The 56,853-nt window shown below is 72.5% G+C and carries 44 protein-coding genes and 1 pseudogene (1 of these 45 only partly in view); 14 read left to right on the top strand and 31 right to left on the bottom strand.

All coding sequences use genetic code 11. The features are described 5' to 3' along the window. On the top strand, positions 1 to 313 hold a 313-nt coding region (locus tag IEZ20_RS33825; RefSeq protein ID WP_189305838.1), incomplete at its 5' end, for a GTP-binding protein. Positions 314 to 588: 275 nt separating this feature from the next. On the opposite strand, the gene IEZ20_RS33830 is transcribed toward IEZ20_RS33825, so the two are convergent. From IEZ20_RS33830 to IEZ20_RS33845, 4 genes are all read right to left on the bottom strand, one after another. Next, positions 589 to 783: an acyl-CoA carboxylase subunit epsilon gene (locus tag IEZ20_RS33830; RefSeq protein ID WP_189305840.1), complete on the bottom strand. Its 195-nt coding sequence runs from the start codon at positions 781 to 783 to the stop codon at positions 589 to 591. Between the two features lie 57 nt (positions 784 to 840). Beyond that, positions 841 to 2,436: an acyl-CoA carboxylase subunit beta gene (locus IEZ20_RS33835; RefSeq protein ID WP_189305842.1), complete on the bottom strand. Its 1,596-nt coding sequence runs from the start codon at positions 2,434 to 2,436 to the stop codon at positions 841 to 843. A gap of 154 nt (positions 2,437 to 2,590) precedes the next feature. Continuing rightward, on the bottom strand, positions 2,591 to 4,894 hold the full coding sequence (locus tag IEZ20_RS33840; RefSeq protein WP_189305844.1) for a polysaccharide lyase 8 family protein: 2,304 nt from the start codon (positions 4,892 to 4,894) through the stop codon (positions 2,591 to 2,593). A 28-nt stretch (positions 4,895 to 4,922) separates the two neighbouring features. Continuing rightward, the gene (locus IEZ20_RS33845; RefSeq protein ID WP_189306041.1) at positions 4,923 to 5,420 is read right to left on the bottom strand and encodes a hypothetical protein; all 498 of its coding nucleotides are present in this window, start codon (positions 5,418 to 5,420) and stop codon (positions 4,923 to 4,925) included. 241 nt (positions 5,421 to 5,661) lie between these two features. Between IEZ20_RS33845 and IEZ20_RS33850 the strand changes: the two genes are divergently transcribed. Continuing rightward, the gene (locus IEZ20_RS33850; protein WP_189305845.1) at positions 5,662 to 6,267 is read left to right on the top strand and encodes a YceI family protein; all 606 of its coding nucleotides are present in this window, start codon (positions 5,662 to 5,664) and stop codon (positions 6,265 to 6,267) included. A 62-nt stretch (positions 6,268 to 6,329) separates the two neighbouring features. Here IEZ20_RS33850 and IEZ20_RS33855 read toward each other — a convergent pair whose 3' ends face one another. After that, positions 6,330 to 6,767, bottom strand: a complete 438-nt coding sequence (locus IEZ20_RS33855) for an ATP-binding protein (protein ID WP_189305847.1) — start codon at positions 6,765 to 6,767, stop codon at positions 6,330 to 6,332. Positions 6,768 to 6,879: 112 nt separating this feature from the next. On the opposite strand from IEZ20_RS33855, the gene IEZ20_RS33860 reads away from it, so the two are divergent. After that, complete coding sequence (locus IEZ20_RS33860) at positions 6,880 to 7,701, top strand: helix-turn-helix domain-containing protein (protein ID WP_189305849.1); 822 nt, start codon at positions 6,880 to 6,882, stop codon at positions 7,699 to 7,701. Continuing rightward, entirely contained in the window at positions 7,698 to 7,940 is a 243-nt protein-coding gene (locus IEZ20_RS33865) for a DUF397 domain-containing protein (protein ID WP_189305851.1), read from the top strand. Before IEZ20_RS33860 ends, IEZ20_RS33865 begins: the two co-directional genes overlap by 4 nt. A gap of 73 nt (positions 7,941 to 8,013) precedes the next feature. Here the strand turns inward: IEZ20_RS33865 and IEZ20_RS33870 are convergent, their stop codons facing one another. Beyond that, entirely contained in the window at positions 8,014 to 9,372 is a 1,359-nt protein-coding gene (locus IEZ20_RS33870) for a hypothetical protein (RefSeq protein ID WP_189305853.1), read from the bottom strand. A 55-nt stretch (positions 9,373 to 9,427) separates the two neighbouring features. After that, positions 9,428 to 12,442, bottom strand: coding sequence for a glycoside hydrolase family 3 protein (locus tag IEZ20_RS33875; RefSeq protein WP_189305855.1), 3,015 nt, complete (start codon positions 12,440 to 12,442; stop codon positions 9,428 to 9,430). Between the two features lie 125 nt (positions 12,443 to 12,567). On the opposite strand from IEZ20_RS33875, the gene IEZ20_RS33880 reads away from it, so the two are divergent. From IEZ20_RS33880 to IEZ20_RS33890, 3 genes are read left to right on the top strand one after another with little or no spacing between them, the layout of a single operon-like run. Then, positions 12,568 to 14,433: a ricin-type beta-trefoil lectin domain protein gene (locus tag IEZ20_RS33880; RefSeq protein WP_189305857.1), complete on the top strand. Its 1,866-nt coding sequence runs from the start codon at positions 12,568 to 12,570 to the stop codon at positions 14,431 to 14,433. Positions 14,434 to 14,441: 8 nt separating this feature from the next. Further along, positions 14,442 to 14,930, top strand: a complete 489-nt coding sequence (locus tag IEZ20_RS33885) for a hypothetical protein (RefSeq protein WP_189305859.1) — start codon at positions 14,442 to 14,444, stop codon at positions 14,928 to 14,930. Positions 14,931 to 14,985: 55 nt separating this feature from the next. Beyond that, positions 14,986 to 15,594: a GPP34 family phosphoprotein gene (locus IEZ20_RS33890; protein WP_189305861.1), complete on the top strand. Its 609-nt coding sequence runs from the start codon at positions 14,986 to 14,988 to the stop codon at positions 15,592 to 15,594. An 81-nt stretch (positions 15,595 to 15,675) separates the two neighbouring features. Here the strand turns inward: IEZ20_RS33890 and IEZ20_RS33895 are convergent, their stop codons facing one another. The 7 genes from IEZ20_RS33895 to ureA form a co-directional block, all read right to left on the bottom strand. Continuing rightward, on the bottom strand, positions 15,676 to 16,101 hold the full coding sequence (locus IEZ20_RS33895) for a VOC family protein (protein WP_189305863.1): 426 nt from the start codon (positions 16,099 to 16,101) through the stop codon (positions 15,676 to 15,678). Positions 16,102 to 16,114: 13 nt separating this feature from the next. After that, positions 16,115 to 17,725 (bottom strand): citramalate synthase, encoded by a 1,611-nt coding sequence (gene cimA / locus IEZ20_RS33900; protein WP_189305865.1) that lies wholly within the window; start codon positions 17,723 to 17,725, stop codon positions 16,115 to 16,117. 287 nt (positions 17,726 to 18,012) lie between these two features. Beyond that, positions 18,013 to 19,323: an MFS transporter gene (locus IEZ20_RS33905; protein ID WP_189305867.1), complete on the bottom strand. Its 1,311-nt coding sequence runs from the start codon at positions 19,321 to 19,323 to the stop codon at positions 18,013 to 18,015. 42 nt (positions 19,324 to 19,365) lie between these two features. Beyond that, positions 19,366 to 19,971, bottom strand: coding sequence for a TetR/AcrR family transcriptional regulator (locus tag IEZ20_RS33910; protein ID WP_189305869.1), 606 nt, complete (start codon positions 19,969 to 19,971; stop codon positions 19,366 to 19,368). Between the two features lie 18 nt (positions 19,972 to 19,989). Continuing rightward, the gene (locus tag IEZ20_RS33915) at positions 19,990 to 21,027 is read right to left on the bottom strand and encodes an agmatine deiminase family protein (protein ID WP_189305871.1); all 1,038 of its coding nucleotides are present in this window, start codon (positions 21,025 to 21,027) and stop codon (positions 19,990 to 19,992) included. An 8-nt stretch (positions 21,028 to 21,035) separates the two neighbouring features. After that, entirely contained in the window at positions 21,036 to 22,757 is a 1,722-nt protein-coding gene (locus tag IEZ20_RS33920) for an urease subunit alpha (protein WP_189305873.1), read from the bottom strand. Then, the gene (ureA, locus tag IEZ20_RS33925) at positions 22,754 to 23,449 is read right to left on the bottom strand and encodes an urease subunit gamma (RefSeq protein ID WP_189305875.1); all 696 of its coding nucleotides are present in this window, start codon (positions 23,447 to 23,449) and stop codon (positions 22,754 to 22,756) included. Before ureA ends, IEZ20_RS33920 begins: the two co-directional genes overlap by 4 nt. A gap of 146 nt (positions 23,450 to 23,595) precedes the next feature. On the opposite strand from ureA, the pseudogene IEZ20_RS33930 reads away from it, so the two are divergent. Then, a pseudogene (locus IEZ20_RS33930) lies at positions 23,596 to 25,058 on the top strand (cytosine permease). A 4-nt stretch (positions 25,059 to 25,062) separates the two neighbouring features. Here the strand turns inward: IEZ20_RS33930 and IEZ20_RS33935 are convergent. After that, positions 25,063 to 26,151, bottom strand: coding sequence for a branched-chain amino acid aminotransferase (locus tag IEZ20_RS33935; protein WP_189305877.1), 1,089 nt, complete (start codon positions 26,149 to 26,151; stop codon positions 25,063 to 25,065). Between the two features lie 237 nt (positions 26,152 to 26,388). After that, positions 26,389 to 27,432 (bottom strand): 3-isopropylmalate dehydrogenase, encoded by a 1,044-nt coding sequence (locus IEZ20_RS33940; RefSeq protein WP_189305878.1) that lies wholly within the window; start codon positions 27,430 to 27,432, stop codon positions 26,389 to 26,391. A gap of 143 nt (positions 27,433 to 27,575) precedes the next feature. Between IEZ20_RS33940 and IEZ20_RS33945 the strand changes: the two genes are divergently transcribed. After that, positions 27,576 to 29,123: a purple acid phosphatase family protein gene (locus IEZ20_RS33945; RefSeq protein ID WP_189305880.1), complete on the top strand. Its 1,548-nt coding sequence runs from the start codon at positions 27,576 to 27,578 to the stop codon at positions 29,121 to 29,123. 48 nt (positions 29,124 to 29,171) lie between these two features. Here the strand turns inward: IEZ20_RS33945 and IEZ20_RS40515 are convergent, their stop codons facing one another. The 4 genes from IEZ20_RS40515 to IEZ20_RS33960 all read right to left on the bottom strand — a co-directional run bounded on the left by IEZ20_RS40515 (position 29,172) and on the right by IEZ20_RS33960 (position 32,873). Next, on the bottom strand, positions 29,172 to 29,303 hold the full coding sequence (locus IEZ20_RS40515; RefSeq protein ID WP_268253092.1) for a hypothetical protein: 132 nt from the start codon (positions 29,301 to 29,303) through the stop codon (positions 29,172 to 29,174). Between the two features lie 309 nt (positions 29,304 to 29,612). Next, the gene (locus IEZ20_RS33950) at positions 29,613 to 30,140 is read right to left on the bottom strand and encodes a GNAT family N-acetyltransferase (protein WP_189305882.1); all 528 of its coding nucleotides are present in this window, start codon (positions 30,138 to 30,140) and stop codon (positions 29,613 to 29,615) included. A 135-nt stretch (positions 30,141 to 30,275) separates the two neighbouring features. Beyond that, on the bottom strand, positions 30,276 to 31,907 hold the full coding sequence (pruA, locus tag IEZ20_RS33955; RefSeq protein WP_189305884.1) for an L-glutamate gamma-semialdehyde dehydrogenase: 1,632 nt from the start codon (positions 31,905 to 31,907) through the stop codon (positions 30,276 to 30,278). A 39-nt stretch (positions 31,908 to 31,946) separates the two neighbouring features. Then, entirely contained in the window at positions 31,947 to 32,873 is a 927-nt protein-coding gene (locus IEZ20_RS33960; protein ID WP_189305886.1) for a proline dehydrogenase family protein, read from the bottom strand. Positions 32,874 to 33,038: 165 nt separating this feature from the next. Here IEZ20_RS33960 and IEZ20_RS33965 point away from each other — a divergent pair, with 165 nt between their 5' ends. After that, complete coding sequence (locus tag IEZ20_RS33965) at positions 33,039 to 34,307, top strand: PucR family transcriptional regulator (protein WP_189305888.1); 1,269 nt, start codon at positions 33,039 to 33,041, stop codon at positions 34,305 to 34,307. A gap of 64 nt (positions 34,308 to 34,371) precedes the next feature. On the opposite strand, the gene IEZ20_RS33970 is transcribed toward IEZ20_RS33965, so the two are convergent. Both IEZ20_RS33970 and pdxR read right to left on the bottom strand, forming a co-directional pair. After that, positions 34,372 to 36,183, bottom strand: a complete 1,812-nt coding sequence (locus IEZ20_RS33970; protein WP_189305890.1) for an FAD-dependent monooxygenase — start codon at positions 36,181 to 36,183, stop codon at positions 34,372 to 34,374. 240 nt (positions 36,184 to 36,423) lie between these two features. Then, complete coding sequence (gene pdxR / locus IEZ20_RS33975) at positions 36,424 to 37,833, bottom strand: MocR-like pyridoxine biosynthesis transcription factor PdxR (RefSeq protein ID WP_189305892.1); 1,410 nt, start codon at positions 37,831 to 37,833, stop codon at positions 36,424 to 36,426. 47 nt (positions 37,834 to 37,880) lie between these two features. On the opposite strand from pdxR, the gene IEZ20_RS33980 reads away from it, so the two are divergent. Beyond that, positions 37,881 to 39,107, top strand: a complete 1,227-nt coding sequence (locus IEZ20_RS33980) for an MFS transporter (protein ID WP_189305894.1) — start codon at positions 37,881 to 37,883, stop codon at positions 39,105 to 39,107. Here the strand turns inward: IEZ20_RS33980 and IEZ20_RS33985 are convergent. Then, the gene (locus tag IEZ20_RS33985) at positions 39,094 to 39,678 is read right to left on the bottom strand and encodes a TetR/AcrR family transcriptional regulator (RefSeq protein ID WP_189305896.1); all 585 of its coding nucleotides are present in this window, start codon (positions 39,676 to 39,678) and stop codon (positions 39,094 to 39,096) included. The two genes, IEZ20_RS33980 and IEZ20_RS33985, sit on opposite strands and share 14 nt — an antisense overlap. Positions 39,679 to 39,774: 96 nt before the next feature. Between IEZ20_RS33985 and IEZ20_RS33990 the strand changes: the two genes are divergently transcribed. Beyond that, complete coding sequence (locus IEZ20_RS33990; RefSeq protein ID WP_189305898.1) at positions 39,775 to 41,289, top strand: MFS transporter; 1,515 nt, start codon at positions 39,775 to 39,777, stop codon at positions 41,287 to 41,289. 109 nt (positions 41,290 to 41,398) lie between these two features. On the opposite strand, the gene serA is transcribed toward IEZ20_RS33990, so the two are convergent. The 6 genes from serA to IEZ20_RS34020 all read right to left on the bottom strand — a co-directional run bounded on the left by serA (position 41,399) and on the right by IEZ20_RS34020 (position 51,346). Then, positions 41,399 to 42,988, bottom strand: coding sequence for a phosphoglycerate dehydrogenase (serA, locus tag IEZ20_RS33995; RefSeq protein WP_189305900.1), 1,590 nt, complete (start codon positions 42,986 to 42,988; stop codon positions 41,399 to 41,401). Positions 42,989 to 43,215: 227 nt separating this feature from the next. After that, complete coding sequence (ilvC, locus tag IEZ20_RS34000) at positions 43,216 to 44,214, bottom strand: ketol-acid reductoisomerase (protein WP_059252752.1); 999 nt, start codon at positions 44,212 to 44,214, stop codon at positions 43,216 to 43,218. Positions 44,215 to 44,332: 118 nt separating this feature from the next. Further along, positions 44,333 to 44,857, bottom strand: coding sequence for an acetolactate synthase small subunit (gene ilvN / locus IEZ20_RS34005; RefSeq protein WP_030654216.1), 525 nt, complete (start codon positions 44,855 to 44,857; stop codon positions 44,333 to 44,335). A 20-nt stretch (positions 44,858 to 44,877) separates the two neighbouring features. Continuing rightward, positions 44,878 to 46,728 carry an acetolactate synthase large subunit gene (locus tag IEZ20_RS34010; RefSeq protein WP_189305902.1) on the bottom strand — a complete coding sequence of 617 codons (1,851 nt, stop codon included), beginning with the start codon at positions 46,726 to 46,728 and terminating at the stop codon, positions 44,878 to 44,880. A 243-nt stretch (positions 46,729 to 46,971) separates the two neighbouring features. Then, positions 46,972 to 50,169: a putative bifunctional diguanylate cyclase/phosphodiesterase gene (locus tag IEZ20_RS34015; protein WP_373304023.1), complete on the bottom strand. Its 3,198-nt coding sequence runs from the start codon at positions 50,167 to 50,169 to the stop codon at positions 46,972 to 46,974. A 199-nt stretch (positions 50,170 to 50,368) separates the two neighbouring features. Continuing rightward, positions 50,369 to 51,346: a 2-hydroxyacid dehydrogenase gene (locus tag IEZ20_RS34020; protein WP_189305906.1), complete on the bottom strand. Its 978-nt coding sequence runs from the start codon at positions 51,344 to 51,346 to the stop codon at positions 50,369 to 50,371. Between the two features lie 75 nt (positions 51,347 to 51,421). On the opposite strand from IEZ20_RS34020, the gene IEZ20_RS34025 reads away from it, so the two are divergent. After that, positions 51,422 to 52,420 (top strand): aldo/keto reductase, encoded by a 999-nt coding sequence (locus tag IEZ20_RS34025; RefSeq protein ID WP_189305908.1) that lies wholly within the window; start codon positions 51,422 to 51,424, stop codon positions 52,418 to 52,420. Between the two features lie 99 nt (positions 52,421 to 52,519). Beyond that, positions 52,520 to 53,683, top strand: a complete 1,164-nt coding sequence (locus tag IEZ20_RS34030; protein ID WP_189305910.1) for a PQQ-dependent sugar dehydrogenase — start codon at positions 52,520 to 52,522, stop codon at positions 53,681 to 53,683. An 18-nt stretch (positions 53,684 to 53,701) separates the two neighbouring features. Here the strand turns inward: IEZ20_RS34030 and IEZ20_RS34035 are convergent, their stop codons facing one another. Next, entirely contained in the window at positions 53,702 to 53,917 is a 216-nt protein-coding gene (locus tag IEZ20_RS34035; protein WP_189305913.1) for a DUF6191 domain-containing protein, read from the bottom strand. A gap of 37 nt (positions 53,918 to 53,954) precedes the next feature. Next, positions 53,955 to 56,853: the 3' portion of a helix-turn-helix transcriptional regulator gene (locus IEZ20_RS34040; RefSeq protein WP_189305914.1), read on the bottom strand. It continues 140 nt past the right edge of the window; the window shows 2,899 of its 3,039 coding nt (coding positions 141-3,039); its start codon lies off the right edge, out of view; it ends in the stop codon at positions 53,955 to 53,957.

The following is a 56,853-nucleotide window of genomic DNA, read 5'->3' on the forward strand; positions in this document are numbered from 1 at the left end:
GGGCCAGGACCGCTTCTGGTTCATGTGGGACGACCTGGTCCGCGGCGCCATCGGCGCGATCGTCCTGGTCGACACCCGGCGCCTGGCCGACTGCTTCCCCGCGGTCGACTACTTCGAGAACAGCGGCCTGCCCTTCGTCATCGCCCTCAACGGCTTCGACGGCCAGCAGCCGTACTCGCCCGACGAGGTCCGCGAGGCGCTGCAGATCGGCCCCGACACCCCGATCATCACGACCGACGCCCGCCACCGCGCGGACGCCAAGAGCGCGCTGATCACGCTGGTGGAGCACGCGCTGATGGCGCGGCTGCGCTAGCGGACCGCCTGCTGCGAGGGGCCCTTTCCATCCGGAGAGGGCCCCTTTGTCGTACCCCGCCGCCCCACTGGATCCGGACAGGACCCGTGGGGCGATCGATGGGATGGACGCTTACGCCGATCGGGTGATGGCCGGACTGCCACCGCTGGAGGAACACCCCCGAAGGCCCCCTGACCGCCCCCGACCTCCCCGGCGTCACCGTCACCATCGACTGGACACACCGCAGCCCCGCCCTCCCGGACGGGAGCGGCGGGGCTGCGGTCAAGCGCTGAACCTCAGTGCCAGCTGTGCGGCGCCCGGAAGCCGGGCTCGCGCTCCAGGCGGCGCCAGCCGGCCTTGGCGCGGCCTCGGTGGGTCTGGGCCGTCGGCTCGGGGCGGGCGGCGGCGCGGGCCATGAGGACGGCCGTGATGGCGGCGACTTCCTCGGGCTCGGCGTGGCCCTTCTCGACGCGGATGTCAGGAGTGCTCATGGGTGTCAGTCTCCGTGAGAGAGAGGTCCGCGGGGTTGCCGCGGCGGGTCCGCGGGGTTACTGCGGGGGGTTGCCGTGCTTGCGGGAGGGCAGGTCGGCGTGCTTGGTGTGCAGCATGGCCAGGGACTTGACCAGCACCTCACGGGTCTCCGCGGGGTCGATGACGTCGTCGACCAGGCCCCGTTCGGCCGCGTAGTAGGGGTGCATCAGCTCGGACTTGTACTCCTTGACCATGCGGGCCCGCATGGCCTCGGGGTCCTCGGCGTCGGCGATCTGGCGGCGGAAGATGACGTTGGCCGCGCCCTCCGCGCCCATCACGGCGATCTCGTTCGTCGGCCAGGCGTAGGTCAGGTCGGCGCCGATCGACTGGGAGTCCATGACGATGTAGGCACCTCCGTACGCCTTGCGCAGGATGAGCGAAATCCTCGGCACGGTCGCGTTGCAGTAGGCGTACAGCAGCTTCGCGCCGTGACGGATGATTCCGCCGTGTTCCTGGTCGACACCCGGGAGGAACCCGGGGACGTCCAGGAAGGTGACGATCGGGATATTGAAAGCGTCACACATCTGGACAAAGCGCGCAGCTTTTTCCGACGCCTCGATGTCCAGGACGCCGGCCAGCACCTGCGGCTGGTTGGCGATGATGCCGACGACCTGGCCGTCCAGACGGGCGAGGGCGCAGATGATGTTGCGCGCCCAGCGCTCGTGGACCTCCAGGTACTCGCCGTCGTCGACGATCTCCTCGATGACCTTGGCCATGTCGTACGGCCGGTTGCCGTCGGCCGGGACCAGGTCGAGGAGTACGTCGCTGCGGCGGTCGACCGGGTCCGTGGACTCGGCCCGCGGCGGGTTCTCGCGGTTGTTCTGCGGGAGGAGCGAGAGGAGGTAGCGCACCTCGGCGATGCAGGTCTCCTCGTCGTCGTACGCGAAGTGGCAGACGCCGGAGGTCTCCGCGTGGACGTCGGCGCCGCCCAGGCCGTTCTGGGTGATCTCCTCGCCCGTCACGGCCTTGACCACGTCCGGGCCGGTGATGAACATCTGGGAGGTCTCGCGGACCATGAAGACGAAGTCCGTGAGGGCGGGGCTGTAGGCCGCGCCGCCCGCGCACGGGCCGAGCATCACCGAGATCTGCGGGATGACACCCGACGCCTTGGTGTTGCGCTGGAAGATGCCGCCGTAGCCGGCGAGGGCCGAGACGCCCTCCTGGATACGGGCGCCGGCGCCGTCGTTCAGCGAGACCAGCGGGGCTCCGGCCGCGATGGCCATGTCCATGATCTTGTGGATCTTGGTGGCGTGGGCCTCGCCGAGGGCGCCGCCGAAGATCCGGAAGTCGTGGGCGTAGACGAAGACCGTACGGCCCTCCACCGTGCCCCAGCCGGTGATGACACCGTCGGTGTACGGCTTCTTGGCCTCCAGGCCGAAGCCGGTCGCCCGGTGCCGGCGCAGCTGCTCGACCTCCTGGAAGGACCCGGGGTCGAGGAGCAGCTCGATCCGCTCCCGTGCCGTCAGCTTGCCCTTGGCGTGCTGCGCCTCGGTCGCCTTCTCGCTCGGGCCCGCTACGGCCCGGGCACGGATCTCGTGCAGTTCGGCGACCCGTCCGCGTGCGTCCGTCGGCTCGCCGGTCGGCTCACCCGTCGTCTCTTCCAAAACGGTCATGTAGCGACCTTACGAAGGACCCGAAGAAAAGCGAGCCGTCGACTCTGTACAGTCTCCGGCCCGTTTTCCTGGTGCGAGTGAACAGAACCATGGCGGCATGCAGGCGTTCCGACTGCTCAGAAGGCCACGCTGTTGTAGGAGGGCCACAAAGCCGTCAGCTGAGAGCCACCTCACATTCATGGGTGGAGCATGCCATCCCCGGAGTGACGAGGAGCCTCAGACGGCGGTCCGCCGAACGGACCTCCACGCTGTCGTCGGCCCGGACCACCGCTCGTACCGGATGGTCCCAGACCAGCTCCAGCGGGGCGCCGGTGCGGGGCGGCTCGCTCACGTGGAGGGTGGCCGTACGGCCCCGGCGGACGACGAGCACGCTCGCGCCGGCCGAGACGGTGAGGTCTCCCACCGTACCGGCCCGCCAGAAGGTGTACGCCCTCAGCCCCAGGCCGGGTACGGCGACGGCCTGGGCGTCCGTGCCGTTGGCGAGGACGGACAGCCAGTTCCGGTCGGCGGCCCGCAGGGCGGTCCCGGCGCGGGTGGCGCCGGGCAGCAGCGCGTAGGTGTAGCGGGCGGCCACGGGGTCGGTGCCGTGGTCGAGCCAGAGGGTCTGCCAGCGGCGGGTGCGCCGCTCGTCGGTGCTGGTGGTGTTGATGTCGGACCAGGCGCCGGTGCGGTCCTCGCGCAGGGTGTGCAGCTCTCCGCCGCAGGGCAGGACCCACCCGCCGTGGCCCTCCAGATGGGCCCACCGCGCGGCCCGTACGAAGGCCTGCCCGCCCTCCTCCCCCAGGTTCCGGTTGTCCACGACCGTCTCGACCGGGACCCCGTCGGAACAGCTGATCCCGGCGCCCAGGCAGACCACGGCGTCGGCGAGGAAGAACCACGACTTGCGGGCCTCAAGGGTCGAGCCGAGCCCCTTCAGATGCTGGCCGACCGCCGCGTACGTCCCGTCCGTCGCCCCGCCGACCCAGCGGACGTCCGGCCTGGGGGCGCCCCACTCGCCGCCGGCGCGGTCGGCGAGGCGCCTGGTGGACACGGTGGTGCCGGGCAGCCGGTACCAGTCGACGGTGGGCCAGTACCAGTCGGTGTACTGGTCGCCGCGCCCCCGTGGCCACCAGGAGAGCATGCCGGACCCGGTGTGCCAGCCGCGCGGGTTCTCGCCGTTGCCGCACTCGTAGTGGGCGATGCGGTCGCTGGCCATGGCGAGGGCGGCGGTGAAGCGCGGGGTGCGGTGGACGGCGCGGTCCATGGCCGGGAAGAGCCGGTGACCGAGGGGTTCGGGGGCGGAGGGCACGGGCGAGGCGGCGACGGCGTGCAGCCGCGCGAGATCGGCGATTCCGAACTGGCGCGACGTCAGTACCGGTACCACCGTGTCCCGTTCGATCCAGCCCTTGATCCGCCCGTACCACCGCTCCCGCTCCGCCGTGCTCGCACCGTCCGCGAGGAGGGCGATCGCGGCGATCAGGGCCTGCCCGTGGTAGTGGTCGGAGCGGAGCACGTGCTGGTCGTCGGAGCGGAGGTAACCCCGGCTGACGGCGCGGCCGTTGACGCAGTCCATCACCAGTCCGTCGTGGATCAGGGGCGCGTAGGCGCGCTCGACGCTGTCGAGGACGTTGTGCCGCGCGGGGTCGACGACCTCCCACTCGGACCCCGCGAGCAGCGCGAACAGCCGTCCCAGGCCGTCGAGCAGGACCTGGCCGTACGTCCCCGAGTAGGCGACCCAGGTGTGCTGGACGAAGGACCCGTCGGCATAGAGCCCGTCCCCCTGGACGACGTACGGGAAGACCGGCGAGAGCGCGTCACGGGCGAGGGAGATCTTCTGCGGGTTCCGGCCGAGGATGCCGCGCAGGGCGACCGAGCGGCACAGGTCGACGCGGTTGGCCCCGGTGGAGGTCCCGGAGTAGTCGGTGAGCACGGCGTCCGGCACGAAGTGGTCGACGGCCGCGCAGGCCGCCGCGATCCGCTCGGGGCCGAGCTGTTCGTACAGGACGGCGGTGATGTCCGTCAGGAGCCGGGGGCTGCCGATCTGCCACTCCCACCAGTTGCCGTAGCGGGTGGTGGCCGGGTTGTAGACGGTGGCCGAGAGGTGGTCGAGCCCGCGCAGTACGTCGGCGAGGAGCCCGGGATCGCCTGTGCCACCGGTGCCGCCCTGCGCGTACGCCTGGGCCATGGTCCACAGGCGGCCGTAGCTGAAGGTGATGCCGGAGGGCGGGTCGAAGGGATGCCCGGGCCACAGGGAGTTCGCCGCGGGAGCCATGGCGGCCTGGAACTCCCGCGCCTGCCGCCCCAGTTGGGCGAGCCGGGAGGCGTACGGCTCGACGCCCGGGTCGTACCCGGTCCCCAGGGTGATGCCGTTCCACCGGCGGCGCAGCGTGTCGTACGGGTCGCCGGCCGCCCGGGCGCCCGGCGCGGGGGCGGCGGCGAGCGCGGCGGCCAGCAGGAGTGCGCGTCGGGTCAGGCCCATGGGGCCGGTCACCGCCCTCACCGCCGGCTCAGCAGCCGCCGCAGTTGTAGTAGAGGACGTCCCAGTGGTTGCCCTCGTCGGCGTAGATGTTGCCCGAACCGGACTGGTACTGCGGGGCGCCGTCGCCGCGGAGGCCGATGTAGGTGAAGGTGTTCTTGATGTACGACGTCACGCACGTGTTCTTGCCGTAGTCGAGCTTGTAGCCGTTCCAGTGGGAGTAGGTGCCGGAGGCGTGTCCGGTCTCCGTGCCGCCGGTGATGTTGAGCGCGCAGCCGGTGGCCCGCTTGAGGGTCTGGGCGCCCTGGGCGGTGGCGAGGTTGAGCTGCTCGAAGCTGGTGCAGGTGGGGTTGTTGCGGTCGGAGCAGTTGCCGGAGGACGACCAGGTGATGCCGACATCGCGGAACATCTGGGTGGCGGTGGCGTGACTGATCTTGGTGACGGCGAAGGCCTCGGTAGCGGTACCGAGGACGGCGACACCGGGGGCGACGACGAGGGCGAGCGCGGTGAGGAGCGCGCGGAGCTTCAACGGCTTCACGGGAGACCTTCCTGCGGCGGGCCATGGTGCGTACGGGTCGGCTGTGCAGGTGGTGCAGGTGGCGCAGGCAGATGGTGCCCGAGTGCGCGGGGTGTCCGCCAGGGGGCACGCAGGAATACTCTCCGCACATGAGCAGACACTCTCCGGCTAATGTTGAAAACTGAACCGAATGGGTCTACCTTCTGAGTCACGAGTTCGTTCAACGTTCAACAAGCACTTCCAGGAGCACGTCATGGGCATCTTCGGCCGCAAGACCACCACCCCCGCCCCCGCCGCCCAGGCCGCCGCCGGCCCCGACCTGACCGCGCTGACCGGTGACTACACGATCGACCCGGCCCACAGCACGATCGGCTTCGTCGCCCGGCACGCCATGGTCACGAACGTCAAGGGCGGCTTCGAGGACTTCACCGGCACGCTCCACCTGGACGGCGCCGACCCCGCCCAGTCCACCGCCGAGATCGACGTCCAGATGGCGAGCATCGAGACCGGCAACGCCGACCGCGACGGTCACCTGAAGTCCGCCGACTTCTTCAAGATCGAGGAGTTCCCGACGATGACCTTCCGCTCCACCAAGGCGGAGGCCCTCGGCGGCGACGAGTTCCGCATCACCGGCGACCTCTCCCTCCTCGGCGTCACCAAGCCGCTCACCATCACCCTGGAGTTCAACGGCTCCGCCACCGACCCCTTCGGCAACGAGCGCGTCGGCTTCGAGGGCAAGGCCGAGATCCTGCGCTCGGAGTGGGGCCTGACCTGGAACGCGGCCCTGGAGACCGGCGGCGTCCTGGTCTCGGACAAGATCAAGCTCGTCTTCGACATCTCGGCCATCAAGCAGGCCTGAGCCGTGGGGGGGGGCGGCGGCACCGTCGCGAGCGGCCCCACGGCCACGTCATCGGCAGACGGTCACCGCGGCCGACCCGGGACGGCCGCCTCGCCACCCCGCACCGTGAACTCGCACCACACGATCTTGCCGGGGTTCCGCTCCCCCACGCCCCACTTGTCGGCCAGGGCGGCGACGAGGAGCAGACCCCGGCCGTGTTCCGAGTCCGGGGACGCCTCCGGGGCGCGAACCTCGCCCGGACCACTGTCGTGCACCTCCACGCGCAGGGCGCCGTCGCGGTGCAGCTCCAGCCGGAGGAGGAAGCCCCGGCCGGCGGGGACACCGTGGAGGAGGGCGTTGGTCGCCAACTCGCTCACGCACAGCAGTACGTCGTCGCTGCGCTCGGCCGCGGCCCATTCCGTCAGCGTCCCGCGCACGAACTCCCGTGCGAGCCGTACCGACCTGCGGTCCCGGCGGTAGAACGCCTGGCGCGTGTGGGGGTGTTGGGGTTCTGCGTTCATGAGGCGAGTGTCACTGTGCGTCACTAGAGTGGGTCAGTGAGTGAAGTCGTAGTTCTCATCACTACGAGTCCACTACGAGAGCTCGGCGTGCATACGGGGGAAAGGAACGGCCATGCACGAGGCAGCGAGGCCCAAGAAGGTCGGTTCCTGGTACGCGGTCGGTGCGCTCGTGGCGCACTTCAGGAGGAAGGCCCGTCTCACGCAGGAACAGTTCGCGGAGGCGGCGAACCTCTCCGTGGACACGGTGAGGTCGATCGAGCAGGGGAGGTTAGCCCTTCAGCCGGACCGCGCCGAGCAGTTCGACGAACTGCTCGACAGTGGTGGGGCGTTGGCGGTGGTGGTGGCGAAGCTGCCGGTGCGGGACCGGATCGTTCAGTTCGCGCAGGGGCTGGTGGATCATGAGCAGGAGGCGGTGAGCTTCCTGTCGTACGAGAGCCTGCTCGTCCCTGGGCTCCTCCAGACCAAGGACTACTGCCGTGCCGTGTTCGACTATCGCTATCCGGCGCTCGGAAGTGAGACCGCCGAGCAGTGGGTGAATGCCCGCATGGAACGGCAGTTGGTTTGGCAGCGGGAGAGGCCTCCCGTGGGTCACTTCATCCTGGAGGAGAGCATCCTGCGGCGAGAGGTCGGCGGTCCGGACGTCATGCGTGAGCAGTTCCGGCGGATCCTGGATTACACGCGGCCGGTTCACATGAGCTTCCAGCTCATGCCCATGGATCAGACGCCTCACGCAGCGCTCGACGGCCCTATGGTGCTCCTGGAAACTTCGGAGCATGAACGGCTCGTCTACCTGGAAGTCCAGCGCGCGAGCTTCCTTGTGGATGACCCAGATGAGGTCAGTGACTATTACCACAAGTATGGGATGCTGCGGTCACAGGCGCTCTCCTGCGAGGAGAGCGAGCGCCGCCTGAAGGGACTGCTAGGAGAGTCATGAACACCGCAGCACTCGCATGGTTCAAGTCCAGCTACAGCGGTAGCGAAGGCGGCAACTGCCTCGAAGCCGCCTGCTCCTGGCGCAAGTCCAGCTACAGCAGCAACGAAGGCGGCAACTGTGTGGAGGTAGCCACCCACCCCACCGCCATCCACATCCGCGACTCCAAGAACACCACCGGTCCCGTCCTCACCCTCTCCCCCACCACCTGGAGCGAGTTCCTCGACGGCATCGCCCGCTGAAGCCGCCTGGACCGGTGAGCGTCACGCCACCCGGCGGCAGGTCGTCCGCCGTCACGCGCGCTGATCGGGGCGTTCAGAAGCCCCCGCCGAAGTCCCCGTCGCCACCCCCGCCCCCGTCGAAGCCGCCCCCGTCCCCGAACCCGCCCCCGAAGTCCCCGGCGTCGAAATCCGTCCCGGAGACGTCGCCGCCCTCGTACCCGCCGCCGCCGAAGTCGCCGTACCCGGTGCCGTAGTCGGCGGCGTACGTGGGCGTTGCCATCAGGCCGCCCAGTACCGTGCCGACGAGGAGGCCGGGGAGGAGGCCGCCGCCGAAGTAGCCGCCTGCCCAGGGGCCGTAGGCGGGGCCCGCGTCCCAGTAGGGGCGGCGGCCGTACTCCGTGTCGACCTCGCGGATCACGGGGTCGCGGCCGTCGGCCAGGCGGGTGGCGTCGGCGGCGCAGACGGGGACCTGGCGGGGGGTGCCGCCGGGCGGGGTCCAGGTGGCGTCGGCGACCGAGGGGCCGTGGCGGGGGTCGAAGAAGCACGGGGGGCGGCGTTCCGGCAGGGGGCGGTGTGCGCGGCGGGCGGCCAGCTGGGCGAGGGAGAAGCGGCCGTCCTCCAGTGCCTCGGTGACGAGCCGGACGTCCTCCGGTTTCCGTGCCTCGGCCATGCGCTGCTTGGCGGTCTCGTAGGCGTCCAGGGCGCGCTCGTAGTCGGCGCGCATCGCGTTGTCGGCGCCCGGCTCCGAGGGGTGGAAGTCCAGGCGGTCGAGTTCCTCGCCGAACGCGGTGATGTCCTCGTCCACGACCACCCGCAGCCGGTCCAGGGCGGCCCGCTGCTCCTCCTCGCGGCGCCGGCGGCTGCGCCGGACCAGCGCGTACGCGCCCGCGCCGGCGGCCGCGAGGACCGCGACCGTGGTGATCACACCGGTGGTGGACATGCCGTGGCCGCCGCCCGCCGAGCCGCCCCAGCTGCGCGGGGCGTGGCCGCCCATGTTGGCCAGGGCGCGGTCGGTGAAGTCGGTCAGCTGGGACGTGGCGTCCTCGCCCTGGACGCTGCGGACCAGGTTCTGCCGGGCCGTGGACGACATGACGGAGGAGTCGGCGCGGGCGTCGAAGCGGTCGCCGAGGCGGATGCCGTACAGGCCGGTGACGCCGGTGGCGGAGCGGAGTTCGGAGAAGAGGTTCGCGGTGGGGTAGCCGGCCGGGAGGACCGCGATGAACAGGGGTTTGTCCGCGTCCTTGATGCGGTCGGCGAGGGTGGCGGCGTCCGCGGCGGACAGCTGGCCGCGGGCCGCCGGGTCGACGTAGACCGGGCTCTGGCGCAGGGCTCGGGCGATCGTGGAGACGCTCGTGTCCGCGCTCGCTCCGGGCGCGAAGAGGGTCGCCAGCGCCAGGGCGAGGGCGGCCAGCAGCAGGGCGGGGAGGCTTCGGGTCCGCGGGACGGCCTTCATGCTTCGACGCTACCCGAAGCTTCCCCAAACCGGTCGTTTCTGGACCTGGCGAAGATCAAGCCGCCCGGTAGGCCTCCGCCAGCTTCTCCACCGCCCTTCCGTACCGGCCGGTCAGCAGCAGGTGGTCGGCGTCCGCGAAGGGCTTCGCCGCCGCCTCCGTCAGGTGTCCGGCCGTCCTCTGCTGGACGAGCAGCCGGGCCCTGGTCACCAGGGCGCGTCCGGTGCGGGCGTCCCCGTGGTGTTCGGCCGCCGTCGCCCGGACGGCGAGGTCGCGCAGGGTGGCCGTACCGCCCTTCGGGACCTCGGTGAGGGTGGTCAGGCCCCAGCCGTAGGGGAACTGCGGGTCGTACGCCGGGTCGCCCACGTTGATCGGCAGCTGGGACGCGGACCTGGGCCAGGTGACCGGGAGCTGTCCGGTGAAGGGGCGCCTGCCGTAGAGGACGTCGGCGACGCCCTCGCCCTCGGTGCCGGGGAGCCAGGAGGCGACCAGGGCGTCGATCTCGTCCAGCCGGTCCCCGATCAGCTGGGGGCGGCCGGAGACGATCAGCACCGCGCACCTCATGGCCGCGCACACCGTGTCCACGGCGGCCCGGTCGGCGGCGGACAGGTTCAGGTCGTGGCCGTTGCCGACGTCTCCGACGCCCTCGGCGTACGGGGTCTCGCCGACCACGACCACACCGACGTCGTAGCCGCCGGTGGGGGCCGAGGCGTCCTTCGAGTAGGTGACGTTCCCGCCCGCCTTGCGCAGGCCCTGGAGGATCGTCGTGCCGGGGACCGTGTTTCCCGAGGCGCCCTGCCAGGTCAGGGTCCAGCCGCCGGTCTGGTTGCCGATGTCGTCGGCGTTGGACCCGGCGACGTACACCTTCTCGCTCTTCTTCAGCGGCAGCACGCCGCCCGCGTTCTTCAGCAGCACCTGCGACTCGGCGGCGGCCCGGCGGGCGGTCTTCCGGTGGTCCGGGGAGCCGATGGCGGCGGCGCCGCGGGTGTCGGCGTACGGGTGCTCGAAGAGGCCGAGCCGGAACTTCTCGGTGAGGATGCGGGAGACCGCGTCGTCGATCCGCCGCTCGCTGATCCGGCCCGCCTTCACCTCGTCGGCGAGCGTGGTGCTGAACTCCTTGTAGCCGTACGGCACCATCATCATGTCCACGCCCGCGTTCACGGAGGCGCGGACGTGGGCCGCGTAGTCGCCGGGGAGCTGGTCGATGGCGTTCCAGTCGCTGATCACGAAGCCGGAGAAGCCCATGCGGCCCTTCAGCACCCCGTTGATCATGTCGCCGCGGGCGTGCATCTTCACCGCGCCCTTGCCGTCGCCGGTGATGTCCAGGGAGGAGTACGACGGCATGACGGTGCCGATGCCCCGGTCGACGGCCTCGCGGTACGGCGCCAGGTGGATGTCCTCCAGCTGCTCGCGGGTGACCGTGGTGACGCCCTGGTCGATGGTGTAGGTCCCGGTGGTCGAGGAGCCGTAGGCGGTGCCGCCGTCGCCGACGAAGTGCTTGGCCGTGGCGAGCACCTTGTCGTTCCGGCTCAGGTCCCTGCCGTTCGCCCGGCCCTGGAGGCCCTGGATCACCGTCTCCATGGACTCGACCAGTGCCGGGTCCTCGCCGAAGGACTCGTAGGAGCGGCCCCAGCGTTCGTCGCGGGTCACGCACAGGCAGGGCGCGAAGTCCCAGGGGACTCCGGTGGCCCGGACCTCGGCCGCCGTCACCGCGCCGGTTCTGTAGGCGAGTCCGGGGTCGCGGGTCGCGCCGATGCCGATGTTGTGCGGCATGACGGTGGCGCCGGAGAGGTTGTTGTGGCCGTGGACCGCGTCGACCCCGTAGAGCAGGGGGATCTGGAAGCGGGTCGCCTGTGTGCGGAGCTGGAAGGCGTCGATCATCTTCGCCCAGGCCCCGGGCGTGTTGGGCGTGGGGGTCGAGCCGCCGCCGGAGAGCAGGGAGCCGAGGGCGTAGGCGGCGATGTCGGCCCCCTGGCCGACGGCTCCGCGCTCGGCCTGGGTCATCTGGCCGGCCTTCTCCGCCAGGGACATCCGGCTCAGCAGGTCGGCGACCCGCTTCTGCACCGGCAACTTCGCGTTCAGGTACGGCAGTCCGTGCGCGTCGATCACGATCTGCGGGGTCTCGGCGGGCGCCTTCGCCCCGGTGACCGTGAGCCGGAGGGGGATGGTCTCGGCGGGTTCGGCCGCCCGGTCCCGGCGGGTGGGCACCTCCACGGTCCGCGCGGTGCCGGAGGCGGTGCCGGCGGGGAAGGTGAGGGTGCCGGAGACGGGGGTGTAGTCCGTGCCGGGGGTCGCGGTGCCGTCCGCCGTGGCGTAGGTGACGGTCACCGGGTCGGTGAGGGGCGCCTCGCCGGTGGTGGCCACGGTGACCTTCACCTTCGCCGTCCCGCCCTCCTCGACCGGGCGGACGGGCGCGTCGGTGGTGACGGAGGCGCGCAGGGTCTGGTCGGCCTTGCCGTACAGCTCCACGCCGTCCATGGCGAAGTCGCCCTTGGCGCCCGGCGGGAGGGTGACGGAATAACCCCACATCTCCTTCAGGCCGAGGACGTGGTCGATGCCGCCGACGGGCTGGTAGTCGGTGCGGTAGGTGAAGTCGGCGAAGGGGAGGCTGATCTGCTTCCAGCCGGTGAAGTCGTCGGTGAAGGAGGTGGTCCAGAGTTCGGAGGCCTCGCCGTGGGCGCCGCCGTCCTTGATCTCGAAGGTGATCTTCCTGCCGTTGTCGCGGCCCTCCCACCACAGCCGGATGCCCTGGTGGGCGGACCAGTCGTGGGCGGGTGCGGTGGCGGCGAAGTCGTGGGTGAAGCCGCCGTAGCCGCTGATGTCGTAGCCGCCGGTGAGGACCTTGCCGCCCTCGGGGGCGTCGGCGCGGTCGGCGAGGCGGAGGGCGGGCGGGTCGTCGGTGTCGCCGCCCCAGGTGAAGAGGCCCTCGGCGGGCTGGGCGGCGAAGGGCACCTCGCCTTCGAAGCGGTCTACGGGGACGGGGGCGGGTTCGTCGGCGGCGCGTGCGGTCGCCGCCCAGGGCAGCAGACCGGCGAGGAGTGCGGCGGAGGCGAGCAGGGCGGTTCTTCGCATGGACCTTCCCTCGGCTCTCGTGATTCACTCAGGGCTTAGCTCACGCCGTGAGTTAACTAGGGGCACACACCCCCGTCAAGACGACCCGTCAGCTCTGCCGATCCGACAAGGAAGGGCGACGCACCATGAGGAGAACCCCCCGCACAGTCCGGCTGCTGCTCGCCGGGCTGCTCTCCGCCGCCGGCCTCAGCGTGGCCGTACCCCCCGCGCACGCGGCCGGTGAGCAGGTCACCGCCTGGCTCACCACCACCGACGACTCCGCCGGCCGGCACGTCGTACGCGGCCTCCAGCCGCAGACGCCGTTCGCCTTCCAGTCCGGGACGGGCGGTGGCGGCGAGAACATCACCGTGGACGAGAACACCCGGTACCAGACCTTCACCGGCGGCGGCGCGTCCTTCACGGACACCGCCGCCTGGCTGATGAACAGCAGCGGAGCGCTGTCCCAGGCGACCCGGGACGCGACCCTGCGCAAGCTGTTCTCGCCGACGGACGGCATCGGCCTGTCGTTCCTGCGCAACCCGATGGGCGCCTCCGACCTCGCGCGCTACGGCTACACCTACGACGACGTGCCGGCCGGCCAGACCGACCCGTCCCTGGCCAGGTTCTCGATCGCGCACGACCTGGCCGACGTCGTGCCGCTCACCAGGCAGGCGCTCCAGCTGAACCCCTCTCTGACTGTCATGGCCTCGCCATGGACGGCGCCGGCCTGGATGAAGGACAGCGGCTCCCTCAACGGCGGCTGGCTGAAGGCCGAGGACTACGGCGCGTACGCCTCCTACTTCGTGAAGTACCTCCAGGCCTACAAGGACCAGGGCATCGACGTCCGCTACGTCACCGCCCAGAACGAGCCGACGTGCTGCTCCGGCTACCCGTCGATGAGCTGGAACGCCGACGGTCTCGCGTACTTCACCAAGAGCGAGCTGCTGCCCAAGCTCCAGGCGGCGGGCCTGACCACCAAGGTGCTGGCGCACGACTGGAACTGGGACGTCTACGACTCCTACGCCGCCCGGACCGTGGACGACCCGGCCGTCCGCAGCCACCCCAACTTCGGCGGCATCGCCTGGCACGGCTACGGCGGTGACATCGGCAAACAGACCTCCGTACACAACCAGTACCCGGCGCTGGACGCCTTCGGCACCGAGCACTCCGGCGGTACCTGGATCGCCGACCAGCAGCGCGAGGACATGAACAACATCATCGACTACACCCGCAACTGGGCGAAGTCGGTGACCAAGTGGTCGCTGGCCGTGGACCAGAACATGGGCCCGCACAACGGCGGCTGCGGCACCTGCACCGGCCTGGTCACCGTGCACAACGGCGACGGCGCGAGCGGCACCGTGGACTACACCGTCGAGTACTACGACATGGGCCACCTGACCAAGTTCGTCCGTCCCGGCGCCCAGCGGATCGCCTCCACCGCGTCCACCGCCGTGCCCAACGTCGCCTGGCGCAACCCGGACGGGAGCAAGGCGCTGATCGCCTACAACGCCTCCTCGGCGGCGAAGACGGTCACCATCGACTGGGGCTCGCAGCACGCCACTTACTCGCTGCCCGGCAGGACCTCGGCCACCTTCACCTGGTCCGGCACCCAGTCCGGCGGCGGCGCGCGCACCGGCGCCTTCGTGGGACTCGCGGGCAAGTGCCTGGACGTGGCGGGCGGTTCGGGCGCCAACGGTACGGCGGTGCAGCTCTACGACTGCAACGGCACCACCGCCCAGCAGTGGAGCGTCCAGGCCGACGGGTCGGTGCAGGCGCTCGGCAAGTGCCTGGACGTGACCGCCGGTTCGACCGCCGACGGCGCCAAGGTGCAGTTGTACGACTGCAACGGAACCGGTGCCCAACGGTGGTCGTACGACGCGTCCACCGGTGATGTGGTGAACACCGCGGCGGACAAGTGCCTCGACGTCACGGACAACGCGTCCGCGAACGGGACCCGGATCCAGATCTGGTCGTGCACCGGCGCCGCCAACCAGAAGTGGCAACTGAGGTAGGGCGGAGCATGAGACGTACGGGGGCCGTGGCGGCGGGGATCGTCGGCGGGACGCTGCTGCTGAGCGGCTGCGGCGCCGTCGACCTGCCGCTCGCGGGGGTCCGGGTCGCGGCGGACGGGACGCCGCAGGCGATGGTGCGGCCCTGCGGGGACGACGGCTACCAGGGCCCCTACCTGGACGGGCGGGCCCACGCCGGCGAGGAGGGCCCCGTCACCACCGGGTGGGACGCGAAGAAGGAGGGGCTGCGCGGCGACGCCGACTTCCCCCTCTTCGACCCGCCCGCCCGCTGGCACGCCCGGCACCGCGGGGCCCGGCGGCTGCTCCCCGGGCACCACTACGTCCTGGGGTTCGGGCACTACACCGGCGGCGACTCCTACAACGGGACCATGGAGTTCACCGGCGAGCAGATCGGCCGGCTGAAGCCCGGGCAGGTGTGGGCGGACGGCCGGACGATGAGCTCCGGCGCGTTCGAGCGGCTCGCCGACGACTCGTGCTGAGCGCGGGACGGTGTGGCGTGCTGCGGATCGGCCGTCCGGGGACCAAGGTGGGGGTATGACCACACCGCAGGATCTGTTCCTCGTAAGCCTGGACGTCTCCGGCGAGCGTCCCGTCGAGCAGGGCGATCTGGCGCTGGCGCTCGCCGGGGCCGAGCTGATCGACCTGCTCGGGGTGCGGGCGCTCACGCTGGACGGCGAGCGCATCGTGCCCGGTCCGGTGCTGACCACGGGCGACCGGATGCTGGACGAGGCCGGGGCGCGGCTCGTCCGCGAGGAGCCGTACGAGACGGTCGAGGACTGGCTGTGGCGGCGCGGCGAGGGGCTGGCCGTGGCCTACCGCGACGTGCTGGAGGCCGACGGGCAGGTCACCGGGAAGCGCCGGCACTGGTGGCCGGTCGGCGGCGGCACCCCGGCCGGGACCCCGGCCGACACGCCCGCCCGGCGGCACGCGGCCGACCGCTGGGAGTCCCGGGACCCGGTCCTCACCGGTCTCGCCGCCACCCTCGGCATCCAGACCGACCCGCCGGCCGACGCCGAGCCCGACGACCGGGCGGCGCTCACCGTGCTGCTGGCGGTCGGCGACGCGGTCACCGAGCTGGAGGCCGTCCGCGAGCGGCGCCGCATCGAGAACATCGCCTTCGACAACATCTGGCGGGCCCCCTGAGCCTCCCGTGGCGGGCCCCCCGAGCCTCCCGGCCCGCCGCCGGCCGCGAAGGACCGGCCCGCCGCGCAGGACCGGCCGGCCTCACAGGATCAGCTGGCCGATGCCCAGCAGGTTGCCCTCGCTGTCGCGGAACCAGGCGCCGCGCTCCCCGCTCGCGCCCTTGCTCGGGTAGGTGCCGTCGATGTCGGCGATGCCCTCCCGGGTGCGGAAACCGGGCACGTCGACCTCCTCGAAGACCACGCCCCGGCGGCGCAGCTCCGTGACGACCCCCTCGATGTCGTCCACCTCGAAGGCCATCTGGGTGAAGGTGCCGGGCGAGGCCCCCGTCGAGCGGAACACGACGAAGTCCACGCCCGCGCACCGGTACAGCAGCCCGCCGGGCCGCTCGTCCACCGGGTACAGGCCGAGCTTCTCGGCGTAGAAACGCCGGGCCCGGTCCAGGTCCCGCGCGGGCAGCCGGGTCGCGACGCGGGCCCCGGACAGCACGTCACCGGTGTGTGAGGTCATACCTCCACTGTGGCTACTCGGCCGGCTCCACGCCCGCGCGGAGCAGGCCGTACGTGTACGCGTCCTCCAGGGCCTGCCAGGAGGCGGCGATGACGTTCTCGGCCACCCCGACCGTGGACCACTCGCCGGAGCCGTCCGAGGTGGAGATCAGCACCCGGGTGGTGGAGGAGGTGCCGTGCTTGCCCTCCAGGATGCGGACCTTGTAGTCGACCAGGTCCAGCTTGGCGAGCTGCGGGTAGATCTTCTCCAGGGCCACGCGCAGGGCCCGGTCCAGGGCGTTGACCGGGCCGTTGCCCTCGGCGGTGGCGACGATCCGCTCGCTCTTGGCCCACAGCTTGACCGTGGCCTCGTTGGCGTGGGTGCCGTCGGGACGGTCCTCCACGATGGCCCGCCAGGACTCCACGTCGAAGTACTTCAGCGGCCGGCCCTCGACCTCGGCGCGCAGCAGCAGTTCGAAGGAGGCGTCGGCAGCCTCGTACGTGTAGCCCTTCAGTTCGCGTTCCTTGACCCGCTCGACCACCCGGCCGACCAGCTCGCGGTCGCCGCCCAGGTCGATGCCGAGTTCCTTGCCCTTCAGCTCGACCGAGGCGCGGCCCGCCATGTCGGAGACCAGCATGCGCATGGTGTTGCCGACCAGCTCGGGGTCGATGTGCTGGTACAGGTCCGGGTCGACCTTGATGGCGGAGGCGTGCAGGCCGGCCTTGTGCGCGAACGCGGAGACGCCGACGTACGGCTGGTGGGTGGAGGGGGTGAGGTTGACGACCTCGGCGATGGCGTGGGAGATGCGGGTCATCTCGCGCAGCCGGCCGTCGGGCAGCACCTTCTTGCCGTACTTCAGCTCCAGGGCCGCGACCACCGGGAACAGGTTGGCGTTGCCGACGCGTTCGCCGTAGCCGTTGGCGGTGCACTGCACGTGGGTGGCGCCCGCGTCGACGGCGGCCAGGGTGTTGGCGACGGCGCAGCCGGTGTCGTCCTGGGCGTGGATGCCGAGCCGGGCGCCGGTGTCGGCGAGGACGGTGGAGACGACCGCGTGGACCTGGGCGGGAAGCATGCCGCCGTTGGTGTCGCAGAGGATGACGACGTCGGCGCCGGCCTCGGAGGCCGTGCGGACGACCGCCTTGGCGTAGTCGGGGTTGGCGCGGTAGCCGTCGAAGAAGTGCTCGCAGTCCACGAAGACCCGACGGCCCTGGTCCTTCAGGTACGACACGGTGTCGCGGACCATCTCCAGGTTCTCGTCCAGGGTGGTGCGCAGCGCCAGCTCCACGTGCCGGTCGTGCGACTTGGCGACCAGGGTGATCACCGGGGCGCCGGACTCCAGCAGCGCCCTGACCTGCGGGTCGTCGGCGGCCTTGGCGCCGGCGCGGCGGGTGGCACCGAACGCGACCAGCTGGGCGTGCCGGAATTCGATCTCCGCCTGCGCGCGGGCGAAGAACTCGGTGTCGCGGGGGTTGGCGCCGGGCCAGCCGCCCTCGATGAAGCCGACGCCGAAGTCGTCCAGGTGCCGGGCGATGGCGAGCTTGTCCGCGACGGTGAGGTTGATGCCCTCGCGCTGCGCGCCGTCGCGCAGCGTGGTGTCGAAGACGTGGAACGAGTCGTCCAGCTCGTTGGTTGCCGTCTCGGTCATGGTGTCAAGGCTCCTGTTGTGGATCTTCGGTCTGTACCGGAATAACCGGCTCCACCGTTCCTCCCATGCTCCCTCGCGCTCCGTCTCCCGGCTGTGGGTGGGCCGGAAAACGAAAAAACCCCTCGCGGGTGCGAGAGGTCTGCGCGCGGGTCGAGGACGACGGTGGCCACCCGCACCTGGTCGTACGAGGCGGTCACTGCGGACCGGCGCGCCTGCTGCCGATAATCATGGCGAGCGAGAGCACGGGGGAAGTCTGGCACAGCACCGCCCCCGGCTCACCGACCGTCTCAGGATGCGGGCGTCAGGCTGGACTCCCCGGAGTCCTGGGCGGCCTTCACCCGGGCCAGATCCAGGTCCTTCGTCTCGCGCATGGTGACGTACACCACGAGGGAGACGGCGGCGCAGGCGGCCACGTACCAGGAGAAGCCCGACTCGATGCCGCCCTTCTTGAACCACAGCGCGACGTATTCCGCCGTGCCGCCGAAGAGGGCGTTGGCGACGGCGTACGGCAGGGCCACGCCGAGCGCGCGCACCCCGGTCGGGAACAGCTCGGCCTTCACACAGGCGTTGATGGAGGTGTAGCCGGTGACCACGACCAGCGCGAGCAGGGCGAGGCCGAGGGCGGGCCAGTAGCCGTCCGCGTGCTTGAGCAGCGTCATGATCGGCACCGTGAGGACGGTGGAGCCGACGGCGAAGGTGATCAGCAGCGGGCGGCGGCCGATGCGGTCGGAGAGGGCGCCCGCGAGCGGCTGGAGGCAGGCGAAGACGATCAGCGCGGTGAAGGAGACCAGGGTCGCGGTCTGCTTGGACAGGCCCGCCGAGTTGGACAGGTACTTGGTGAGGTAGGTGGTGTACGTGTAGTACGCCACCGTGCCGCCCATGGTGAGGGCGACGACCAGGAACGCCTCCCGCTTGTGCTGCCACAGCGCGCGCAGCGTGCCGCGCTCCTCGGAGTGCGAGGTGTCCTCCGCGTAGACCTCGGTCTCCAGCATGTTCCGGCGCAGGTAGAAGATGACGGCCGCGCCGAGCGCGCCGACCACGAACGGGATGCGCCAGCCGTAGCTGTGCAGGGCGTCGTCGGACATGGTGCGCTGCAGGACGATCTGGAGGCCGAGGCCGACGATCTGCCCGGCCGTCATGGAGACGTACTGGAAGCTGGAGGCGAAACCGCGCCGCTTCGGGTCCGAGGCCTCGGTGAGGTAGGTGGCGCTGGCCGCGTACTCGCCGCCCACCGACAGGCCCTGGAGCAGCCGGGCGACGAGCAGCACGAGGGCTCCGCCGTAGCCGGCCACCGCGTAGGTCGGGGCGACGGCGATGAGGACCGCCGAGGCCGACATGAGGGTGACGGTCAGCGTCAGCGCCGCCTTGCGGCCCTTGCGGTCACCGATTCTGCCGAGCAGCCAGCCGCCCACGGGACGCATGAAGAAGCCGACGGCGAAGATGCCGGCGGTGTTCATCAGCTGGGCCGTGGGGTTGCCGCTCGGGAAGAACGCGCCGGCGAAGTAGGTGGCGAAGCTCGCGTACACGAACCAGTCGAACCACTCGACCATGTTGCCCGCCGAACCGACCCAGATCTTCTTCCAGTGTTGTGGTCCCATGGGCCGTTACCTGCCCGGTGGCGGAGCCGACGATTCCTTCGGCTACGACGTCACGAGCGCGTCCTCGATGAACTCCCGCACATGCCGGAGGACTTGTTCCCGGTCGGTCCCGCGCAACCCGATCGCCACGTGGATGGAGAACCCGTCGAGCAGCGCCCGCAGCCTCGCCGCGAAGCGGTCCGCGTCCACCCGGCGGAACTCCCCGCGGGAGGTGCCCTCGGCGATCAGCGCGACCAGGTCGCGGTGCCAGGCGCCCTCGATCGCGGCCTGCCGGGCGCGGGCGTCGTCGTCGGCGTTCTGCGAGCGGTTCCAGACCTCCAGCCAGAGGGTCCAGTGCGGGTCGCGGTGCCCGTCGGGGACGTACAGGTCGACGTAGTGGGACAGCCGCTCGCGGGCGGTTCCCGGGGCCGCGAGGAGGCGGCCCCGCTCCGCGCCCAGCCGGCCCTCGCTCCATTCCAGGGCCTGGAGCAGCAGTTCGTCCTTGGAGTGGAAGTAGTACAGGAGATGGCCGCTGCTCATGCCGACCTCGCGGCCGAGCCCCGCCATGGTGAGCTTCTCCAGACCGCGCTCGGCGATCATGTCCATGGCGGTGGCGAGGACCTCCTCGCGCGGCGGCGCGTTCCTGCGCGCCCGGCCCGCACCGGCCATCTGCTGCTCCTGTACGTGTCAGACCTTCGGCTGCTGTTGGGTGATGCAGTGGATACCGCCTCCGCCCGCGAAGATCGTACGCGCGTCCACCAGGGTCACGGTCCGCTCCGGGAACAGCCGGCGGAAGATGCCGGCGGCGATCTCGTCGCGCGGGTCGTCGAAGCCGCACAGGACCAGGCCGCCGTTGCAGAGGTAGTGGTTGATGTAGGAGTAGTCGGCCCAGTGGCCGTCGGCCTCCAGGACGGTGGGCGCGGGTACCTCCACGACCTCCAGGCGGCGGCCCCGGGCGTCCGTCGCCGACCTCAGCAGGCCGATGACCTCCTTGGTGACCTCGTGGTCGGGGTGCGCCGGGTCCGGCTGGTGGTGGGCGACGACGACGCCGGGGCGGGCGAAGGCGGCGACGATGTCGACGTGGCCGAGGGTGCCGAAGCCGTAGGGCGGGTAGTCCCCGGTCAGGCCGCGCGGCAGCCAGATCGCCTTCCGGGTGCCGAGCTGGGCGTGGATCTCCGCCTCGACCTCCGCCTTCGTCCAGTGCGGGTTGCGCTCGGGGCCGAGCTGCACGGTCTCGGTGAGCAGCACGGTGCCCTCGCCGTCGACGTGGATCGCGCCGCCCTCGTTGACCAGCTGCGAGGCGTACGTCGTCGCGCCCGCGAGGTCGGAGACGTACACGCCGATCTTGGAGTCGTGCTCCCAGCGGGCCCAGTCCTGGGCGCCCCAGCCGTTGAACGTCCAGTCGACGGCGGCCAGCCGGCCCTTGCCGTCGGTGAGGAAGGTGGGGCCGATGTCCCGCATCCAGGCGTCGTCCAGCTCCCGCTCGACGGTGTCGATGCCGGGGCCGAGGAGGGCCCGCGCCTCGGCCCCCTGGCCGGGCCCGCACACGACGGTCACCGGCTCGAAGCGGCGGACCGCGCGGGCGACGGACGCCCAGGCGGTCCGGGCGGCGGCCAGGTCGTCCGGGTCGTCGAAGGTGGGGTTGGGGCCGGGCCAGGCCATCCAGGTGCGCTCGTGCGGGGTCCACTCGGCGGGCATGCGGAAGCCGTCGGCGGCAGCAGACATGGTGATCCTTACAGGAAGTACAGGCGGTTGAGGGAGACGGAGTCGGCGGGCTCGGAGCGCAGCGGGTCGCCGTCGAGGGTGACCAGGCCGGTGCGCTGGTCGACGTCGACCGCTCCGGTGCGGGAGTTCAGCCGCAGGTCGGCGGGGCCGATGCCGCGGGTGCCGCGCACGGCGACCCGGCGCCGCCGGGTGGGCATCGTGTCGCCTCCCTGGTCGACGGCGGCCTGGGCGACGAACGCCACCGAGATGTCGGCGGCCGTCGCGCCGTACGCCCCGAACTGCGGGCCCAGGACGAGGGGTTCGCAGGTGTCGGTCGCCGCGTTCGGGTCGCCGACCACGCCGTACGCCGGGAAGCCGGCCTTGAGGACGAGCTGCGGCTTGGCACCGAAGTACTCCGGGCGCCACAGCACGATGTCGGCGAGCTTGCCGACCTCGATCGAGCCGACCTCGTGGGCGAGGCCGTGCGCGATGGCCGGGTTGATGGTCAGCTTGGCCATGTAGCGCAGGACGCGGGCGTTGTCGTCGCCGTCGCCGTCGCCGTCCAGGGGGCCCAGCTCGGCCTTCATCTTCCCGGCCATGGCGAAGGTACGGCGGACCGTCTCACCGGCCCGGCCCATGCCCTGGGCGTCGGAGGAGGTGATGCCGATCGCGCCCAGGTCGTGCAGCACGTCCTCGGCGCCCATCGTGCCGGCCCGGATCCGGTCGCGGGCCATGGCCGCGTCGCCGGGCAGGTCGGGCTTGAGGTCGTGGACGGAGACGATCATGCCGTAGTGCTCGGCGACCGCGTCCCGGCCGAAGGGCAGGGTGGGGTTGGTGGAGGAGCCGATGACGTTCGGGACGCCGGCCATCTTCAGCACGTTCGGTACGTGTCCGCCGCCGCAGCCCTCGATGTGGAAGGCGTGGATCGTGCGGCCCTCCAGGACGCGCAGGGTGTCCTCGACCGACAGGCACTCGTTCAGGCCGTCGCTGTGCAGGGCCACCTGGACGTCGTGCTCCTCGGCGACCCGGAGCGCGGTGTCCAGCGCGCGGGTGTGGGCGCCCATGTCCTCGTGCACCTTGAACCCGCTGGCCCCGCCCTCGGCCAGGGCCTCGATCAGCGGCGCCGCGTGGGAGGACGAACCCCGGCCGAGGAAGCCGATGTTGACCGGCCAGGCGTCGAAGGCGTTGAAGGCGTGCCGCAGCGCCCAGGGCGAGTTGACGCCGACGCCCCACACCGGGCCGAACTCCTGCCCGATGACCGTGGTCACTCCGGAGGCGAGGGAGGCCTCCATGATGCGCGGGGAGAGCAGGTGGACGTGGGTGTCGACGGCACCGGCGGTGGCGATCAGCCCCTCGCCGGAGACGATCGAGGTGCCGGTGCCGACGACGACGTCCACACCGTCGAGGGTGTCCGGGTTGCCGGCCCGCCCGACGGCGTGGATCCGGCCCTCGCGGATGCCGATGGACACCTTGCGGATGCCCTGGACCGGGTCGATGACGACGACGTTGCTGATCACGACGTCACAGGTGTCGCGGACGGCGGCGGCCTTGAGGTGCAGTCCGTCGCGGGCGGTCTTGCCGAAGCCGGCGAGGAACTCGTCGCCGTACTTCTGGGCGTCGGACTCCACCCGGACGGTCAGCCCGCTGTCGCCGAGGCGGATGCGGTCGCCGGCGCGGGGGCCGTGGGTGGCGGCGTACTCGTAGGGGGTGAGACGGCGGGCTTCTGCGGGGTGCCCTCCGGGTCGGCTCATCGGTTGCCCTCCTCACGGGGAACTCCCAGGTATCCGCAGGCGGCGGCCCTGCGCAGCGCTTCCTCCCTGGCGCCGGGCGCGTCCAGCGGCCCGTCGACCAGACCGGCGAAGCCGATCGCGATCCGGTCGCCGCCGATCGGGACCAGTCCGACCTCGGCGCTCTCCCCCGGCCCGAAGCGCACCGAGGACCCTGCGGGCACGGCGAGGCGCATGCCGTAGGCCCGCTCGCGGTCGAAGTCGAGCCGCGGGTTGGCCTCGAAGAAGTGGAAGTGGGAGGTGACGGAGACCGGGACGGTCGCGGTGTTGGTGACGGTGAGGTGCAGGGCGGGCCCGGGCTCGGGGTGCTCGGGGCCCGGCAGCAGCGCGCCGGGTCCCTCCGGGCCCGAGCCGCCGCCGATGGGGTCGGAGACGACCGCGAGCCGGGAGCCGTCGTCGAAGACGGCCTCGACCATCACCTCGGTGACGACGTCGGAGACGCCCGGCAGGACGTCCTCGGGGCCGAGCACCGAGCGGGCCGCCTCGACGGCCTCGGCGAGCCGCCGGCCGTCCCGGGCCGCCTCGCAGACGGTGTCCGCGATCAGCGCGGTGGCCTCCGGCACGTTCAGCTTCAGACCGCGCGCCCGGCGGGCCCGGGCCAGCTCGGCGGCTCCGAAGAGCAGCAGCCGGTCACGCTCCGTGGGGGTCAGTCTCACGACCCGGCACCTCCTTGCCTCCACCAGGTTAGAGCACCACTCTAAACACAGAATTCATGAAACAGAAGCATTGACCGAGGGCCAGGCCTCACGTCACATTGAACGTCGCTCTAAACCAGTGAGGCGGCCGTCGAAGGAGACCAGCCATGCCGATTGAACAGCGCGGTGTCGACACCATCCCGGACGGGGAACGGACCAGCGGGCCACGCGACCTCGTGTCGATCCTGCTCGGCTCCAACCTCTGCCTCGGGGTGATCATCTTCGGCTGGCTGCCGCCGTCCTTCGGCCTCGGCTGGTGGGCGTCGGTGAGCGCGATCGTGGCGGGCACGGTGATCGGCACGCTGTTCACGGCCCCGCTGGCGCTGGTCTCCCTGCGCACCGCGACCAACCTGTCCACCTCCTCCGGCGCCCAGTTCGGGGTGCGCGGCCGGCTCGTCGGCTCGGTGGTCGGACTGCTGCTGGCGCTCGGCTACACCGCGCTGACGGTGTGGATCGGCGGGGACGTCATGCTGATGGTCCTCGGCCGGCTCTTCGGGGTGCCGGCGGACGGGGTGTCGTACGCCCTCGTCTACGCGGTGCTCGCCGCGGCGACCGTCGCGGGCGCGGTCTACGGCTACCGGGTCCTGCTCGCCATGTCCCGGGTGCTGGCCGTCGGCATGACGGCCCTGCTGCTGCTCGGCGTCCTCGCCTACGCCCCGCACTTCACCACCGCCGCGCTGCCGGACGCGGGCGGCTACCTGCTGGGCTCCTTCTGGCCGACCTGGTTCCTCGCGGCGGTGGCGGCGGGCCTGTCCGGCCCCATCGCCTTCATCACGCTGCTCGGCGACTACACCCGCTACATCTCACCGGCCCGCCACACCTCGCGCCGCGTCCTGCACGCCACCTGGCTCGGCCTGGTTCTCGGCCTGCTGGTCCCCCAGCTCTTCGGCACCTTCACGGCGTACGCGGCCCGCGCGGCCACCGACTACGCGGGCCCGCTGGTCGCCGCCTCCCCACCTGGTACCTGGTCCCGCTGCTGCTGTCGGCGTCGGCCGGCTCGGTCGGCAACGCGGGGCTGATGCTGTACTCCATGGGCCTGGACCTGGACGCGATCCTGCCCCGCGCCTCCCGCGCCCGCGCCACCTGCACCGTGGCGATCGTGGCCACGGCCTGCGTCTTCGCCGGCCACTACGCCTGGGACGCGCAGTCCGCGATGACGTCCTTCGTCCTCCTGCTCACCGCCATCGGCACCCCCTGGGCGGTCATCACCCTCATCGGCTTCGTCCGCTGCCGCGGTGTGTACGACGCCGACGCCCTCCAGGTCTTCAACCGCCGCTCGCGGGGCGGGATCTACTGGTACCGGGCGGGCTGGAACCCGCGGGCGACCGCGTCCTGGGCGCTGGGCGCGCTGGTCGGCCTGCTGGCGGTGTCCCTGCCGTCGTACGAGGGCCCGCTGCTGGCCTGGACGGGCGGGGTGGACTGCAGTTTCCTGCTGTCGGGGCTGGTCGGCGGCGCGGTGTACCTGCTGCTGACGCTCGCCGAGGAACGCCCCCAAGGGGCGCGGGGAACCGCGCGACAGGCCACGGCGGACCCTCAGACGACCGACGGCCTGTCCCGCAGTTCCCGCTGAGCTGTCAGCCGACGCGGTGCATCCAGCCGTGCGCGTCCCCGGCCGTGCCCCGCTGGAGGTCCAGGAGGGCCTGGCGCAGGCGCACGGTGACCTCGCCGGGCTCCCCGCCGGACTGCTGCCACTGACCGCCGGCCCGCTTGACGGTGCCGACCGGGGTGATCACGGCCGCGGTGCCGCAGGCGAAGACCTCGGTGAGGGTGCCGTTCTCGGAGTCGCGCTGCCACTGGTCGACGGAGACGCGGCCCTCCTCGGCCTCGTACCCGAGGTCACGGGCGACGGCCAGCAGGGAGTCACGGGTGACGCCCTCCAGGATGGAGCCGGTCAGGGCGGGCGTGATGATCTTGTTGCCGTACACGAAGTACAGGTTCATCCCGCCCAGCTCCTCGACCCACGTGTGCTCGACCGCGTCGAGGTAGCAGACCTGGTCGCAGCCCTTGGCGGCGGCCTCGGCCTGGGCGAGCAGGGACGCGGCGTAGTTGCCGCCGGTCTTGGCGTCGCCCATGCCGCCGGGGACGGCGCGGACACGGTCCTCGGAGACCCAGATGGAGACCGGCTTGACGCCGCCCGGGAAGTAGGCGCCGGCCGGGGAGGCGATGACGATGAACAGGTACTCGTTGGCGGGCTTGACGCCGAGGCCGACCTCGGTGCCGATCATGAACGGGCGCAGGTACAGCGACTCCTCGCCGCCGTGCGCGGGCACCCAGTCGACGTCCTGGCGGACCAGGGCGTCGCAGGCCTCGATGAACGTCTCGACCGGCAGCTCGGGCATGGCGAGGCGGCGGGCGGAGCGCTGGAAACGCTTGGCGTTCTGGTCCGGGCGGAACATGGCCACCGAGCCGTCGGGCTGGCGGTAGGCCTTCAGGCCCTCGAAGATCTCCTGGGCATAGTGCAGGACGTTGGTGGCCGGGTCGAGGGGGATCGGCGCGTACGGAACGAGCTGGCCGTCGTGCCAGCCCCGGCCCTCCGTCCACTTGATCGTCACCATGTGGTCGGTGAAGTGGCGGCCGAACCCGGGGTTCGCCAGGATCGCCTCGCGCTCTGCGGCGGCGAGCGGGCTGGCGGAGGGCTTGAGCTCGATCGTGGGCGTCGTCATGTGTTGTCCTTCACCGGTTGTAGTGACGGGCCGCGCTCACGCCTGTACTGCTGGTCGTCAGTGCTAGGACGTCCGAGCATTCCCTCATATCGCGGCTCCGCGTTCGATTATCGCGCGGGGGCGGTAGCGGACGGAATCGGGGTGAAGCGGCCCAGGGGTTGATGGTGGCACCCGGCGAGGCACAGGAAAAGCCGCCGGGTGCGGTAGCGACCCGGCGGCTAGCGGTAGCGCGGCGGGTCAGCCGGCTACGCGTACAGCGAGCGCGTCGCCGATCCCGGAGGTGGAGCGGGCCGGCTTCCCGGCGCGCTCGGTGAGGTCGGCGGCGACCGCCGCGTCGATGCGGTCGGCCTCGTCGTCGTAGCCGAGGTGGCGCAGGAGCAGGGCGACGGACAGGACCGTGGCGGTCGGGTCGGCCTTGCCCTGGCCGGCGATGTCGGGCGCGGAACCGTGGACCGGCTCGAACATCGAGGGGAACTCGCGGGAGGGGTTGATGTTCCCGCTCGCGGCCACGCCGATGCCGCCGGAGACGGCCGCGGCGAGGTCGGTGATGATGTCGCCGAAGAGGTTGTCGGTGACGATGACGTCGAAGCGGGCCGGGTCGGTGACCAGGTAGATGGTGGCCGCGTCGACGTGGATGTAGTCGGTGGTGACCTCGGGGTACTCCTGGGCCACCTGGTTGAAGACGTTCGTCCACAGGTGCCCGGCGAAGCTCAGCACGTTGTTCTTGTGGACCAGCGTGAGCTTCTTGCGCGGGCGGGCCTGGGCGCGCTCGAAGGCGTCGCGGACCACGCGCTCGACACCGAAGGCGGTGTTGACGGACACCTCGGTGGCGACCTCGTGCGGAGTGCCCTTGCGGATGGTGCCGCCGTTGCCGGTGTACGGACCCTCGGTGCCCTCGCGGACCACGACGAAGTCGATCTCCGGCTGACCGGCGAGCGGGGTGGCGACGCCGGGGAGGAGTTTCGACGGGCGCAGGTTGACGTGGTGGTCGAAGGCGAAGCGGAGCTTGAGCAGGAAGCCGCGCTCCAGGACGCCGGACGGCACCGACGGGTCGCCGATCGCGCCGAGCAGGATGGCGTCGTGCTGCTTGAGCTGCTCCAGGTCGGCGTCGGTGAGGGTCTCTCCGGTCGCGTGGTAGCGCCGGGCACCGAAGTCGTACTCCTTGGTCTCCAGCTTCACATCCTGCGGCAGGACGGCGGAGAGGACCTTGAGACCCTCGGCCACGACCTCCTGGCCGATGCCGTCACCGGGGATCACTGCGAGATTGATGCTGCGAGACATGCGGGCACCCTACTCCTCGTCCCATCGGCTGACACGCCCTGTCCGCCATGCGGACACTCGGGAGGGTTGCGGGTGTCATCCCGTCGGCCGCTGTTCACCCCCGCGCGGTGGGGAAGTCGGCGTCCGGTGGAAGGTTCTCGGACATGGACACCCCCGACGTCGGCATTCCCCGCCCGCTCGCCGGCCGGCTGAGGATGGCCGAGCAGTACGAGTACCTGCGCACCCGTGTGCTCCCGCGCCGCACCCTGGTGACGGCGGGCGCGGTGGCGGGCGGTCTGGTGACCGGGTGCGGCACCGCGTCCGCCGGGAGGCCGGGGCCGGTGGCCTCCCGGGTGCCGGGCTGGGCGGTGCGCCCGTTCGGCCGCCATCTCGCCTTCGGCGCCGATCCGCGCAGCCGGATGCGGATCTCCTGGCAGGTGCCCTCGGCGGTGCGGCGGCCGTACGTGCGGGTCGGACCGCGCCCCGACGACCTCGGGCGCCGGATCCCGGCCGAGGTCCGCCCGCTGCACACGCCCGGGGTGGCGGGGGTGCGGCCGGCGCTGGAGCAGTACTACGTGCACGCGTCCGTGGACGGCCTCGCGCCCGGCACGACGTACTACTACGGCGTCGGCCACGACGGCTGGGACCCCACCGCCGCCGCCCACCGCGCCGCCGTCGCCTCCTTCCGCACGGCGCCCGCGAGCCCGGAGCGGTTCGTGTTCACGGCCTTCGGCGACCAGGGCGTGAGCCGGGCGGCGGACGCCAACGACCGTCTGCTGCTGCGCCAGGAGCCCGCCTTCCACCTGCACGCGGGCGACATCTGCTACGCGGACGTGAGCGGGACGGGCCACACGACGGACGGCTACGACCCCGCGTCCTGGGACCTGTTCCTGAAGCAGAACGAGCCGGTCGCGCGGACCGTGCCGTGGATGGTGACGACCGGCAACCACGACATGGAGGCCTGGTACTCGGCGGACGGCTACGGCGGCCAGCTGGCCCGGTTCGCCCTGCCGGAGACCGGTTTCGACCCGCACGGCACGCCGGGCGCCTACACCTTCCGCTACGGCAACGCCGGGTTCGTCGCGCTGGACGCCAACGACGTGTCGTACGAGATCCCCGCCAACCTCGGCCACAGCGGCGGCCGGCAGACGGCCTGGCTGGACCGCACGCTGCGCCGGCTGCGCGCGAGCGAGGGCGTCGACTTCGTGGTGGTCTTCTTCCACCACTGCGCCTACTCCACCTCCCGGCACGCCTCGGACGGCGGCGTGCGCCGGGAGTGGCTGCCGCTCTTCGCGGAACACCGGGTGGACCTGGTGATCAACGGGCACAACCACGTGTACGAGCGCACGGACGCGATCAGGGGCGGACGGGTCGGCCGTGCCGTGCCGGTCGGCGGCTCCACCGACCCCGACCGGGACGGCACGGTGTACGTCACGGCGGGCGGCGGCGGCCGTGACCTGTACGGCTTCCCCACGGGCGTGCAGGACAGCTACGAGGGCCATGCCACCCGGCACGAGGCCGTGCGGACCTTCGCCTGGACGAAGGGCGAGGGCCGCGCGCCGGAGACGGCGGAGTGGTCGCGGGTGCGCTACACCGGCTTCTCGCTGCTGTCGGTGGAGGTCCGGGCGGGCGCCTCACCGCGGCTCACGGTGTCGGCGCTGGCGCAGGACGGGCGGCGGATCGACCACTTCGAGGTGCGGCGCGGCGGGTGAGGGCCGCGCCGCACCCGACGGGATGCGGCTCCCGGCCGGTGGTCCGGCTCAGTGGCCGGTCGCGCCGCCGTTGTCCCGGCGGTCCAGGGCGCGCTGGAGGGCGGCGGCGGCGTTCTTGCGGTCGGACTCGCTCGTGCGGGACGCGTGACGGACTCGGGGGCGGACGGTCGTCTCGGCCATGGCAATCGACTCCTTGGGCTTACGTGGAGCACGGCAGTGAGGGGTGACGAGACGCCGGAAGGGGCGGGGAGCGCTCGGCCGCAGGGGTTGCCTGCACGGGGCCCGGCTCACGACCGCCATTCGCTGGATCGAGCGAGACGTTCGGCTCCTTTCAAATTAAGGGAGCGGCCCGCGTCTGTCTGCACCATTACTCGGACTTCCTACTATCTGAGACGGTGGACTGGGTCACACGGCGCTGAGCTGGGCGTTCGCGCGTTCGGGGGGTACGCCGACCGGGTGAGCGCCGCAGGCGAGGACCGCCTGCGCGGCTCAGGTGACGTCCCCGTCCCGCCAGTCGAGGACCAGTTCCCCCGCCGGGTCCAGCGCGCCCCGCAGGTACACGCCGCCCTCCTCCTCCGGCAGCCGCACGACCCCGTCCGGCGAGAGGGCGTGCACCTGGCCGGGCCACCGCTGCCAGCCGCGGGCGGCGTACAGCAGGGCACCCTCGTCGCTCGCGGAGAGCGCGCCGAGGTCGTAGGCCCGGTCGATCACCCGCTCCAGCTCGGCCATCACCCGCCCGCCGAGCCCCGTCCGCCGTACGTCGGCCCGCACGGCGACGGCCTCCACGTACCCGGTGCGCAGCCAGCGCCCCGCGTGCCGGACCCGGCGCATCACGAGCGCCCCGTGGGCGGCGAGCCCCCGCGCGTCCTGCACCAGCACGTGCATCCCGCCGAGCCCGTGGTCCCAGTCCGCGTCGGAGAAGTCGCCGTCGAAGGCGTCGTCCAACAGGGCGCGGACGCGGCGGAGTTCGGCGGGGCCGAGGTCGGCGGTGTGGGCGAGACGGAGGCGAGGAGTCATGCCCCCAGTATCGTGTCCGACCACGGAGACCGTCCTGACCGGTCAGGACTCCCCGGCCCGCGGGCTCTGGCATGGGAACGGGCCGGGAAGTCTGCTCGGCGGCAGGCTTCCCGGCCCGTGTTCGGGGGGTGAGGGTCAGCCCATGTGCGGGTACGTGTAGTCGGTCGGCGGGACCAGGGTCTCCTTGATGGCGCGGGTCAGGGTCCAGCGCTGGAGGTTCTGGGGGGCACCGGCCTTGTCGTTGGTGCCGGAGGCGCGGCCGCCGCCGAAGGGCTGCTGGCCGACGACGGCGCCGGTCGACTTGTCGTTGATGTAGAAGTTGCCGGCCGCGTAGCGGAGCTTCTCCATCGTGTAGGCCGCCGCCGCGCGGTCGTTCGCGATGACCGAGCCGGTGAGGGCGTAGTCCGAGACCGACTCCATCTGGGCCAGCATCTCGTCGTACGTGTCGTCCTCGTAGACGTGCACCGCGAGGATCGGGCCGAAGTACTCGGTCGTGAAGACCTCGTTCTCCGGGTCGGTGCACTCGATGACGGTCGGGCGGACGAAGTAGCCCACCGAGTCGTCGTAGCTGCCGCCCGCGACGATCGTGCAGGACGGATCCGCCTTGGCGCGGTCGATCGCGGCCTTGTTCTTGGCGAACGCGCGGTCGTCGATGACGGCGCCGATGAAGTTCGACAGGTCGGTGACGTCACCCATGGTGAGGTAGTCGACCTCGGCCGCGAACTCCTCCTTGAAACCGGAGTTCCAGATGGAGGCCGGGATGTAGGCGCGGGAGGTGGCGCTGCACTTCTGGCCCTGGTACTCGAAGGCACCCCGGGTGAGGGCCGTCTTCAGGACCGCGCGGTCGGCCGACGGGTGCGCGACGAGGAAGTCCTTGCCGCCGGTCTCGCCGACCAGGCGCGGGTAGGAGCGGTACTTCTCGATGTTGGTGCCGACCGTCTTCCACAGGTACTGGAAGGTCTTGGTCGAGCCGGTGAAGTGGATGCCGGCCAGGTCGCGGTGGTGCAGGGCGACCTTGGAGACCTCGATGCCGTCACCGGTGACGAGGTTGATGACGCCCTTGGGCAGGCCCGCCTCCTCCAGCAGCTGCATGAGGAGCACGGCCGCGTGGGTCTGCGTCGGGGACGGCTTCCAGACCACCACGTTGCCCATGAGGGCGGGGGCGGTGGGCAGGTTGCCGGCGATCGCCGTGAAGTTGAACGGCGTGATCGCGTAGACGAAGCCCTCCAGCGGGCGGTGGTCCAGGCGGTTCCACACGCCCGGGGAGTTCGCCGGGGGCTGCTCGGCGAGGATCTGGCGGGCGTAGTGGACGTTGAAGCGCCAGAAGTCGACCAGCTCACAGGGCGTGTCGATCTCGGCCTGCTGCGCGGTCTTGGACTGGCCCAGCATGGTGGAGGCGGCGAGGGTCTCGCGCCAGGGGCCGGCCAGCAGCTCGGCGGCGCGCAGGATGATCGCGGCGCGGTCGTCGAAGGACATCGCGCGCCAGGCCGGCGCGGCGGCCAGGGCCGCGTCGATGGCGTCCTTGGCGTCCTGCTGGGTGGCGTGGCGGCCGGTGCCGAGGACGGCCTTGTGGTTGTGGGGCTGCACGACCTCGAACGGCTCGCCGCCGCCCAGCCGCTTCTCCCCGCCGATGGTCATCGGCAGGTCGATCGGGTTCTCGGCCAGCTCCCTGAGCTTGACCTCCAGCCGGGCGCGCTCGGGCGAGCCGGGGGCGTAGCCGTGCACCGGCTCGTTGACGGGGGTGGGGACCTGGGTCACAGCGTCCATGAGATCCGTAACTCCTTGTACGTGAGCGGGTGTTCGGGCTCAGCCCTTGCTGACCATGGAACGGAGGAAGAACCGGAGGTTGGCCGGCTTCTCCGCCAGGCGGCGCATGAAGTAGCCGTACCAGTCGGTGCCGTAGGCGGTGTAGACGCGCATGCGGTGGCCCTCGGCGGCGAGCCGCAGGTGCTCCTCGCTGCGGATGCCGTACAGCATCTGGAACTCGTACTCGTCGAGCTTACGGCCGGCCTGGTGGGCCAGCTCCTGGGCGATGGCGATCAGGCGCGGGTCGTGCGACCCGATCATCGGGTAGCCCTCGCCCTCCATCAGGATGCGCAGGATCCGGACGTACGCCTTGTCGATCTCGTGCTTCTGCTGGTAGGCGACCTCGGCGGGCTCCTTGTAGGCGCCCTTGACCAGGCGGACGCGGCTGCCGGACGCGGCGAGGCGGCGGGCGTCGGCCTCGGTGCGGAAGAGGTAGGCCTGGATGACGCAGCCGGTCTGCGGGAAGTCCTTCCGCAGCTCCTCGTGGATGGCGAACATCGAGTCCAGGGTGGTGTGGTCCTCGGCGTCGAGGGTCACCGTCGTACCGATGGCGGCGGCGGCCTCGACCACCGGGCGGACGTTGGCGAGGGCCAGCTCGTGACCGCCGGGCAGGGCCTGGCCGAACATCGACAACTTGATCGACATCTCGACCCGCTCGCCCAGCTGAAGCTGCTTGAGGTGGTCGATCAGCTCCAGGTAGGCGTCCCGGGCGGCGGTGGCCTGCTCGGGGGTGGTGATGTCCTCGCCGACGACGTCCATCGTCAGCTCCAGGCCCTTGGCCGTCAGGTCCTTGACGATCGGGACGATGTCGGTCACGGCCTCGCCGGGGATGAAGCGGTCGACGACCTGCTTGGTCACCGGGGCCGCCGAGATCAGGCGTCGCATCCGGTCGCTGCGCGACGCGGCGAGAATCACGGGACCCAGCACGGGGCACCTCCACAGACAAGCACCAAATACGGCCATCACCCGACGTTTCGGGTACGGCGCGGGGAACCACCGTGAAACCTAAGGATTTCTCCGATCGTCGGCCATCGACAGCTGTCACGCATCCGTGCCCGGGATCTCAGACAGATGTATGAAGGTGGCCGGAAAATGGGGGAGAATGCCCGGGTGGCGGCTGAATTCAAGGCGGACTACCAGGAGCTGGTGGACGAGATCTCCGAGCTGCTGGGAGCGCCCGCGACCCTGGAGAACCGCGACTTCGAGCTGATCGCCTTCGGGGCCTACGACAGCGAGGGCGAGCTGGACCCGTCCGCGCTGGACCCGGTGCGCACCCGCTCGATCCTGACCCGGCGCTCCACGGCCACGGTCCGGGCCTGGTTCGAGGGCTTCGGCATCACCCGCGCCACCGGCCCGGTCCGCATCCCGCCGAGCACCGAGGCCGGTGTCTACCGCGGCCGGATCTGCCTGCCCGTCCGGCACCGGGGCGTGGTCCTCGGCTACGTCTGGCTGCTGGACGGCGACCCCGGGCCGACCGACGCCCAGCTGGCCGCCGCCATGCGGGTCGCCGGGCGGATCGGCGCGCTGCTCGCCGACGAGGCGGAGGCCGGGGCGGGGCTGAGCCGTGAGCTGCGGGCGGTGCTCACCGCGGAGAGCGGCTGGCAGCGGGACATGGCGGTGGCCGACCTGCGCACCGCCCTGGGGTCCCGCGCGGACGGCCCGCACACCCTGGTCTGTGTCGCGCCCTGGCCGTCGGCCGACCCGGACGACGCCCCGGCCGCGCGTACGATCCCGCACGCCACGGCGCTGTGCACGCTGCCGTGGGGGGCGGCCGGGCAGAGTCTCGCGCTGCTGGTCCGGCTGCGGACCACGGAGACGAGCGCCCCCGCGGTGGCGGCGGCCACGCGGCTGCTCAAGGAAGCCGGGGCGGCGGGCGGCGCGGCACGGGGGGCCGGGGCGCGGGTGGCGGCGGCGGTCGCCGCGGGTTTCAGCGCGGGGCCCGCGGCCGCCGGGTGCGCCGCCGGCGTCGGCGAGCCGCGCACCGGCCTCGCCGAGCTGGGCACGGTCTGGCAGGAGGCGGCGGCCGCGGCGCGGGCCGCGCTGGCCGAGCCGCGGTTCGGGCCGGTCGCCGAGTGGGCGCGGATCGGGGCGTACCGGCTGCTGACCGCGCTGCCGCCGGAGGCCGCGCACGACCGCGTGGTCGGCCCGCTCCTCTCCCCCGCGCACCGGGAGCTGGCCCGCACGGCCGAGGTCTATCTCGACTGCGCGGGCCAGGCCGGGCGCACGGCGTCCGAGCTGGGCATCCACCGCCAGACGCTCTACTACCGCCTGTCCCGGGTGGAACAGCTGACCGGCCTGGACCTGGACGACGGCGAGGACCGGCTGCTGCTGCACATGGCGCTGAAGCGGGCACGGCTGTGAAGCGGGGGCGGCGCTTGGGCGGGCACGGCTCTGACCGGCTGGTGGATCGGCGACGGTGACCGGCTCACCGTCCGACGGGCCGGCTGCCGGTGCCGGTGGCGGTGCCGGTGATCGCGGTGAGGGCGTGCCGGAGCCCGGCGTCGGCGGGCGGGCGCGTGGGCCAGCGGGCGGCGATGTGGCCGTCGGGGCGCAGGAGCAGCGCGCCGTCCGGGGCGAGACCGCAGGCGTCGGCGTGTTCGGAGGCGAGGGGCTCGACGCGCAGCGGCCAGGGAGTGCCGGGTGGCGGTACCCAGGCGGCGGGGTCCGGGGCGAGCAGGGTGAACCACTCGCCGCAGGCGTCGAGCGTGGAACGGTCGCGGCCGAGCCGGAGATGCGGCACACGGCGGCCGGGCTCGGCGGTGGGGACGTAGTCCGTGCCGGGGTCCGGCGGCTCGGCCGGGGTGCCGTCGCCGGAGAGGACGGCGGCGGAGCGGTAGGTGACGCCGAGGACCAGGCCCAGTTGGCCGGAGAAGCGCTCGGACCACGGGATCTCGGCCGGCGCGGAGGTCGCCGCGCCGGTGCGGAGCCGTTCCCGGCGCCGGTGCAGCACCCGGCCCGCCAGCTCCGCGTTGGCCACCGCCTGGCGGAGCGTCGCGTGGGCGACGGGGCCGCGTTCCGTCCCGTAACTCTCCAGCAGGCGCGGGTCCGCCCAGCCGTGGAGCACGCCGGCCAGTTTCCAGCAGAGGTTGTGCACATCGGCGACGCCCGCGTTCATGCCGAGCCCGCCGACGATCGGCACGGCGTGCACGGCGTCACCGACCAGCAGCACCCGGCCCGCCAGTTCCGCGTTGGCCACCGCCTGGCGGAGCGTCGCGTGGGCGACGGGGCCGCGTTCCGTCCCGTAACTCTCCAGCAGGCGCGGGTCCGCCCAGCCGTGGAGCACGCCGGCCAGTTTCCAGCAGAGGTTGTGCACATCGGCGACGCCCGCGTTCATGCCGAGCCCGCCGACGATCGGCACGGCGTGCACGGCGTCACCGGCCAGCAGCACCCGGCCCCGGCGGAAGCGGTCGGCGACGAACGCGTGCATCACCCAGTGCTGGACGCGCCGCACCTCGGCCCGGATGCCGGTGCCGGGCCCGAGACCGCGCGCGAGGACGCCGTACCAGTCGGTGTGCGCGGGGTCCTGGGGCGTGGGGCCGAACCAGGCCCAGCCGCCCTCGGGATAGAGCGGGAGGAAGGAGCCGTGCGCGGTGAAGTAGACCCCTGCGGGCCGCCGGGCGCACCAGCGGCGGAGGTCGGCGTCGAAGACGACGGTGGTGAAGCCGCCCAGCGCCCCCGGCCCGGTGGTGCCGATGCCCAGCAGTCGCCGGACGGTGGAGTGCGCGCCGTCGGCCGCGAGGACGTACCGGGCCCGGACGCGTTCCCCGGCGCCGCCGCGGTGGTCGGCGAGCAGGGCCACGACCCCGTCGGGGTCCTCGGTCAGCCCGACGAGTTCGGTCCCGAACCTCACCGGCGTCTGCGTCGCGCCGAGCAGGGTCGGCTCCAGCCGGTCCTGCGAGGTGACCACACCGGTCACCGGGCTCTCCGGGACCGGTGCGCGTACCCCGGTCATCGCCGCCGTGGCGACGTCGGGGGCGCACAGGGTGTCGCGGAAGCGGACCCGGCCGTACTCCGGGGCGAACGCGCGGGCGGCGATCGGGCCGTCGAGTCCGAGCAGCCGGAAGATCTCCATCGAGCGCACGTTGACCAGCCGGGAGCGGGGGAAGGGCGACAGCTCGCCGTGCTTCTCGACCAGCAGGCTCGGCACGCCCCAGCGGGCCAGCAGGGCCCGGGCGGTGAGCCCGACCGGCCCGCCGCCGACGATCAGCACCGCCGTGCCCGCGTCCGCTACGGGCATCGCGACCCGCGTCCCAGGCGTGCGGTCCGGCCCATGGGAGCACTGTTCTGCGCCGGGCGGCCGTCCGCAATCGGGGCGGGAGGCGGACCCGGGGGTGGAGGCCGCACGCCGCGGCGGGGTCAGCCGGGCAGGTCCCCACCCGGACCTGGGGGCGGCGCCGCATGCCGGCGCGGGGTCGGCCGGGCAGGTCCCCGGTCCGCACCCGGCGGCGGGCGGCGGGCGGCGCATGCCGGTGCGGGGTCAGCCGAGGAGGTTCCCGACCCGGGCGATCCCCTCCGCGATCGCGCGCTCGGGTACGTCACCGAAGCCCAGGACGAGGCGTGCCGGGCCGGCCGCCGGCAGGGAACGGCAGGCGCTCATGCCGTACAGCCCGACTCCGCGGGCGAGGGCCTCGCCGATCACCGTGTCCTCCTCCACCCCGTCCGGGAGGTGGGCCACCGCGTGGAAGCCGGCGGCGAGCCCGGTCAGCCGTACCCGTGGGGCGTGCTCGGCGAGGGCCGCGACCAGGGTGGCGCGGCGGGCCGCGTAGGCGGTGCGCATGCGGCGCAGGTGGCGGTCGTAGCGGCCGGACTCGATGAGCAGGGCGAGCGCCAGCTGGTCGAGGGTGGGCGTGCCGCGGTCGGCGATCCGCTTCGCCTCCACCAGTCGGGGGGTGAGCGCGGGCGGGCTGAGCAGCCAGCCGATGCGCAGGGCGGGGGCCAGGGACTTGCTGACCGTGCCGATCGAGATCACCCGGTCCGGTGCGAGGCCCTGGAGCGCGCCGACCGGCTCCCTGTCGTAGCGGAACTCGGCGTCGTAGTCGTCCTCGATGACGACGCCGCCCCGGCGCAGCGCCCACGCGGCCAGGGCGCGGCGGCGGGCCGGTGCCAGCGCCACCCCCGTCGGCCACTGGTGGGCCGGTGTGACGACCACGGCTGTGGCCCCGGTCGCCTCCAGCGCCGTCACGTCGAGGCCGTCCGCGTCGACCGGGACCGGGACCGCGCTCAGGCCCGCGGCGCGGGCGGCCGCCGTCACGGTGGCCGGGGCGCCGGGCTCCTCGTGGGCGACGGCGCGCGCTCCGGTCCGGGCCAGGACCTGGAAGGCGAGGGCGAGGCCCTGTGCGTAGCCGGAGACGACGACCGTGTGCGCGGGGTCGGCGGCGGCGGCGCGGACCCGGCGCAGATAGGCGGCGACGATCTCGCGCAGCGCCCGGCTGCCGCGCGGGTCGCCGTAGTCGAGGTCCGCGGTCGGCATGGTCCGGGCGGCTTCCCGGACCGCCCACAGCCAGTCGCCGCGCGGGAAGGAGGCCAGGTCGGGGACGCCGTGCCGGAAGTCGGCGACGAGGCGCGGCGCCGCCCCGGGGGGTGTGGGCGGCGGTGCGGCGGCGGGCGGCGTGGGCGCGGAGGGGGCCACGCGGGTGGCCGAGCCGACGCGGGTGACCAGGTATCCCTCGGCCCGCAGCTGGGCGTAGGCGTCCTGGACCAGACCGCGGGAGAGACCGAGGGCGCGGGCGAGTTCGCGGGAGGAGGGCAGCCGTTCGCCGGGCCGGAGCCGGCCGCTGCGGATCGCGTCCCTCAGCTGCCGTTCCAGCTGGGCGCGCAGCTGTTCGCCACTGCCGCGATCGACGGTCAGCAACAACTCGGGGGACAGACCGGCCCACTGCACAGGCATGGAATTGGAGCTTACCGGGGGTCCGGTCGCCGCCTAGCGTCGGCCGCATGACGAACTCCCTGTCCCACGAGGCGACTTCGGCCGTGCGGCCGCCCCTGCTGACCCGCGCCCTCGCCCTGCGGTTCGTGAGCATGGTCGGCGCCTCGGTGAGCTTCTACCTGCTGCTGTCCGCGGTGCCCGCGCACGCCGGCCGGGGCGGGGCGGGTCTCGCCACGGGCGCGTTGATGCTGACCACGGTGCTGGGCGAACTGGCCGCGCCGCGGATCACCGCCCGGTACGGCACCCGGGGGCCGCTGGCGACCGGGCTGTTCCTGCTGGGCGCGCCCGCCCTGCTGCTGCCCCTCTCCGCCGCGCCGGCCTGGATCCTGACGGTGTGTCTGGTGCGCGGCCTGGGATTCGCGCTGACGATCGTCGCGGGAGGCGCCCTGACGGCGTCGCTGATTCCGGCCGAGCGCCGGGGCGAGGGCCTCGCGCTGGTGGGCGTGGTCGGAGGCGTCCCGTCCCTGGCCGCGCTGCCGCTGGGCCTGTGGCTGTCCGGGCAGGCGGGGTTCGCGTCGGTCGCGGTGGCGGCGGGGGTGGCGGCGCTGGCCGCGGTGCCCACGGTGCCGGGGCTGCGGGAGGCCGTGGACGACGGCAGCGCGCCGGGTGGCCCGGCGGTGTCCCGGGACGCCGGGCGGAAGACCCTCGGTATGGTCGCCGCCCTGCGCTCGGGGCCGCTGCGCCGTCCTTCCCTCGTCTTCGGCACCACCGCGCTCGCCGCCGGCGTCCTGGTGACGTTCCTGCCGCTGGCCGTGGCGCCCGCGGCGGCGGGGGCGGTGCCGGTGGCGCTGCTGGTGCAGCCCGCCACCACCACCGCGGCCCGCTGGGCGGCCGGCCGGTACGGCGACCGGAAGGGTTCCGGGCGGCTGGTGCTGCCCGGTCTGCTGGCATCGGCCGCCGGGATGCTGCTCACCGCCGCGGCCTCCGCTCCGGTCGCCGTCGTCGCCGGTGCGGCGGTGTTCGGCACGGGCTTCGGGGTCACCCAGAACGCCACGCTCGCGCTCCTGTACGGCAGGGTCTCCCGCCCCGCCTACGGCACGGTGACCGCGCTGTGGAACCTGGCCTACGACGCCGGCATGGGCGTGGGAGCGGCGGCGTTCGGTGTCCTGGCCGGACGCACCGGGTATCCCTGGGCGTTCGTGGTGACGGCCGCGCTGATGCTGGGCGCGCTGGCGCCGGCGGTGCGGGACCGGCCGGTGTCCGGCGGACGCGGGGGGTTGGTCAGTCCTCGGTGACGCCCTCGATCACCCGCCGCAGCCCCTCGGTGAGCTGGTCGGCGGTGGTCGCGGAGTCCGGGTCGAAGAGCCACTGGACCATGAGCCCGTTGAGGAGGGTCTGGTAGAGCCGGCCCTCGGTCTCGACCGTCTCCGGGTCGAGGTCCGCCTCCGGGAGGCCGGTGAACATGGCGGCGAGCCCCGCGCGGCCCTCCCGCTGCGCCTCCGCGAGGAGTTTGCGCACCTCCTGCAGCCGCTCGTCCTGGAACATCAGCTCGAAGCTGAGCAGCCAGATCGGCCGGGACCCGGGCACCGTGCGGATGACCGCGGCCCACACCTCCCGGAAGCGTTCCAGCGAGCCCGGGGGCTGTGTCACCTCCGCGCCGAGCCCCGGGTCGAACCGCTCCCCCACGCCCTCGATCAGCGAGATGTACGCCTGCACCAGCAGCGCGTCCTTCGAGCCGTAGTGGTAGCCGATCGACGCCAGGTTGGTGCCCGACTCCTTGACGACGTCCCGCGCGGTGGTGCGCAGGAAGCCCTTCTCCAGCAGGCAGCGCTTGGCGCCTTCGAGCAGATCCTCACGGTGTCCCATGCCGTCACCCTACCCAGAATCCATACAGACGTCCTAGACGCATGACCTATACAAGTGTTCTAGACAATCGTTTAAGACGCCCGTACAGTCCTCGGCATGACGACGAACCCGACGAGCACCGCCACCCCCGTCCGCGCCGGACGCCGCGCATGGACCGCGTTCGGCGTGCTGATGCTGCCGCTTCTGCTGGTCTCGATGGACGTCTCGGTCCTGTACTTCGCGACCCCCGCGATCAGCGCCGACCTGCGTCCGAGCGGCACCCAGCAGCTGTGGATCTTCGACATCTACGGCTTCGTGCTGGCCGGCCTGCTGATGACGATGGGCTCGCTCGGCGACCGCATCGGCCGCCGCAGGCTCCTGCTCATGGGGGCCGCGGCCTTCGGCGGGGCGTCGCTCCTCGCGGCCTACGCCGACAGCGCCGAGACCCTGATCGCGGCCCGCGCGGTCCTCGGCATCGGCGGCGCCACCCTGATGCCGTCCACGATGGCCCTGCTGCGCACGATGTTCACCGACCCGGCCCAGCGGGCCAAGGCGATCGGGCTCTGGTCCGGCGTGATGACCGGCGGCATCGCCCTCGGCTCGGTGATGAGCGGCGTCCTGGTCGAGCACTTCTGGTGGGGCTCGGTCTTCCTGGTCAACCTGCCCGCGATGGCGCTGCTGCTCGTCCTCGGCCCGGTGCTGCTGCCCGAGTCGAAGAACCCCGCGCCCGGCCGCTTCGACTGGCTCAGCGTCCCGCTCTCCCTGGCCGCCGTGCTCCCCGTGGTCTACGGCCTCAAGGAGATCCCCTCCGAGGGCTGGCACGCGCAGTACGTCCTCTGCATCACCGTCGGCCTGCTCTTCGCGGTCCTCTTCGCCCACCGTCAGCGCACCGGCACCTCCCCGCTGATCCCGCCGGCCCTGTTCCGGGGCCACGGCTTCACCCCGGCGCTGGTGCTGACCCTGGTCTGCGCCTTCGGGATGATGGGCTCGGCCGTCTTCACCACGCAGTACCTGCAGTCGGTCCTCGGCAAGAGCCCGCTGGAGGCGGCGCTGTGGAGCCTGCTCCCGTCGGTGCTCATCGGGATCGCGGGCCCCGTCACCGCCCAGCTCGTCCAGCGGGGCGTCCACCGCGGGTACGTCGTCGCCGCCGGCTTCGCGGTCAGCGCCGCCGGCTACGGCCTGCTGTCCCTCGCCGGCACCGACTCCCTGTGGCTGGTGCTGACCGCGGCCGGCGTCCTCGCCTGCGGGGCGGTCATGGTGATGTCCCAGCTGACCGACCTGGCGATGAGCGGCGCGCCGGTGGAGCGGGCGGGCACCGCCTCCTCCCTCCTGGAGACCGCCACCGAGTTCGGCGGCGCGCTGGGCATGGCGGTCCTGGGCTCGGTCGGTACGGCCCTCTACCGCCACACGATGCCGGACGCGGCGCCGGCGGAGTCCCGCGAGACCCTGGGCGGGGCGCTGGCCGACGCGGCGCACCTGCCCGGCCGGGCCGGCGCGTCCCTCCTCGCCACGGCGCGGGAGGCGTTCACCGGCGGGATGCAGGGGGCGGCGATCGCGGGCACGGTGATCCTGGCGCTGGCTGCGGTGCTGGCGGGGGTGAAGCTGCGGAGGATCGAGGTGAGGGGCGAGTAGGGAACGACGAGAACGCCGGACGGGCCGACGAGAGTCGGCCCGTCCGGCGTTCTCGGACGAGACCCCGGCCTTCCCGCCGACGGAGTCGGGCGGGCGGCCGGGAGGAACGTCAGACCAGGTTCACCGACCGGGCCGACGTGGCCCCGATCTCGGCGGCGACCTCGGCCAGGACGCCGGAGCCCACCGTGTCGTCCACGGTCAGCACGGCGAGCGCCTCGCCGCCCACCGCCGCACGGGCGACCTGCATGCCGGCGATGTTGATGCCCGCCTCGCCGAGGATGCGGCCGACGGTGCCGACGACACCCGGACGGTCCTCGTAGCGCAGGACGACCATGTGGTCGGCGAGGGCCAGGTCGACGTCGTAGTCACCGACCGCGACGATCTTCTGGACGTGCTTCGGGCCGGCCAGCGTGCCGGAGACCGACACCTCCTCGCCGGTGCCCAGCGTGCCGCGCACGGTCACCACGTTGCGGTGGTCGGCGGACTCGGAGCTGGTGGTGAGGCGGACCTCGACCCCGCGCTCCTGCGCGAACAGCGGGGCGTTGACGTAGGACACGGTCTCGTCGACGACGTCCTCGAAGACACCCTTGAGCGCGGACAGCTCCAGCACCTTCACGTCGTGCTGGGTGATCTCGCCGTAGACCTCGACGTCGAGGCGGACCGCGACCTCACCGGCGAGCGCGGTGAAGATCCGGCCGAGGCGCTCGGCCAGCGGCAGGCCCGGCTTGACGTCCTCGGCGATGACACCGCCCTGCACGTTGACCGCGTCCGGCACCAGCTCGCCGGCGAGGGCGAGGCGGACGGACTTGGCGACGGCGATGCCGGCCTTCTCCTGCGCCTCGTCCGTCGAGGCGCCCAGGTGCGGAGTGCAGACGACCTGGTCCAGCTCGAAGAGCGGGGAGTCGGTGCAGGGCTCCTTGGCGTACACGTCGAGGCCGGCGCCGGCGACCCGGCCCTCCTTCAGCGCCGCGAACAGCGCCGCCTCGTCCACGATGCCGCCGCGGGCGGCGTTGACGATGCGCACGGACGGCTTGACCTTGCGCAGCGCCTCGTCGCCGATGAGGCCGAGGGTCTCGGGGGTCTTGGGCAGGTGGACGGTGATGAAGTCGGAGACCTCCAGCAGCTCGTCCAGGGAGAGCACCTTGACACCCATCTGCGCGGCCCGCGCGGGCTGCACGTAGGGGTCGTAGGCGACGACCTTCATGCCGAAGGCGGACATGCGCTGCGCGACGAGGGCACCGATGCGGCCCAGGCCCACGACGCCCAGCGTCTTCTCGGCCAGCTCGACGCCCGTGTACTTGCTGCGCTTCCACTCGCCGTTCTTGAGCGCGGCGTTGGCCTGGGGGATGTTGCGGGCGGTGGCGAGGATCAGACCGCAGGCCAGCTCGGCGGCGGTCACGATGTTGGAGGTGGGGGCGTTGACGACCATCACGCCGGCCTTGGTGGCGGCGGAGACGTCGACGTTGTCCAGGCCGACACCGGCCCGGGCGACGACCTTGAGTTTCTTCGCGGCGGAGATGGCCTCGGCGTCGACCTTGGTGGCGGAGCGGATCAGGATCGCGTCCACGTCGGCGATCGCCGGAATCAGCTCGCCACGGTCCGCGCCGTTGCAGTGCCGGATCTCGAAGTCCGGACCGAGTGCGTCGACGGTGGCGGGCGACAGCTCTTCAGCGATGAGTACGACAGGTTTCGAGCTCACGTGAGTCCTCACATGTGCGATGCGGACGGCCGTCCCGACGGCCGCAGGCGGAGGAGGGGGGCTAGCCGCGGAAGACGCACGACGCTGTGGGCCTGACGCGTGTTGTGCAGCAGTGTAGTGCTGAGGCGGGGGTCGCATTGCGCCTCTGCGGAAGGATCACCCGTCCGGGGCTGGACGAGGTGGACAACAGGGGCCGGAGCAGTGCGCCCCGGCCCCTGTCGGAAGGCTTACGCCTCCTCGTTCACCCAGCTCATCAGCTTGCGCAGCTCCTTGCCGGTGGTCTCCAGCAGGTGCTCGGAGTCCTGCTGCTTGTACTCGTTGTACTTCTTCAGACCACCGTGGTACTCGTCCATCCAGTTCTTGGCGAAGGTGCCGTCCTGGATCTCGGCGAGGACCTTCTTCATCTCGGCCTTGGTGGCGTCGGTGATGATCCGCGGGCCCGTGACGTAGTCGCCCCACTCGGCGGTCTCGGAGACCGACCAGCGCATCTTCTCCAGGCCGCCCTCGTACATGAGGTCCACGATCAGCTTCAGCTCGTGCAGGCACTCGAAGTAGGCGATCTCCGGCTGGTAGCCGGCCTCGGTCAGGGTCTCGAAGCCCGCCTTGACGAGGGCCGCGGTGCCACCGCACAGGACGGCCTGCTCGCCGAAGAGGTCCGTCTCGGTCTCCTCGGTGAAGGTGGTCTTGATGACGCCGGCGCGGGTGCCGCCGATGCCCTTGGCGTACGACAGGGCCAGCGCGAAGGCGTTGCCGGAGGCGTCCTGCTCGACGGCGGCGATGCAGGGAACGCCGCGGCCCTCCTCGTACTGGCGGCGGACCAGGTGGCCCGGGCCCTTCGGGGCGACCATGGCGACGTCGACGCCGGCCGGGGGCTTGATGAAGCCGAAGCGGATGTTGAAGCCGTGGCCGAAGAACAGCGCGTCGCCGTCCTTCAGGTTCGGGGCGATGGACTCCTCGTAGACCTGGGCCTGGATCGGGTCCGGGACGAGGATCATGATCACGTCGGCCTCGGCGGCGGCCTCGGCCGGGGTCACCACGCGCAGGCCCTGCTCCTCGGCCTTGGCCTTGGACTTGGAGCCCTCGTGCAGACCGACACGCACGTCCACACCGGAGTCACGCAGCGACAGGGCGTGGGCGTGGCCCTGGCTGCCGTAGCCGATGACCGCGACCTTGCGGCCCTGGATGATGGACAGGTCGGCGTCGGCGTCGTAGAACAGCTCGGCCACTTTGGGTTCTCTCCTTGTGTGCAGGTGGTGCGTCCCACCGTATGACGGCGGGCGGGAAGGAAGTTCGGGGGTCTCGGCATACGGGCGGCCGTGGTTCGCCGGCCGCCCGTTCTCAGTCTTACGCCGTCCGGTCGAGAGCGCGCAGCGAGCGGTCCGTGATCGAACGGGCGCCGCGGCCGATCGCGATCGTGCCGGACTGGACCAGCTCCTTGATGCCGTACGGCTCCAGCATCTTGAGCATGGCGGACAGCTTCTCGCTGGACCCGGTGGCCTCGATGGTCACGGCCTCCGGGGAGACGTCGACGGTCTTGGCGCGGAACAGCTGGACGATCTCCACGATCTGGGAGCGGGTCTCGTTGTCGGCGCGGACCTTCACCAGAACGAGTTCGCGCTGCACGGCCTGGCCGGGCTCCAGTTCCACGATCTTCAGCACGTTGACGAGCTTGTTGAGCTGCTTGGTGACCTGCTCCAGCGGCAGGTCCTCGACGCCCACCACGATGGTGATGCGGGAGATGTCGGGGTGCTCGGTGACGCCGACCGCGAGCGAGTCGATGTTGAAGCCCCGCCGGGAGAACAGGGCGGCGATGCGGGCGAGGATGCCCGGCGTGTTCTCCACCAGGACGGAGAGCGTGTGCTTGGACATGTCTAAGGGGTCTTCCTCGCTCAGTCGTCTTCGTTGTCGCCGAAGTCGGGGCGGACGTCCCGGGCGGCCATGATCTCGTCGTTGGAGGTGCCGGCGGCGACCATCGGCCAGACCATCGCGTCCTCGTGGACGATGAAGTCGACGACGACCGGGCGGTCGTTGATGGAGTTCGCCTCCGCGATGACCTTGTCCAGGTCCTCCGGGCGCTCGCAGCGCAGGCCCACGCAGCCCATGGCCTCCGACAGCTTCACGAAGTCCGGCACCCGCGTGCCCTTGGCCTCCGGGTTGACGTCGTCGGGGCCGCTGTGCAGCACGGTGTTGGAGTAGCGCTGGTTGTAGAAGAGGGTCTGCCACTGGCGGACCATCCCGAGGGCGCCGTTGTTGATGATGGCGACCTTGATCGGGATGTTGTTCAGGGCGCAGGTGGTCAGCTCCTGATTGGTCATCTGGAAGCAGCCGTCGCCGTCGATCGCCCAGACCGTCTGCTGCGGCTGCCCGGCCTTGGCGCCCATCGCGGCCGGGACCGCGTAGCCCATCGTCCCGGCGCCGCCGGAGTTCAGCCAGGTGGCGGGCTTGTCGTACTGGATGAAGTGCGCGGCCCACATCTGGTGCTGGCCGACGCCCGCCGCGAAGATCGTGCCCTCGGGGGCGAGCTGCCCGATCCGCTCGATGACCGCCTGCGGGGAGAGCGAGCCGTCCTCCGGCTGGTCGTAGCCGAGCGGGTAGGTCTCGCGCCAGCGGCTCAGGTCGCTCCACCAGGCGGTGTAGTCGCCCTTGTGGCCCTCGCTGTGCTCCTTCTGCACGGCCTGGACCAGGTCGGCGATGACCTCGCGGGCGTCGCCGACGATCGGGACGTCGGCGGCGCGGTTCTTGCCGATCTCGGCCGGGTCGATGTCCGCGTGGACGATCTTGGCGTAGGGGGCGAAGCTGTCCAGCTTGCCGGTGACGCGGTCGTCGAAGCGGGCGCCGAGGGCCACGATCAGGTCGGCCTTCTGCAGCGCGGTGACCGCGGCGACGCTGCCGTGCATGCCGGGCATGCCGAGGTGCAGCGGGTGGCTGTCGGGGAACGCGCCGAGCGCCATCAGGGTGGTGGTGACCGGCGCGCCGGTCAGCTCGGCGAGGACCTTCAGCTCGGCCGTGGCCTGAGCCTTGAGGACGCCGCCGCCGACGTACAGGACGGGCCGGCGGGCGGCGGTGATGAGCTTGGCGGCCTCGCGGATCTGCTTGGCGTGCGGCTTGGTCACGGGGCGGTAGCCGGGCAGGTCCATCACCGGCGGCCAGGTGAAGGTGGTCTTCGCCTGGAGCGCGTCCTTGGCGATGTCGACCAGGACCGGGCCGGGGCGGCCGGTGGAGGCGATGTGGAAGGCCTCCGCGATGACCCGCGGGATGTCCTCGGCCTTCGTGACCAGGAAGTTGTGCTTGGTGATCGGCATGGTGATGCCGACGATGTCCGCCTCCTGGAAGGCGTCCGTGCCGATCGCCTTGGAGGCGACCTGGCCGGTGATGGCGACCAGCGGCACCGAGTCCATGTGGGCGTCGGCGATCGGCGTGACCAGGTTGGTGGCGCCCGGCCCGGAGGTGGCCATGCAGACGCCGACCCTGCCGGTGGCCTGCGCATAGCCGGTGGCCGCGTGGCCGGCGCCCTGCTCGTGGCGGACCAGGACGTGGCGCACCCGGGTGGAGTCCATCAGCGGGTCGTACGCCGGCAGGATCGCGCCGCCGGGAATGCCGAATACCGTGTCCGCGCCGACCTCCTCGAGGGAGCGGATGAGGGACTGCGCACCCGTGACGTGCTCGACGGGGGCGGACTGCTGTCCTCCGGAACGGGGCCGCGGCTGCGGATGGTGGGCCCCGGTGGCCTGCTCGGTCATCGGCATTCTCTTCTCGATGCTGAGGGTTTTTGCGAGGTTCGGGCGGAGTGCACGCATTGCACGAAAGGCACTCGTGCAACAAAAAACCCCTCGTGCCGGAAGGCAAGCGAGGGGAGCGCGCCGGTGAGGTCGCTGGGGATTCCGGATCGTCCTCCGGTGGGTCCCAGCTCAGCCGACGCGCTGTCCAAGTACGAGAATTCGGGTGCGCATGGGACTGACCCTCCCCCCGGCACGCACCACGTGTCAAGTGGGTGGGACGGGCGTCTCAGAATGTGAACGAAGGGCACTCCCGCCTCCGATGACAGCCGACACACCCCCTGTGTACACCCGTGGCCCCTTGCCCGCGAACGCCGGTTCGGCCGGGGCGTGCGGCACCGGATAATGGCCGGATCCGAGCGCCCGGCGCAGCCGGTACTCGTCCAGCGGACCGGCGAACGCCATGCCCTGTCCGTGCGTGCAGCCCATCGCGCGCAGCGCGACCACCTGCTCGGGCAGGTCCACGCCCTCGGCCACCGACTGGAGGCCGAGATCGCCGGCGATCCGCAGCAGACCACTGGTGATCTTGTGCAGCCGCGCCGACTCCACCACGCCCTCGACCAGGCCGCGGTCGAGCTTGAGGATGTCCACGGGCAGCCTGCGCAGCGCCGTGATGGCCGCGTAGCCGCTGCCGAAGCCGTCCAGCGCGATCCGCACCCCGAGCCGGCTGAGGGCGGTCAGCCGCCGCTCCAGCTCGTCCAGGGAGATCCGGGGATCGGTGTCGGACAGCTCGACGACCAGCGCCCCGGGCGGCAGCCCGTACCGGGTCAGCAGCGCCTCCACCGAGCCGAGCGGCGTCGAGCGGTCCAGCAGCCGCCGGGCGCTCATCCGGACCGCCACCGGTACGGCGAGCCCGGTCGCGGCCCGCTCGGCCGCCTGCTCCACGGCCTCCTGCAGGATCCAGCGGTCCAGCTCGGCGGTCTTGTCGCCGTCCTCGGCCACTCGCAGGAACTCGGCCGGGGTGAACAGCACACCCTGCGAGGAGCGCCAGCGCGCCTGCGCGGAGACCGCCGTGATCCGGCCGTTCTGCAGGCCCACCACGGGCTGGTGCAGCAGCGCGAACTCGCCGTCGTGGAGCGCGGCACGCAGGCGCGTGGCCAGCTCCGCCTTGCGGACGACGTCCTGCTGCATCTGCGGTTTGTACAGCTCGACCCGGCCCTTTCCGGCCGACTTCGCGCGGTACATCGCCAGGTCGGCGTTGCGCAGCAACTCGCCCGCGCCGAGGCCCGGTTCGGCGAACGCGACGCCGATGGAGGCGTTGACCCGGACGTCGTTGCCGTCGATGGCGTACGGCTGGGAGAGGGTGCCCCTGAGGCGGTCGGCCAGCTCCAGGATGTTCCGCTCCCGGGCGGCCCGGTCCCGGGTGCCGTCACCGACGATCAGGGCCGCGAACTCGTCGCCGCCCAGCCGGGAGGCGGTGTCGCCCTGCCGGACCGCGTCCTGGAGTCTGCGGGCGGCCTGGATCAGCAGCTCGTCCCCGGCCTGGTGGCCGATCGTGTCGTTGACGGCCTTGAAACCGTCCAGGTCGATGAAGAGCACCGCCGTACCGCGCAGGGCGGCGCCCCGGTCGGTGGCCCGCCGGCCGGACAGGGCCTGCTGCACGCGCCGGGTGAACAGCGCGCGGTTGGGCAGGTCGGTCAGGGGGTCGTGCTCGGCGTTGTGCTGGAGCTGCGCCTGGAGGCGGACCCTCTCGGTGACGTCCCGGCTGTTGAAGATGAGGCCGCCGTGGTGCCGGTTGACGGTCGACTCGACGTTGAGCCAGCCGCCGTCGCCGGAGCGGAACCGGCACTCGATGCGGGTGGTGGGCTCCTCCAGCGGGCTGGCGGCGAGGAAGCGGCGCACCTCGTGCACCACGCAGCCCAGGTCCTCGGGGTGGATGAGCGCGGCCAGTTCGGTGCCCACCAGGTCCTCGGCGGGCCGGCCGTACACCCCGGCGGCGGCCGGGGAGACGTACCGCAGGATGCCGTTGGGCGCGGCGATCATGATGACGTCGCTGGAGCCCTGCACCAGGGAGCGGAAGTGGTTCTCCTTCTGGGCCAGTTCCTGGGTGAGGGTGATGTTGTCCAGCAGCATGATGCCCTGCCGGATGACGAGCGCCAGCACCACGGCGCCCGCGGTGATCAGCACCACGTGGTCGGGCCTGCGGCCGTTGAGAACGTTGTACAGGATGCCCAGGGTGCACACGGCCGCGGCGAGGTACGGCGTGAGGGCGGCGAGGGAGCCGGTGAGCGGCCGGCCGGCCGGGTACCGGCTGTGCTCGCCGCCCGGCGCAGGCAGCGACGGCGGGAGGTGGCCCGCGCTGCGCTGGCCCGGCACGTGCTCGTGCACCACGCGCGTGTGGCCCTCGGCCGCGCGTGGCTCCTGCGCGCCGCCGCGCCGGGGGGCGGCCCAGGGGGCGTAGGCGAGCAGCAGCGAACCGGCGAACCAGCCCGCGTCCAGCAGCTGCCCGGAGTGGTAGCTGCTGTGCAGCAGCGGGGAGGTGAACAGGGCGTCGCACATCACGGTGAGCGCGAGCGCGCCGATCGCGGTGTTGACCGCCGTGCGGTTGCCCGGGGCGCGGCGGAAGTGCAGCGCCAGGACCATGCTGACGAGCGCGATGTCGAGCAGCGGGTACGCCAGCGACAGCGCGGCGTGCGCCACGCTCGACCCCTCGATGCGGGCCGCCTGGGCGAGGGCGAGGCTCCAGGAGAGGGTGAGCAGCGAGCCGCCGATCAGCCAGGCGTCCAGGCCCAGGCAGATCCAGCCCGCCCGGGTCACCGGCCGTTTGGCGAGCACCAGCAGGCCGACGATGGCGGGCGGGGCGAAGCACAGGAAGAACAGGTCGGCGTAGCTGGGGCTGGGCACGGACCGGCCCAGCACCACCTCGTACCAGCCCCAGACCGCGTTGCCCAGCGCGGCCATGGTCGAGGAGAGGGCGAACAGCAGCCAGGCCGAGCGGAAGCGGACGCGCCGGCTGCGGGCGTACAGGAAGCAGGAGACGGCGGCGGTGCCCGCGGCGGCCGTCAGACCGAAGTCACCCATGATCAGCGCGACTTCGTGCGTACCCCAGTCGCACGCGGCTCCGACGGCGTAGGCCGCGCAGACCAGGGCGAGGACGAGTTGCTCCGTCAGCCGGCGGCTGTCACCGGCGACGGGTCGGCGGGGCGGCGGCGCCTCGTGCGGGTGCGGTGCGCGCACCGCTCCGTCGAGGGGGGTCGTCACCGAGGGCGGGGCGCTCACCGGGGCCTCCCGGTGAGCGCCGCTCCCCGGTCCCGACGGTCCCGGTGCGCCGGATGCGCGTGCCTGCGACGGCCGCTGTGCCTGCGCTGGTGGTGAGTGTGGTGGCTGGTGTGGTGGCCGCGTCTGCGCGCTGCCGTTCGCCAGGGTCGCCGTCGGCGGCTCCGCCGCGTCGGATCGTTCGTCCATAGGCCGTGCATCGCCCGTCGCCCCCCTCACAAATCTGAAATGTCCATCCCCGGCGCCGAACGGTCAGCGGCGCAGCCCCTGTCGGGACGATACACCAGGATCGTCACTCAGGGACATAGCGTCTCTACGCTCCGTGACGACCAGCGGGGATGCGGGTACGGGCCGCGTCCGAAAGGTTGCGGAGGGTGCCGGAAGGGGGTTACCGCCCGGTTGCTCCCGCCGTTCCTGGTCCGGTCGTAAGGATCACGTTGCGCAGCGGCTCCTGGTTCACGTACCGGGTCAACTGGTCGGCCAGCAACCGCCTGGCGCGCGGCAGGAAGGCCGAGGAGGGGCCGCCCACATGCGGGCTGATCAGCACTCCGGGCGCCTGCCACAAGGGGTGGCCGGGGGGCAGCGGCTCGGGGTCCGTCACGTCCAGGGCGGCGGTGATCCGGCCGCGTTCCAGCTCGGCGAGGAGCGCCTTGGTGTCCACGACGGCTCCGCGCGCGACGTTCACGAGCAGGGCGCCGTCCTTCATCCGGGCCAGGAAGTCGGCGTCGACGAGCCCCCTGGTGGCCTCCGTGAGCGGGGTGCAGAGGATCACGACGTCCGCGTCCGGAAGCAGGGAGAGCACATCGGTGATCGGGTGCACAAGACCGCGCGCCGTGGTGCGCCGGGAGCGCGCGATGCGCGCCACCCGCGCCACCTCGAAGGGCACGAGCCGGTCCTCGATGGCGGCGCCGATGGCCCCGTACCCGACGATCAGGACGTTCCTGTCGGCGAGCGCGGGGCGGAACCCGCCGGTCCAGCGCTCCTGCTGCTGGTCCCGGACGAACTGCGGGATGCCGCGCAGCGCGGCGAGGGTCAGGGTGAGGGCCAGCTCCGCGGTGCTGGTCTCGTGCACCCCGCGCGCGTTGCACAGCCGTACCCCCGGCGGGATCACCGACAGCCGGGAGGTGATGTCGTCCACACCGGCGGTGAGCGTCTGGACGACCCGGACGTTCGTCAGGTGCTCCAGCGGCCCCACCCGGACCGACAACCGCTTCATGTACGGCACCACGTACACGGCGCACTCCGCCGGGTCGCCGGGAAACGGCTGGTGACCGTCGTCTCCCCCGTCCCAGAACAGGTACCGGGGCCCCTCGGGCAGTCCCTCGATCTCCTCGGGCGGAATGGGAAGCCAGACGTCTGAAGTCATGCGAGGAGGCTATGTCAGGCACGCGCGTGTGCAGAGGTTAGGTTGGGGGCCGGGCAGAGGGAGGTTCACGAGCAGGTGGAGCGCAGGACGATCGGCGCGGGGGGACTCGCGGTGGGGGCCGTCGGACTCGGGTGCATGCCGATGAGCTGGGCGTACAGCGGTTCCCGGCAGCGGGGGGAGGAGTCGCTCAGAACCGTGCACCGGGCCCTCGACCTGGGCTCGGACCTCCTGGACACCGCGGACATGTACGGCCCGTTCACCAACGAGCTGCTGCTGGGCCGGGTGCTCAAGGAGCGGCGCCGGGAGGCCTTCGTGTCGACGAAGGTGGGGCTGCTGGTGGGCGAGCAGCACATCGTGGCCAACGGCCGCCCCGGTTATGTGAGGCGGGCCTGCGACGCCTCGCTGCGCCGGCTCCAGACGGACGTGATCGACCTGTACCAGCTGCACCGCGCCGACCCCGAGGTGCCCGTCGAGGAGACCTGGAGCGCGATGGCGGACCTGGTGCGGGCCGGGAAGGTACGGGCGCTGGGCCTGTGCGCGGTCGGCGCGCGCGGCGGGCGCCGCACGGGCGCGGGGCTGTACGACGCGACGCTGCGCCAGTTGCAGCGCGTGCAGCAGGTGTTCCCGGTGAGCGCGGTGCAGGCGGAGCTGTCGGTGTGGTCGCCGGAGGCGCTGCGGTCGCTGCTGCCGTGGTGCGAGGCGCGGGGCGTGGGCTTCCTGGCGGCGATGCCGCTGGGCAACGGCTTCCTGACCGGGACGCTGACGCCGGGCGAGGGCTTCGAACCGGACGACGTACGGGCCCGGCATCCGCGGTTCACCGCCGAGATGATGGCGGCGAACCAGCCGATCGTGGCGGGGCTGCGGCGCATCGCCCGCCGGCACGGCGAGGAGGTCACCCCGGCCCAGGTGGCGCTGGCCTGGGTGCTGGCGCAGGGCCGGCACGTGATCGCGCTGCCGGGCACCAAGCGGGAGCGGTGGGCCGCGCAGAACGCGGCGGCCGCGGGGCTGCGGCTGACCGCGCGGGACCTGGCGGAGGTGGCCCGGCTGCCGGCGGCCCAGGGGTCGTGGGACTGAGGTTCCCTCCAACGGGTGCCTCGGTGCGGGAACCCGCGGGGGTGCGGGCGGTGTTGGACAGGGAGAGCATGCCGTGCGGACCGCCGCGTCGAAGGGACCATGATCGTGCGACGTCGAGCTGTACCGGCCGTCCTGGCCGTGACCGTCCTGCTGCTGACGGCCGGCTGCTCCTCCGGCGGGGAGGGCGGGGCGGACGGGAGCGGGCGGACGGCGACCGGGAGCGCGCCGGGCGCCACCGCCCCGCGGGCCACCGGGTCCCCGCCCCCGGCCAAGGGCTCGGTGCGGGTGCTGCGCACCGTGGCCGAGGGACTGAAGTCGCCGTGGGGGCTGGCCGCGCTGCCCGGTGGCGGGCTGCTGGTGTCCTCCCGGGACGAGGGCACGATCAGCAGGATCGACGAGAAGACGGGCCGGATCACCGAGCTGGGCACGGTCTCCGGGGTCTCACCGGCCGGCGAGGGCGGGCTGCTGGGCATCGCCCTCTCCCCCGGCTTCGCCTCGGACCACATGGTCTACGCCTACTTCACCTCCGCCTCGGACAACCGCATCGTGCGCATGCTGTACGACGGGAGGAAACCGGCCGGTGAGCAACTGGGCGCCCCGGACACGGTGTTCAAGGGCATCCCGAAGGGCCGCATCCACAACGGCGGCCGGATCGCCTTCGGCCCGGACGGCATGCTGTACGCGGGCACCGGCGAGAGCGGGCAGAAGGGCCTGGCGCAGGACAGGAAGTCGCTGGGCGGCAAGATCCTGCGGCTGACCCCGGACGGCGAACCGGCACCGGGCAACCCGTTCCCGGGCTCGCCGGTCTACTCCTACGGCCACCGCAATGTGCAGGGTCTGGCCTGGGACGACCGACAGCGGCTGTTCGCGTCGGAGTTCGGGCAGGACACCTGGGACGAGCTGAACGCGATCAAGCCGGGCGGGAACTACGGCTGGCCGGATGCCGAGGGGAGGTCCTCCGACGCCCGTTTCCAGAATCCGCTGGCCCAGTGGCACACCGACGACGCCTCCCCCAGCGGCATCGCCCGGGTGGACGGCGTGATCTGGATGGCGGGCCTGAAGGGCAAGCGCCTGTGGCGCATCCCGCTGAACGGCACCTCGGCCTCGGCCGACCCGCAGGCCTTCCTCACGGGCACCTACGGCCGCCTCCGCACGGTCGTCGCGGCGGGCGGCGACCGGCTCTGGCTGGTGACCAGCAACACGGACGGCCGGGGCACCCCGAAGAAGGGCGACGACCGGGTGCTGGAGGTGCGGGTGCGGTGACCCCGGCGCCGCCCGCGCTCACCCCGCTTCCGGCGCCGCCGGCTGCTCCTCCGGTTCCGTCCCTGACGGATCCGGTCCCGGCAGGCGTATCACCGCTTTGCCGGAGGCGAGGTCGATCGGGCCGCGACCGGGATCGTTGTCGCCCACGTCCTCGCGCGTCAGTTCCAGTCGTTTCTGTTCGTCCCGGGTGTGTTTGCGACCGGGTGCGAACAGTTCCTCGAACATGTTGAACACGGCTCCCCCTCAGTGCCGGGTCTCTTCAGGGTAGGTCTCAGCCCGGCGATTCGGCAGCGAGCGTCCCGGCCGTGAACAGTCCCAGCCGGTGCGCCACCGCCGCCGCCTCGCCGCGGCCCGAGACACCGAGCTTGCTGAGGATGTTGGAGACGTGGACGCTCGCGGTCTTCGGTGAGATGAACAGCTCCTCGGCTATCTGGCGGTTGGTGCGGCCGGCCGCGACCAGGCCGAGCACGTCCCGCTCACGGCTGGTGAGGCCGAGCGCCGCGGCCGGGTCGGCGGGGGCCCGGCGGCCGGCGCCGGTCAGAGTGAGGCGGGCGCGCTGGGCGAGCCGGGCGACGGCGTCTGCCAGGGGCCGTGCACCGAGGTGGGCGGCGACCGCGGCGGCCAGCCGGAGCAGTTCGCCCGCGCGGTCGCGTTCGTCGTCGCCGCCCTCGGCCAGCAGCGCCGCGGCGAGCCGGTGGCGGAGCCGGGCGAGGTCGTAGGGCCGGTCCAGGCACTCGAAGGCGGCGACGACCGGGAACCAGCTGCCCGGGGTGTCCCGGCCCTCCGCGCGGAGCAGCTCGGCCCGGGTCCACTGGGCGTAGGCCTGCCAGAGCGGCACACCGGTGGTGAGGGTCCGTACGGCGGCGGAGAGCCGGTCGAGGACCTCGGCACGGCCGGGCCGTGCGGCGGGCAGGGTGCGGGCGTCGGCCTCCGCGGTGGCGGCGGCCAGCAGCAGCGGCCAGCCGTAGCGGTGGGTGCCGGTCGGGAACCCGGCGTCCAGGGCCGGGAGCAGGGCCGCGCGGACGTCGGTGATCCGGCCCTCGGCGGCGGCCGTCCCCAGGGTGATGCGGGTCAGGGGCAGCAGGTGCTGGGGCATCGGATCGTGTGTGCCGTACCAGGCGCGGGCGGCGGCGAGGTGCCGGCCGGCCTCGGCGAGGTCGCCGCGGCCCAGGGCGAGGTGGGCCAGGTGCAGGGCACCCGCGCAGCGGGGCTTGGCGCTGTGGCCGATCCGGATCGCCTGCGCGGCGGCCTCGGCTGCCTCCGCCCACCGGCCGAGCGAGTACTGGGCCTCGGCCAGGTTGGCCCACGCCCACGCCCCGGAGTCCAGCAGTCCGTACCCGCGGCAGAACTCGATGCCCTCGCGCAGCAGGGGGACGGCCTCCCGGTCCCGGCCGACGCTCTGCAGCGCGGACGGCAGGTTCACATAGGCACGGCCCGTGACATGGTGCATGCCCTCCGCGCGGGTGTCGCTCAGGACCTGCCGCATCTGCGTGAGACCGCCCTCGGGGTCGCCGGACTCCACCGTCAGCACGCCGAGGGTGAGGCGGGCGTGCAGTTCGGTCTCGCGGGCGCCCACCATGCGCGCGTACTCCACGGCCCGCTCGGCGGCGGTGAGGGCGTCGGGTCCGGGGCGGCGCTGCATGGACCAGCTGGCGGCGACCGCCAGCACCTCGGCGTGCACCTCGGACGGCGGCAGGCCGCGCACCAGGTCCTGGGCGGTGCCCAGTTCCTGCCAGCCGTCGCCGCGCGCCAGGGCCTGGACCAGCCGGGCGCGCTGCACCCAGAACCAGGCGGCGCGCAGGGGGTCGGGCTCCTCGGCCAGGAGGCGCAGGGCGCGCTTGGTGATCTTCAGGGCGCGTTCGCGCTCCCCGCCGAAGCGGCCCGCGACAGCCGCCTCGGCCATCAGGTCGAGGTAGCGCAGCGGGGTGGTGGCCGGGTCGCAGCCGCACGGCGGGTAGACCTCGGTGTAGTCGACCGGGCGCAGGGCCCGGCGCACTTCCTCCGGGGCGCTGTCCCACAGCTCCATCGCCCGTTCCAGCAGCCCGAGTTGTTCGGTGTAGGCGTGCCGGCGGCGGGCGACGACGGCGGCGGCCAGGACGGCGGGCAGGGCCTTGGCGGCGTCGTGGGCGTGGTACCAGTAGCTGGCCAGGCGCATCACGCGGGCGTCGGCGGGGACCAGCGTCGGGTCGGCCTCCAACGCCTCGGCGTAGCGGCGGTTGAGCCGGGAGCGTTCGCCGGGCAGCAGGTCGTCGGCGACGGCCTCGCGGACCAGGGAGTGCCGGAAGCGGTAGCCGTCGCCGGCGCGGGTGACGGTGAGGAGGTTGGCGCCGACGGCGGCCCGCAACGCCTCGATGAGGTCGTCCTCGGTGAGCCGGGCCACGGCGGCGATCAGCCGGTACTCCACCGTCGAGCCGCCCTCGGCGACGACGCGGGCCACCCGCTGGGCGCTCTCGGGCAGTGCCTCGACCCGGACCAGGAGCAGGTCGCGCAGGGAGTCGGTGAGACCGGCGCAGTCGCCCTGGGCGGCGGCGACGGCGAGTTCCTCGATGAAGAAGGCGTTGCCGTCGGAGCGGGCGTAGATCTCGTCCACCTGGGCCGGGTCGGGTTCGGCGGCGAGGATGCCGGCGATCTGCCGGCCGGCCTCCTCGCGGGTGAAGCGGGCGAGTTCGATGCGGCGGACGGTGCGCAGCCGGTCCAGTTCGGCGAGCAGGGGGCGCAGCGGGTGGCGGCGGTGGATGTCGTCGGAGCGGTAGGTGGCCAGGACGAGGAGGCGGCCGGCGCGCAGGGTGCGGAAGAGGTAGGCGAGGAGGTGGCGGGTGGAGGCGTCGGCCCAGTGCAGGTCCTCCAGGACGAGGACGACCGGGTGCTCGGTGGCGACCCGCTCCAGCAGCCGGGCGGTGAGTTCGAACAGGCGGGCCATGCCCTGCTCGTCGTGGCGGCCGGCGCCGGCCTCGCCGAGGTCGGGCAGCAGCCGGGCCAGTTCCTCCTCCTGGCCGGCCGCGGCGGCGGTGAACTCCTCGGTCAGGGCGTCGCGCAGGGCGCGCAGCGCGGTGGAGAAGGGGGCGAAGGGCAGCCCGTCGGCACCGATCTCCACACAGCCGCCGACGGCGACGACGGCACCCTGCCGGGTCGCGGCCGTGGCGAACTCCTCCACGAGGCGGGTCTTGCCG

This window comes from Streptomyces cinerochromogenes (assembly GCF_014648635.1).
In the GTDB taxonomy this organism is placed as follows: domain Bacteria; phylum Actinomycetota; class Actinomycetes; order Streptomycetales; family Streptomycetaceae; genus Streptomyces; species Streptomyces cinerochromogenes.

Excerpts from the sequence above, each read along its gene's own strand:
- IEZ20_RS33830 (WP_189305840.1), bottom strand. The coding sequence starts at position 783 with ATGAGCACTCCTGACATCCGCGTCGAGAAGGGCCACGCCGAGCCCGAG.
- IEZ20_RS33835 (WP_189305842.1), bottom strand. The coding sequence starts at position 2,436 with ATGACCGTTTTGGAAGAGACGACGGGTGAGCCGACCGGCGAGCCGACG.
- IEZ20_RS33840 (WP_189305844.1), bottom strand. The coding sequence starts at position 4,894 with ATGGGCCTGACCCGACGCGCACTCCTGCTGGCCGCCGCGCTCGCCGCC.
- IEZ20_RS33850 (WP_189305845.1), top strand. The coding sequence starts at position 5,662 with ATGGGCATCTTCGGCCGCAAGACCACCACCCCCGCCCCCGCCGCCCAG.
- IEZ20_RS33855 (WP_189305847.1), bottom strand. The coding sequence starts at position 6,767 with ATGAACGCAGAACCCCAACACCCCCACACGCGCCAGGCGTTCTACCGC.
- IEZ20_RS33860 (WP_189305849.1), top strand. The coding sequence starts at position 6,880 with ATGCACGAGGCAGCGAGGCCCAAGAAGGTCGGTTCCTGGTACGCGGTC.
- IEZ20_RS33865 (WP_189305851.1), top strand. The coding sequence starts at position 7,698 with ATGAACACCGCAGCACTCGCATGGTTCAAGTCCAGCTACAGCGGTAGC.
- IEZ20_RS33870 (WP_189305853.1), bottom strand. The coding sequence starts at position 9,372 with ATGAAGGCCGTCCCGCGGACCCGAAGCCTCCCCGCCCTGCTGCTGGCC.
- IEZ20_RS33875 (WP_189305855.1), bottom strand. The coding sequence starts at position 12,442 with ATGCGAAGAACCGCCCTGCTCGCCTCCGCCGCACTCCTCGCCGGTCTG.
- IEZ20_RS33880 (WP_189305857.1), top strand. The coding sequence starts at position 12,568 with ATGAGGAGAACCCCCCGCACAGTCCGGCTGCTGCTCGCCGGGCTGCTC.
- IEZ20_RS33885 (WP_189305859.1), top strand. The coding sequence starts at position 14,442 with ATGAGACGTACGGGGGCCGTGGCGGCGGGGATCGTCGGCGGGACGCTG.
- IEZ20_RS33890 (WP_189305861.1), top strand. The coding sequence starts at position 14,986 with ATGACCACACCGCAGGATCTGTTCCTCGTAAGCCTGGACGTCTCCGGC.
- IEZ20_RS33895 (WP_189305863.1), bottom strand. The coding sequence starts at position 16,101 with ATGACCTCACACACCGGTGACGTGCTGTCCGGGGCCCGCGTCGCGACC.
- cimA (WP_189305865.1), bottom strand. The coding sequence starts at position 17,725 with ATGACCGAGACGGCAACCAACGAGCTGGACGACTCGTTCCACGTCTTC.
- IEZ20_RS33905 (WP_189305867.1), bottom strand. The coding sequence starts at position 19,323 with ATGGGACCACAACACTGGAAGAAGATCTGGGTCGGTTCGGCGGGCAAC.
- IEZ20_RS33910 (WP_189305869.1), bottom strand. The coding sequence starts at position 19,971 with ATGGCCGGTGCGGGCCGGGCGCGCAGGAACGCGCCGCCGCGCGAGGAG.
- IEZ20_RS33915 (WP_189305871.1), bottom strand. The coding sequence starts at position 21,027 with ATGTCTGCTGCCGCCGACGGCTTCCGCATGCCCGCCGAGTGGACCCCG.
- IEZ20_RS33920 (WP_189305873.1), bottom strand. The coding sequence starts at position 22,757 with ATGAGCCGACCCGGAGGGCACCCCGCAGAAGCCCGCCGTCTCACCCCC.
- IEZ20_RS33935 (WP_189305877.1), bottom strand. The coding sequence starts at position 26,151 with ATGACGACGCCCACGATCGAGCTCAAGCCCTCCGCCAGCCCGCTCGCC.
- IEZ20_RS33940 (WP_189305878.1), bottom strand. The coding sequence starts at position 27,432 with ATGTCTCGCAGCATCAATCTCGCAGTGATCCCCGGTGACGGCATCGGC.
- IEZ20_RS33945 (WP_189305880.1), top strand. The coding sequence starts at position 27,576 with ATGGACACCCCCGACGTCGGCATTCCCCGCCCGCTCGCCGGCCGGCTG.
- IEZ20_RS40515 (WP_268253092.1), bottom strand. The coding sequence starts at position 29,303 with ATGGCCGAGACGACCGTCCGCCCCCGAGTCCGTCACGCGTCCCGCACG.
- IEZ20_RS33950 (WP_189305882.1), bottom strand. The coding sequence starts at position 30,140 with ATGACTCCTCGCCTCCGTCTCGCCCACACCGCCGACCTCGGCCCCGCC.
- pruA (WP_189305884.1), bottom strand. The coding sequence starts at position 31,907 with ATGGACGCTGTGACCCAGGTCCCCACCCCCGTCAACGAGCCGGTGCAC.
- IEZ20_RS33965 (WP_189305888.1), top strand. The coding sequence starts at position 33,039 with ATGGGGGAGAATGCCCGGGTGGCGGCTGAATTCAAGGCGGACTACCAG.
- IEZ20_RS33970 (WP_189305890.1), bottom strand. The coding sequence starts at position 36,183 with ATGCCCGTAGCGGACGCGGGCACGGCGGTGCTGATCGTCGGCGGCGGG.
- pdxR (WP_189305892.1), bottom strand. The coding sequence starts at position 37,833 with ATGCCTGTGCAGTGGGCCGGTCTGTCCCCCGAGTTGTTGCTGACCGTC.
- IEZ20_RS33980 (WP_189305894.1), top strand. The coding sequence starts at position 37,881 with ATGACGAACTCCCTGTCCCACGAGGCGACTTCGGCCGTGCGGCCGCCC.
- IEZ20_RS33985 (WP_189305896.1), bottom strand. The coding sequence starts at position 39,678 with ATGGGACACCGTGAGGATCTGCTCGAAGGCGCCAAGCGCTGCCTGCTG.
- IEZ20_RS33990 (WP_189305898.1), top strand. The coding sequence starts at position 39,775 with ATGACGACGAACCCGACGAGCACCGCCACCCCCGTCCGCGCCGGACGC.
- ilvN (WP_030654216.1), bottom strand. The coding sequence starts at position 44,857 with ATGTCCAAGCACACGCTCTCCGTCCTGGTGGAGAACACGCCGGGCATC.
- IEZ20_RS34010 (WP_189305902.1), bottom strand. The coding sequence starts at position 46,728 with ATGACCGAGCAGGCCACCGGGGCCCACCATCCGCAGCCGCGGCCCCGT.
- IEZ20_RS34015 (WP_373304023.1), bottom strand. The coding sequence starts at position 50,169 with ATGGACGAACGATCCGACGCGGCGGAGCCGCCGACGGCGACCCTGGCG.
- IEZ20_RS34020 (WP_189305906.1), bottom strand. The coding sequence starts at position 51,346 with ATGACTTCAGACGTCTGGCTTCCCATTCCGCCCGAGGAGATCGAGGGA.
- IEZ20_RS34030 (WP_189305910.1), top strand. The coding sequence starts at position 52,520 with ATGATCGTGCGACGTCGAGCTGTACCGGCCGTCCTGGCCGTGACCGTC.